Origin of the sequence: Pseudomonas paraeruginosa PA7 (genome assembly GCF_000017205.1) — a bacterium.
GTDB lineage: Bacteria > Pseudomonadota > Gammaproteobacteria > Pseudomonadales > Pseudomonadaceae > Pseudomonas > Pseudomonas paraeruginosa.
Genome location: NC_009656.1, coordinates 2,759,114 through 2,816,054 on the forward strand (window position 1 = coordinate 2,759,114; position 56,941 = coordinate 2,816,054).

A 56,941-nucleotide genomic window follows, 5' to 3' on the forward strand; every position below is an offset into this window, starting at 1 on the left:
CGGGCTCGACGCAGACGTAGAGCCGCTCCAGGTACTCGAAGCCGCCGAACGGCAGGTAGGCCAGCCTGCCATCCCAGGCGCGACCTTCGTCCTCGGCGGCTTGCGCGGCCAGTTCGCGTTCGTGTTCGATCCAGCCCCAGAGATCGTGGTAGCCGTCGCTGTCCGGGTAGAACAGCTCGTTGAAGGAAAACGGGTGGCGGTGGCCGTCGTAGTCGACTTCCAGGTCATAGCCGAGGCGCCCGCCGAAACAGGTGCGCCAGAGTCGCAGCAACTCCTCGGGAAGCGGCCCGGCCAGGCCCTCGGCGAGGCGCTGGAGAGCATCGCTGGAAACCGGCGGCTGGGTGTCGTACACCACGCAGCCGTCGAACACGGCCAGGCGATGGGCCTGCAGGAGTTGGCGTTCGGCGGGGGAGAGTTCCATTCTCTGGGTCCTGTCGATTCGGGGCGGCCACTCTAGCACGGCGAAGGTGCGCGTTCCGCAATGCCTTGGCTATCATGCGCGGCTCTCCATCCGTCCTCGCCGGAGTCCGTCGATCCATGCACACCTTGCAACAGCTGCGCAGCGGCGAACTGGTCGGCGCCACCCGCCTGGACCTGTCCTGCGGTCTTCGCGAGTTCCCGCGGGAGATCTTCGACCTCGCCGATACACTGGAGGTGCTCAATCTCAGCGGCAACGCCCTCAGCCGGCTGCCGGACGATCTCGGCCGATTGCGCCGGCTGAAGGTGCTGTTCTGTTCCGCCAACGACTTCGATGAATTGCCGGCGGTGGTAGGCGAGTGCCCGGCGCTGGACATGGTCGGCTTCAAGTCCAACCGCATCGAGCGGGTGCCCGCCGTCGCGCTGCCAGCGGCGCTGCGCTGGCTGATCCTCACCGACAATCGCATCGCCGCGCTGCCCGAGGAACTTGGCCGACGGCCGCTGCAGAAGCTGATGCTGGCCGGCAACCGGCTGCAGGCGCTGCCCGAGAGCATGGCCGGTTGCGAGCGCCTGGAGTTGCTGCGGATCGCCGCCAATCGCTTCCAGCGCCTACCGGTCTGGCTGGCCGGACTGCCGCGCCTGGCCTGGCTGGCCTATGCCGGCAATCCGCTGTGCCGCTTGCCGGCGCTGGCCGATGGCGACATCGCCGCGCTGGACTGGAGCCAACTGACGCCGGGCGAGCTGATTGGCGAAGGCGCTTCCGGTGCGATTCATCGCGGCGACTGGTGGCAGGCCGACGGCTCCAGGCGGGCGGTGGCACTGAAACTGTTCAAGGGCGGGGTGACCAGCGACGGTACGCCGGCCAGCGAAATGGCCGCCTGCCTGGCGGCGGGGCGCCATCCGCAACTGATCGAGGTGCTCGGGCGGATCGCCGGCCACCCGCAGCGGCGCGAGGGATTGGTGCTGGAATTGCTCGGCGACGGCTACCGCAACCTGGCGGGGCCACCGAGCCTGGCGTCCTGCACCCGCGACGTATACCCGCCGGAGCGTCGTTTCGACCTGGCGACGGTCCTGCGCCTGGCGGGCTCGATCGCCGCGGTGATGACGCACCTGCATGGGCGTGGCATCGGCCATGGCGATCTCTATGCGCACAACATCCTCTGCCGCGAGAACGGCGCTTGCCTGCTCGGCGACTTCGGCGCCGCCTCTTTCCTGCCGCGCGAGGATGCCGCGTTCGCCGGCGCCTTGCGGCGTCTGGAGGTGCGCGCGTTCGGCTGCCTGCTGGAGGAACTGCTGGAGCGCTGCGAGCCGGCGCCGCACGCGACGACGCCAGGCGCGGCGCTGCTCGATTTGCAGCGGCGTTGCGTGGCGTCGCGGGTGGCCGAGCGTCCGGACTTCGCCGAGATCGATGCGCTCCTCAGGGCGCTGGCCAGGCGGATATAGGAAGTTTCCTCGAATTCGACGGATTTTCCCGAGCTTGACCGCAGGCTGACAAATATCAACGGAGTTCTAGCGGGCTTGAGGCTAGACTGACGGGTATGTCAGGAACGCAGCCAACGAGGGCAAACATGGATTCTTACGGCGTCACTTTCGCAATCATCGTGCTGGGCATGCTCTTCATCGGCACGGGCTTCACCAAGCGCGACACGCCGTTCGGCCTGTTCCTCATGTGGGTCGGCGTGATCTGCATGCTGGCCATCATCAGCTACCGCATCTATATCGCCACCCATTACTGAAGCGCCACCCGCGCCCGCAATGACGGGCGCGGAGGTCCGCCGCTCAGTCGCGCGTCTCGCCCATGGCCCGGGCATAGCCGGACGGGGCGAAGCGCAGGGTCACCAGCAACATCGCCACCACGCTCACCGCCAGCAGCAGCCAGGAGGCCTGGAAGCTGCCGGTGGCATCGCGCAGCCAGCCGGTGAGGTAGGGCACGATGCCGGTGATGATGAAGCCGATGCCCTGCACGAAGGCCGCCAGGCTTCCCGCCGCGCGCGGCTCGTGGAGGTGGTCGAGGGTCAGGGTCAGGCTGAGGGCGAAGCAGGCGCCGAGCCCGTAGCCGATCAGCGCCACCCACAGCGGAGCGTGCTGCAGCGGCATCAGCAGCAGGCCGCAGAACCCGCCGAGCTGGACCAGCAGTGCCGCCAGGAGCCAGGGGCGGCGGTCCGGGCGGCCACGGATCAGCAGTGGCACGCTGAGTGCCGCGAATACCTGGAAGATGGTCATGATGCCGACCAGGCCGCCGCTGTCCTGGGCACTCCAGCCGAGCTGGCGGTAGTACACCGGCAACCAGGCCACCATGCTCGTATAGCCGCCGTTGATCAGGCCGAAGTACAGCGCCAGCAGCCAGCCGCGACGGTTGCCGAAGAAGTGCCGGGCCGGCCCGCCGGCGCTGTCCGGCAGTGTCTCCCGGGGCCGGGCGAAGGTCCACAGCAGCAGTGCCAGGAGGGCCGGCAGGGCCCAGGCACCGAGGCCGGCCTGCCAACTGGAGAAATGTTCGGCGATGCGAGGGCTGAGCACCGCGGCGGTGCCGCCGCCGGCCATCAGCGAGGCCGAGTAGAGTCCCATCGCCGCAGGCACCCGCTGCGGGAACCAGCGCTTGATCACCCCCGGCACCAGCGCCTGGATGATCGCCACGCCGCTGCCGGCCAGCGCGGCGCTGGCGATCAGCGCCAGGCCGCCCTGCAGCTCCAGGCGCCAGAGACAGGCCGCGGCGATGGCCAGCAGCCCGCAGACGATGCCGCGGTGTTCGGCCAGCCAGCGTCCGAGCCAGGGCAGCAGCAACGCCACCAGGCCCATGCAGAGCACCGGCAGGACCGTCAGCAGCGACGCGCCCTGGAAGCCCAGGCCGGTGGCGGCGGTGATTTCCGAGAGCAGCGGGCCGATGCCGGTGAGGATCGGCCGCAGGTTGATGCCGAGACAGAAGATCACCAGCAGGCCGACCCAGCTGGCCTGCGCCACGCCGGCGCTGCTGGCGGCCTGGCCGTCGGATGGGGTTCTCGGGCTCATGCCTGGCGCTGCCGCCATTGCCGATAGAGGCCGTCCTCGCCGGCCGGGCGCAGGGCGCGCAGTGGCAGGCCCTGCTGCTGCGGCGGACGTGCCATCTCGGCGTAGACCGCCGCGGTGGACAGCCCGTAGGGCTCGCCGTCCTCGTTGGAATAGGCGAACCAGGCCGCGCGGATGCCACACAGGTGCATGGCGGCCAGGCACATCGGGCACGGGTGGCCGCTGGCGTAGATCTCGCAGCCATCCAGGCGCGGACTGCCGAGCAGCCGGCTGGCCTGGCGGATCGCCTGCAGTTCGGCGTGGGCGCTGGGATCGTGGGATTCGTGGGTCTGGTTGACGCCCCGCGCCAGGACCTGGCCGTCGCGTACCAGCACGGCGCCGAACGGGCGGCCGCCAGCCTCGACGTTGGCGCGGGCCAGGGCGATGGCCTCGCGCATGAAGGTTTCCGCGGACATGCTTGTCTCCTTCGCTTTCATTGGGCACCGGCGGCCAGCAACAGCCGCTCGATCTCGTGCTGGCCGCGCTGGCGGGCGTGGGCCAGGGGGGTGACGCCGTCGGCGTCGGCCAGGTTGACATCGGCGCCGCCGTCCAGCAGCAGCCGCACGATTTCCTGGTGCCGTGGCCCGCCGTCGCTGAGCAGGATCGCCTCGAGCAGGCCGGTCCAGCCGAGCTTGTTGACATGGTTGGGATCGACGCCGGCCTGCAGCAGGGTTTTCACCACCTCCACGTGGCCGCGCTCGCAGGCCGGGATCAGGGCGGTGCCGCCATAGCGGTTGGTGCTTTTCAGGTCGGCGCCGTGGAGCAGGGTCAGGCGCAGGATCTCCAGGCGGCCCTGGGCGCCGGCCAGCAGGTAGGGGCTGTCGAGCTGGCGATTCTGCAGGTTGACGTCGGCGCCGGCTTCGATCAGCTGGCGCGCCACCGCCAAGTGGTCGTTGGCGGTGGCCAGCAGCAGCGGGGTGCTGCCGTCCGCGCTGCGGACGTCGACCTCGACCCGCCGCTCGAGCAGGCTGGCGACCCGCGCGCTGTCGCCGCGGCGCGCGGCTTCGAGCAGTTCGCCGGCGTCGCTGGCGCCGGCGCTTGCGTTGAATGCTGCGCAAACCAGCATGAGTGCGCTCCTCCACAGGTTGGCCAGTGACATCTCGCTAAGCTCCGAGGGGTGATGGCGGACAGTATGAAGAGGATGATATGTATGCTGAAATTAAATGATGTAATGCCTTTCAGTGGGAGTCTGCATGCTTGACCTGGTCCTGCTCCGTACCTTCGTCAGCGTGGTGGATACCGGCAACTTCACCCGTGCCGGCGAACACCTGCACCTGACCCAGTCCACCGTCAGCCAGCAGGTCATCCGCCTCGAACAGGCGCTCGGCTGCCGCCTGCTCGACCGCAGCCAGCGCCAGGTACTGCCGACCGAGGAGGGCGAGCGCCTGCTCGGCTATGCGCGGCGCCTGTTGCGCCTCTCGGAGGAGGCCAGCGAGGCGCTGAGTCCGGCCCATGGCGATGGCGTGCTGCGCCTCGGCGTACCCGAGGACCTCGCCGGCGAGGTGCTGATGCCGGTGCTGACGCGTTTCACCGAAGAGCGCCCGCGGCTGCGCCTGGAAGTCGAGAGCGGGCTCAGCCACCATCTGTTGCGCCTGTATCGCGGCGGCGAACTGGACCTGCTGCTGGTCAAGCAATGGGGCGCCGACAGCGATTGCCACGCGCGCTGGGCCGAGCCGCTGGGCTGGATCGAGAGCGCCGCGCGGCCGTGGCCCGAGCGCTCCCTGGACGAGCCGTTGCCGCTGGTGGTGTTCCCGGTCGGCGCCTTGTACCGGCAGGAGATGATCCACGCCCTGGAAAGCCTCGGCCGGCGCTGGCGGATCAGCTATTCCAGCGCCAGCCTGGCGAGCCTGGTGGCGGCGGTTGGCGCCGGCCTGGGGGTCAGCCTGCTACCGCTGGGCTGTGTCGGGCCGGAACATCGCCTGCTCGGCGCGGAGGCCGGCTTCCCGCCCATCGGCGGGCTGGAGCTGGCGCTCTACGCACGTCCCGAACTGGACAGCGCCGGGCGCATTCTTCGTGACCGCCTGCACGAACTCTGCGCCGCGCGCCTGGAAGGCTTGCGGGAGGCGCGCTGAAGCTTTTTCCCGGGCTAGGGTCCTCTTCCATACCGTCAACCATGGCACCTACCATCGCGGCGCCATCGGTCATGCCCTCGACCTGGCGGGCGCGCCCCGGCCGGCGGATACCTACACCCTGTATATCCACTCCGCGCAGCCGGAGCGGCGGGAATAGCCCGCGGCAATGGCCGCCGAGCCTCTACGCCATCGCCGAGAAACGACGTGGGGCTCGACCGAGCGTCCGCCCCGCGCGGCGCATAAAAAAGCCCCGCGACCAGGAGTTGCAATCGCGGGGCTGGAATGGCCGATTTCCATCGGCCGGGGATAGCCGGTTCAGGCGCTGGGTTGCCAGCCACCGCCGAGGGAGCGGTAGATCGCCACGATGCCGCGGTACAGCTCGACCTCGGCCTGGGCCTGGGCGTCTTCGGCGGAGAGTTGCTCGCGCTCGGCGTCCAGCAGCACCAGGAAGTCGGTGGTGCCTTCGCGGTAGCGGATCGCCGCCTGTTGCGCGGCGGCGCGACTGGCTTCCGACTGGCGGACCAGCGAGACCAGGCGCTCCTGGCGCTTGCCATAGTCGCTGAAGGCGTTCGCCGATTCTTCCAGGGCCAGCAGCACCTGCTGCTCGTAGCTGGCCAGCGCGGCGTCGGCGTCGGCCCTGGCGCCGCGCAGGCGGGCACGCACGCTGCCGAGGTCGAAGGCGGCCCAACTGATGCTCGGGCCGACGCTCCAGGCGCGGGCGGCGTTCGAGCCGATCTGCGAACCGCGCCCGGCGGTGAAGCCGAGGAAGCCGCTGAGGCTGACCCGCGGGAACAGGTCGGCGGTGGCCACGCCGACCTCGGCGGTACTCGAGGCCAGGCGCCGTTCGGCGGCGCGGATGTCCGGGCGGCGGCGCAGCAGTTCGCCGGGGTCGCCGATCGGCAGGGCCTTGGAGATCGCCGGCAGGTCGCGGGGCGAGAGATCCACCGTGAGTTCCTCCGGCCGCTGGCCGAGGAGGGTGGCGATACGGTGCCTGGAGCGCTCGGCCTGCGCCTGCAGTTGCGGAACGCTGGCGGCCGTGGCCGCCAGGCGCGCATCGGCGCGCAGCACGTCGAGTTCGGCGCCGACCCCGGCGTCGCGCAGTTGCTCGGTGAGCTGGCGCGACTCCTTCTGGTTCTCCAGGTTGCTCAGCGCGATCTTCTCGCGCAGTTGCGCGCCGCGCAGCTGGCCGTAGGCGTCCACCAGCTCGGCGATCAGGCTGACCTGCAGTTGCTGCAGGTCGGCCTCGGCCGCTTCGCTGAGGGCGTCGCTGGATTCCAGCTGGCGGCGGATACGCCCGAACAGGTCGAGCTCCCAGGCCGTGTCCAGGCCCAGGTCGTAGCGTTCGCTGTTGACCCGGTCCTCGGTCACTCCCGGTTGCTGGCCCTTGCCGATGTCGGCGCTGGCGCGGCTGGTGACCACCGGGAAGCGATCGTTGGCCACGTCGTCGCGCAGGGCGCGGGCGGCGCGCAGGCGGGCGAAGGCCACGCGCAGGTCGCGGTTGCCGGTCAGCGACTGCTCGACCAACTGGTTCAGAGTCGGATCGTCGAACTGTTTCCACCACAGGCTTTCGAAGCGGCTGCGGTCGTAGGGCTCGCTCGCCGTGGCGTCGATCTTCGCCGCCGCGGTGTCGGGGGTCCGGTAGTCCGGACCCACCGTGCAGGCGCTGAGCGCCAGCAGACTGAACAGACCCAGGGTGGGCGCCAGCCCGCTCCGGATCGACTGCGCGTGAATCATGCATGCACCTCTGGCAGGCCTTTGTCGTTGGCGGCGCGGCGCGCTTCGCGGTTTTCCACGAAGCGGCGGATGAGGACGTAGAACACCGGCGTCAGCAGCAGGCCGAAGAAGGTCACCCCGATCATCCCGGAGAACACCGCCACGCCCATCGCGTGACGCATCTCGGCGCCGGCGCCGGTGGAGATCACCAGGGGCACCACGCCCATGATGAAGGCGATGGACGTCATCAGGATCGGCCGCAGGCGCAGGCGGCAGGCTTCCAGCACCGCGGCGACGCGGTCCATGCCTTCCTCCTGCTTGTCCTTGGCGAACTCGACGATCAGGATCGCGTTCTTGCACGCCAGCCCCACCAGAACGATCAGGCCGATCTGGGTAAAGATGTTGTTGTCGCTGCCGGCCAGGATCACCCCGGTGATCGCCGACAGCAGGGTCATCGGCACGATCAGGATCACCGCCAGCGGCAGGCTCCAGCTCTCGTACTGGGCGGCCAGCACGAGGAAGGCCAGCAGCACGCAGAGCGGGAAGACGAACAGCGCGGTGTTGCCGGCGAGGATCTGCTGGTAGGTCAGCTCGGTCCACTCGTAGGTCATGCCGTTGGGCAGTTCCTCCTTCAGCAGCTTCTCGATCGCCGCCTGCGCCTGGCCGGAGCTGTAGCCGGCGGCCGGGGCGCCGTTCAGTTCGGCGGTGATGAAGCCGTTGTAGTGCATCACGCGGTCCGGGCCGGAGGTGTCGCTGACCTTGATGAAGGACGCCAGCGGGACCATCTCGCCAAGGTTGTTGCGCACCTTCAGCTGGCCGATCTGCTCGGGTTCGAGGCGGAACTGCTGCTCGGCCTGGACATTGACCTGGTAGGTACGGCCGAAGCGGTTGAAGTCGTTGGCGTACAGCGAGCCGAGGTAGACCTGCAGGGTGTCGAAGATGTCGCTGATCGCCACGCCGTGGGTCTTGGCCTTCTCGCGGTCGATGTCGGCGTCGATCTGCGGCACGTTGACCTGGTAGCTGGAGAACACCGAGCTGGGTTCCAGCTCAGGCAGCGCACGGGCCTTGGCGATGATGTTCTGGGTCTGCTTGAACAGCTCCTCGTAGCCCTGGTTGCCACGGTCCTCGATCTGCAGGCGGAAGCCGCCGATGGTCCCCAGCCCCTGTACCGGCGGCGGCGGGAAGATCGCGATGTAGGCGTCCTGGATGTCGGCGTACTTGGCGTTCAGCGCGGCGGCGATGGCGCCGGCCGACTGGCTCGGGTCCTTGCGCTCGTCGAACGGCTTCAGCGGGGTGAACACGATGCCGCTGTTCGGGCTGTTGGTGAAGCCGTTGATCGACAGGCCGGGGAAGGCCACCGAGTCGGCCACGCCGGGCTGCGCCAGGGCGATCTCGGACATCTGCTTGATCACCGCCTCGGTACGGTCCAGGCTGGCCGCGTCGGGCAACTGGGCGAAGGCCACAAGGTACTGCTTGTCCTGCTGCGGGACGAAACCGGTCGGCGTGCTGGAGAAGCCGAAGTAGGTCAGCACCATCAGCCCGCCGTAGACCAGCAGGGCGATCGAGCTGCCGCGCAGGACCCGGTTCACCGTGCCGACGTAGCCATGGCTGGCGCGGTCGAAGAAGCGGTTGAACGGACGGAACAGCCAGCCGCCGAGGAGCTTGTCGAGGAATACCGAGAAGCGGTCCTTCGGCTCGTGGTGGCCCTTGAGCAGGACCGCCGCCAGCGCCGGCGACAGGGTCAGCGAGTTGAACGCCGAGATCACCGTGGAGATCGCGATGGTCAGGGCGAACTGGCGGTAGAACTGCCCGGTGAGGCCGGAGATGAACGCGGTCGGGATGAACACCGCGCAGAGCACCAGCGCCGTGGCGATGATCGGCCCGGTCACCTCGCGCATGGCGCGCTTGGTGGCTTCCACCGGCTTGAGGCCGAGGCCGATATTGCGCTCGACGTTCTCCACCACCACGATGGCGTCGTCGACCACGATGCCGATCGCCAGCACCAGGCCGAACAGCGACAGCGCGTTGAGCGAGAAGCCGAGCATGTGCATCACCGCGAAGGTGCCGATCAGCGACACCGGCACCGCGGCCAGGGGGATGATCGAGGCGCGCCAGGTCTGCAGGAACAGGATCACCACCAGCACCACCAGCACCAGGGCTTCGAACAGGGTGTGCACCACCGCCTCGATGGAGCCGCGGACGAAAATGGTCGGGTCGTAGACGATGGAGTAGTCCATGCCCTGCGGGAAGCTCTGCTTCAGCTCGGCCATTTTCTCCCGCACCAGGTTGGAGATCTCGATGGCGTTCGAGCCGGGACGCTGGAAGATCGGGATCGCCACCGCCGGCTTGTTGTTCAGCAGCGAGCGCAGGGCGTACTGGCTGGAGCCCAGCTCGACCCGGGCGATGTCGCGCAGGCGGGTGATCTCGCCGTTGGCGCCGGTGCGGATGATGATGTTCTCGAACTCTTCCTCGTTGACCAGGCGGCCCTGGGTGTTGATCGACAGCTGGAAGCTGGTGGCGCTCGGCGCCGGCGGTGCGCCCAGGGTGCCGGCGGCGACCTGGCGGTTCTGCTCGCGGATGGCGTTGACCACGTCGGTGGCGGTGAGGTTGCGCGAGGCGACCTTGTTCGGGTCCAGCCAGACGCGCAGGGAATAGTCGCCGAGGCCGAACAGCTGGACGTCGCCGACGCCGTCGAGGCGGGCCAGTTCGTCCTTCACGTTGAGCACCGCGTAGTTCGACAGGTAGAGCATGTCGTAGCGGTTATCCGGCGAGGTCAGGTGCACGACCATGGTCAGGTCGGGCGAGGCCTTGTCGACGGTGATGCCGAGCCGGGTCACTTCTTCCGGCAGCTTCGGCTCGGTCCGGGTGACGCGGTTCTGCACCTGTACCTGGGCGTTGTCCAGGTCGGTGCCGAGGGCGAAGGTGATGGTCAGGGTCAGCTTGCCGTCGGAGGTCGACTGGGAGGACATGTAGAGCATGTTCTCCACCCCGGTGATCGCCTGCTCCAGGGGAGAGGCGACGGTTTCGCCGATGACTTTCGGGTTGGCACCGGGGAAGTTGGCGCGGACCACGACGGTCGGCGGCACCACTTCCGGGTACTCGCTGATGGGTAGCTGGAACAGGGAGATGGCGCCGCCGATCAGGATCAGCAGCGACAGCACCGCGGCGAAGATCGGCCGCTGGATGAAGAATTGGGAGAAATTCATCGGTTCTTCCTATCGCCGCGCTCAGCCGCGCGGCTCGTTGCGAGTGGCGTTGTCCTTGGTCGCCGCCACCTTCGGCGGTTCGCTGTCGCCGACCGACTGCCGCAGGCGCGCGAGGGTGGCCAGGGTGTCGGTGCTGGCCATCTCGACCTTCTGCGGGTCCACCTGCATGCCCGGACGGACCCGCTGCAGGCCGTTGACGACGATCCGGTCGCCCTTGCTCAGGCCGCTGCGGACGATGCGCAGGCCCTCCAGCTTCGGCCCCATCTCGACGGTGCGGTAGACGGTCTTGTTGTCGCCGTCCAGGACCAGCACGAACTTCTTGCCCAGGTCGGTGCCGACCGCTTCGTCCTTGATCAGGGTGGCGGCGTAGGTCTTGCTGCCGACCAGCTTCAGGCGCACGTAGAGCCCCGGGGTGAACTCGCCCTTGGCGTTGTCGAACACGGCGCGGCCGCGGATGGTGCCGGTGCGCGGGTTGACCTGGTTGTCGAGGAAGTCCAGCCGGCCCAGGTGCGGGTTGCCGTCCTCGCTGCTCAGGCCGAGGTAGACCGGGCTCTCGCTGCGCGTGTCGCGCCCGGCCTGGCGGGCCAGTTCGACGTACTTGAGGAACACGCGTTCGTCGGCGTCGAAGTAGGCGTAGACCTTGTCGGTGCTGACCAGGGTGGTGAGCAGGGTTTCCCCGGAGTTGACCAGGTTGCCGGCGGTGACTTCGGCGCGGCTGACGCGCCCGTCGATCGGCGCGGTGACCCGGGTGAAGCTCAGGTTCAGGCGCGCCGCGTCGAGTTGCGCCTGGGTCGCGGCGACCGCCGCCCTGGCTTCCTGGGCGGCGGTGGTGCGGGCGTCGGCGAGTTCCGCGGAGATCGCGTTGCTGGCGCGCAGGCGTTCGCCGCGCTGGGCTTCGTTGACGCTCCGCGCCTGGGCCGCACGGGCCTGTTGCAGCTGGGCTTCGAGGCGCTTGACCTCGGCCTCGAACGGGCGCGGGTCGATCTGGAACAGCAGGTCGCCTTTCTTCACCAGGGCGCCTTCATGGAAGGCCACGCGGTCGATGTAGCCCGACACCCGCGGGCGCAGCTCCACCGACTCCGGGGCCTCCAGGCGGCCGGTGAATTCGTCCCACTCGTTCAGCGGTTGTTCGATGACTTCGGCGACGCTGACCTTGGGCGCCGCCATGCCTTGAGTGGTTTCCGGGGCCTTGCCGCAGGCGCTCAGGACCAGTACGGCCGCGAGTGCGAGGGGGTAGCGCCAGAAGAAGTGGGATGACTGTTCCATGCTTGACTCCGCCAGTCGGTTTTTCGGGATTGGCGAAGTCTGCGGGCTGCTCCCGCGGGGAACTAATCGAACGGTGAGATTTTGATTATCACGAATAGTGATACATGGTTTTTCGCTTTATGTAACAGTCGATGGTTATGGACAGTGGTTTCGCTGGAATGAGCGGTAGGGGCGCGCTTCACCATCGGGTTTCGCGCAGGAAACGGGAGGCGTGGCGTAGCGGAAGGCGACCGCGCGCGGTCATCCGGGCATGGGCCGTGGATGACTCAGAGGCTGTCCGGGTCGCCGATGAACATGCTGATCCGCGAGCGCAGCCAGCGTTCGGCCGGGTCGTTGTCCTGGGCGCCGCGCCAGGCCATCGACAGTTCGAAGGCGCGGGTCTCGAACGGCGGGTCCTCGGCGCGCAGGCCGCCGGTGGCGATCAGCGCCTGGGCGGCGTAGTCGGGCACGGTGGCGATGATGTCGGTGCCGGCGAGGAGGGTGCCGAGGCCGTTGAACTGCGGCACCGCCAGGACCACCTTGCGCTTGCGGCCGAACTTTTCCAGCTCCTCGTCGACGAAGCCGCTGAGGTCGCCGGCGAAGGACACCAGCGCGTGCGGCCGCGCGCAATAGTCGTCGAGGGTCAGTTGGCCGGGCGCGGAGTCGGCGCGGAGGATCTTCGGCTTGCTGCGGCGCACGGTCTTGCGCTTGGCGTTGGCCGGCAGTTCGTCGGTGTAGCTGACGCCCACCGAGATTTCCCCCGAGGCCAGCAGGTTCGGCATCAATAGATAGTTGGCGCGGCGCACGACGAGGACGATCCCCGGTGCTTCCGCGCGCAGGCGGCGCAGCAGGGGCGGCAGCAGGCCGAACTCGACATCGTCGGAGAGACCGATGCGGAACACCGCGGTGCTGGTCGCCGGATCGAACTCGCTGGCGCGGCTCATGGCGGTGGAGATGGAGTCCAGCGCCGGTGACAGGTGGGCGAAGATCTCCTGGGCCCGCGCGGTGGGCTCCATGCTGCGCCCGGTACGGACGAACAGCGGGTCGTCGAACAGCGTGCGCAGGCGCGACAGCGCGGCGCTGATGGCCGGCTGGCCGAGGAACAGTTTCTCTGCGGCGCGGGTCACGCTGCGTTCGTGCATCAGGGTCTCGAACACGATCAGCAGGTTCAGATCGACGCGGCGCAGGTCGTTTCGGTTCATGGCGTTCCTCGTTTCCAGGGGCTAGAGGCTGCAACCGCGGGGGCTCGCCGTCAAGCCCTGGTGCGAGACGGGACGGGGCCTGGCGAGGTGCCGAAGGGGCATAGGATCACTGACAGGCATAGCCATTATCAATAACGACGGGTGGTTTTGTCAGGCATGGACGGATACAGTCACAACCCATGAGGTTATTCACCCCGTGATGCACTGCAGAGGTTTGCGATGTCCCGAGTGATCCGTTTTCATCAGTTTGGCCCGCCAGAGGTCCTCAAATGCGAAGAGCTGCCGACCCCGGCGCCGGCCGCAGGGGAAGTCCTGGTGCGGGTCCAGGCGATCGGCGTGAGCTGGAAGGATGTGCTCTGGCGTCAGAACCTGGCCCCGGAACAGGCCGCGCTGCCGTCCGGCCTCGGCTTCGAGCTGGCCGGCGAAGTCCTGGCGGTCGGCGCCGGCGTCGGCGACCTGCCGCCGGGTTCGCGCGTGGCCAGTTTCCCGGCCCATACCCCCGATCATTATCCGGCCTATGGCGACGTGGTGCTGATGCCGCGCGCGGCGCTGGCGGTCTACCCCGAGGTGCTCACCCCGGTGGAGGCCAGCGTCTACTACACCGGCCTGCTGGTGGCCTATTTCGGCCTGGTCGACCTGGCTGGGCTGAAGGCCGGGCAGAGCGTGCTGATCACCGAGGCGGTGCGCATGTACGGGCCGGTCTCGATCCAGTTGGCCAAGGCCCTCGGCGCGCGGGTGATCGTTTCCACCAAGTGCGCCGACGAGCGCGAATTCCTCCGCGAGCAGGGCGCCGACAAGGTAGTGGTGACCGACGAGCAGGACCTGGTCCTGGAAGTCGAGCGCTTCACCGAGGGCAAGGGCGTCAATGTCATCCTCGACGAACTGGGCGGCCCGCAGATGACCCTGCTCGGCGATGTCTCCGCCACCCGCGGCAAGCTGGTGCTGTATGGCTGCAACGGCGGCAACGAGTCGGCATTCCCGGCCTGCGCCGCGTTCAAGAAGCACCTGCAGTTCTACCGCCACTGCCTGATGGATTTCACCGGCCATCCGGAGATGGGCCTGGAACGCAACGACGAGTCGGTGAGCAAGGCCCTGGCGCACATCGAGCAACTGACTCGCGACCGCCTGCTCAAGCCGGTGATCGACCGGGTGTTCGAGTTCGACCAGGTGGTCGAGGCGCATCGCTACATGGAAACCTGTCCGAAGCGCGGCCGGGTGGTGATCCACGTCGCCGATTGAGGACGACCCGCAGCGGAAAAGCCCGGCCATCGAGCCGGGCTTTTTCATGGGCGCGGTTTCAGATCCACAGATCGTTGACGGCCGTCCGCTCGCCGCCCTGGTCGCCGGTGTTGCGCACGCCGCAGGGCTCCACCAGGAGCATGCGCACCTCGCCCTCGGCGAACGGTTTGTGCTCCACGCCGCGCGGCACCACATACATCTCGCCGGGGCCCAGGTGCACCGCGCCGTCGCGGAAATCGATGCGCAGGCGACCGGCGAGGACGATGAAGGTCTCGTCGGTGTCGGCGTGGCTGTGCCAGACGAAGTCGCCCTCGATCTTCACCAGCTTGAACTGGTAGTCGTTCATCTGGGCGACCACCCTGGGCTGCCAGCGGTCGTCGAAGAGGGCGAGCTTGGCGGCGAAATTGATCGGTTGCGGGGTGCTCATCGGTAGGCTCCGGTGGGTGTGATGGCGCCAGGGTAGGCGACTGCGCAGCGGGCGGTCTTGGATGATCGTGCAGCCTGCCTAGTCGCCGCCGAGCATGCGCAGCCAGCGTGCCGGCGTCAGGCCGTAGCTCTGGCCGAAATGGCGGGTCATGTGGCTCTGGTCGACGAACCCGGCGGCGAGCGCGGCTTCGGCCAGCGACTGGCCGCCGAGCATCAGCCGGCGGGCGATGTCCAGGCGGCGCTGGACCAGATAGCGGTAGGGACTGGTGCCGAACAGCGCGCGGAAATCGCGCGACAGGCTCCAGCGTTCGCGCTGGGCGACCTGCGCCAGTTCGTCGAGGCTCAGCGGGCGTTCCAGGTGCGCGTGGATGTACTGCCGGGCGCGCTCGGCGGCGACGAAGTCGACGTGGCGCCTGCCGCGCGCCCGGTTGCCGGCCGCGGCGTCGAGGGCGTGGGCGAGTTCGAACAGGGCGTCCTGTTCTTCCAGCGGCTCCAGCGGGGTATCCATGGCCTGTAGCAGGGCCCGGCTGGCGGCGACCAGGCGCAGGTCGGCGGACAAGCCCCCGCGCACGAACGGCAGCGGCCGGCCGCCGAGGGCCTGCTGGATCAGCGCCGGCTCGACGTAGAGCATCCGGTAGCGGAACCCTTCCTGGCTGCCGGCCTCGCCGTCGTGCAATTCGTCGGGATGCAGCACCAGGCAGCCGCCCGGCAGGCTGTGACGCTGGCTGTGGCGGTAGCGGAAGCTCTGCACGCCGGCCAGGGTCTGGCCGATGGCATAGGTGTCGTGGCGATGCGGATCGTAGCCGTGGCCGGCGAAGTAGGCCTCGATGCGTTCCACCGCGCCCTGTCGCGGCGCGCGGCGAACCCAGTCGCGGGGCGTATTGGCGTGGCTCATGGAGAAAGGCTCGTGGCGCGGAAGGGTCAGGCTAGCGCTTCGGCGGCACGACTGGAATAGCCGGACGGCGTCTCGCCGAATACCGCGCGGAAGGCACTGGCGAAGCTGCTCGGGCTTTCGTAGCCGAGCGACCAGGCGACCTCGCCGACCGCCTGGCCCGCAGCCAGCCGTTCGACGGCCGCGTGCAGTCGCGCCAGTTGCCGCCATTGGGCGAAGCTCATGCCGGTCTCGGTGCCGAACAGCCGGCTCAGGCTACGGCTGCTGAGACCCGCCCAGCGTGCCCACTCGGCCGCCGGCCGCGGATCGCCGGGGTTGGCCAGCAATGCCTCGGCGATCCTGCGCAGGCGCGGATCCCCCGGATAGGGCAGGCGGGTCCGCTGGGGCACGGCGTGGCGCAGTTCGTCCAGCAGCACGCGCAGCAGGTTCTCGCGTTCGGCGCTCCAGGCGGAACCCGCCGGCCAGCGGGTGGCGCGTTCGACGATCAGCGCCACGAAATCCGAGCAGGCGAGCACGCCGGGGGATGCGGGCAGGGCGTGGCAATGGCTGGTGTCGAGATAGGCGCTCCAGCCCAGCAGCGCGCCGTGGGAGTGCGCCGCGTGCCGGTGACCCGGTGGGATCCAGGCGATCTGGCGGGGTGGCAGGGCCTGGCGACCGCGCTCGTCCTCGACCACCAACAGGCCGCGCTCCAGACAGTAGAGCTGGCCGCAGGCATGGCTATGGGGGGCGGTGCGGCTGGTCGCGCGATCCAGGCGCAGGGCGAAGAGCGGGGCGGGCAGGGGTTCCGGAAGCATTTGGCGGAAAAACGACGATGAATGGCCTGGAATGGATAATAGGCCATTCGACGGCGAATGTAGCCTGGCGGCTCATCATTCCTGCCTGGAGCATCCTCATGAAAGCCGAAGACATCCTTCCCGACCGACAGGACCGCATCCGCCTGGACGGCGTGGAGATACGAAAGGGCAGCGTCGGCGCGTTCATCGCCAACGCCCGCCTGCTGCTCGAGCGGGACCGGCCCGCGGCGCAACGGCGGCAGGCGGAAGAGGACCTGCGCGCCCTGCTGCCGGCGATCCGGGCGCTGGGGCTGCTGGAACTCTTCGAACTGCGCGACGCGCGACTGCGGGCGCTGGTGGCGGATTGGGAAAACGCCGCTGGCCGCTCCTGAGAGCGGCACACGGGCACTGGAGGTATCAGTCGTCGATGCAGCTTTCGATCAGGCGCTGCAGGGCTTCGCGCTCACTGACCGGCGTACGCATCGGCATGTGCGCGAGGCTGCCGTCGCGGCGCTCGATGATGTACTCGGTCTCGAAGTGCAGGGTGCAATCCTCGAGACTCACATAGGTGACGCCATAGGTCGGGGCCTTGCGGGAGCGGGCTGAGAGCATGGATGCCTCCTCGGGTCATTTCTTCTCGCGGGTCGGCGCGGGCGCGCTGGCCTGAACCGGGCGAGTAGGGGTCACTGCATTGCTGTAGAACGCGGAAGCGGCGAAGTAGCTGGCGAGGGCGCTGAAGCTGGACATGATCGGTTCTCCTGAGGAAGGGTGGGCGTCTGCCCCTGGAGAGCATGGTTGCCCAGCGGGAGAACCGGCAGAAGTAAAAAGCCTGCATGGTGTATATCGAGCGCGGTGATGGATCAAGCGACCCCCTCCAGCCTTGCGACTGTTCGCCGGTGTTACCATATGACGTGTTTTTTTCTCAGGAATTCCCATGGCCAAGCGTGGACGCCCCTGCGGCTTCGATCGTGAACAGGCATTGCGGCGGGCGCTCGACGTGTTCTGGGAGGCCGGCTACGAAGGCGCGACCATGGCCGCGCTGAAGGAGGCCATGGGCGGTATCTGCGCGCCGAGCATGTATGCCGCCTATGGTTCCAAGGAGGCGCTGTTCCGTTCGGCGGTGGAACTCTACCTGAGCCAGGAATGCCAGCTTTCCAAGGGCGCCTTCGCCCTGCCGACGGCGCGCGAGTCGATCGCCGCGCTGCTGGAAAGCGCGGCCGTCAGCTACACCACCGAAGGCAAGCCGCGCGGTTGCCTGGTCGACCTCAGCACGACCAATTTCTCGCCGGCCAACAAAGGCGTCGAGGACTACCTGCGCGATCACCGGCGTCGCGCCGCGCGACTGTTGCGCGAGCGTTTCGCGCGTGGCGTGGCCGATGGCGACGTACCGCCCGAGACCGATCTCGACGCGCTCACCAGTTTCTACAGCAGCGTGCTCCAGGGCCTGTCGATCCAGGCCCGCGACGGCGCCAGCCGCCAGCAGTTGCTGGCGATCGGCCGCTGCGCGATGGCGGCCTGGGATTCCTTGCTGGCGGTCGAGGCCGCCTGACGCCACAGCGCTCCCTGGCTGGAAAGCCCATGGATTCTCCGTGGGCAAAAACTATAACGCGTGATATAGAATTGATCCAAACCCCGGGCGAGGTCCTTCCGCGCGTGTCTCGCGCCCTGGCCATCGCCCGCTGCCGATTGGAGCCTTCATGACGACGCTTGCTGATATCCCCTTGTCCATGCTCGACCTGGTGCCGGTGCGCACCGGCGGCAGCGTGGCCGAAGCCCTGCACAATTCCCTGGACCTGGCGCGCCATGTGGAGCGCCTGGGTTTCAACCGTTTCTGGCTGGCCGAGCACCACAACATGGATGGCATCGCCAGCTCCGCCACCGCGCTGCTGATCGGCCATATCGCCGGCGGCACCTCGCGGATCCGCGTCGGCTCGGGAGGGGTGATGCTGCCGAACCACGCGCCGCTGGTGGTGGCGGAAAACTTCGGCACCCTGGAGACGCTCTACCCGGGCCGCATCGACCTCGGTCTCGGCCGCGCCCCGGGCGCCGACCAGGCGACCATGCGCGCCCTGCGTCGCGACCGCCTGGGCAACGGCGACGACTTCCCCGAGCAGGTCGCCGAGCTGGAAATGCTGCTCGGCCCGCGCCGTTCCCGGCAGAGCCTGCTGGCGGTGCCGGGCGAGGGTACCAACGTGCCGATCTGGCTGCTCGGTTCGAGCCTGTTCAGCGCCCACCTGGCGGCGCAGAAAGGCTTGCCCTATGCCTTCGCTTCGCATTTCGCACCGCGTTACCTGCACGAGGCGCTGCGCATCTACCGCAGCAACTTCCAGCCCTCGGCGGTACTCGACAAACCCTACGCGATGATCGGCGTACCGCTGATCGCCGCACCTACCGACGAAGAGGCCGAGTTCCTCGCCACTACTGCCTTCCAGCGCGTGTTGGCGCTGATCCGCGGCGAGAGCCTGAAGCAGAAGCCGCCGGTGGAAAGCATGGCGCCGTTGTGGCTGCCGCACGAGCAGGACGCGGTCGGCAGCTTCTTCGGCCTGGCGGTGATCGGCGGTCCGGAGAAGGTTCGCGCGCGCCTGGAGATCCTCCTGGAGCAGACCGGCGCCGACGAGCTGATCTTCACCAGCGACTTCTACGAGCACGCCCATCGGCTGCGCTCCTGCGAAATCGTCTCCGGGCTGAAAGGCGCGTGATCCGGGGCTTGTAGGAAAACAATGTAGGCCTGCATGCGGCAGGGTCTTTCGGTGATAGGTTTTTTGGTTCTAAACTTAGAACCAAAAACAATAAGCCAGAGAGGAACCCTGCCATGCCGGTTGCACACCGACTGCTGTTTTCATTGACCGCCTTGCTGGCGGCGACGGCCCAGGCCGCCGTCGACGGCCAGAAACTCTACACCCAGGGCGGCGCCAACCCGGCCGCCGCGGCCTGCGTCACCTGCCACGGCGCAGATGGCATGGGTCTGGCCGCCGCCGGCTTTCCACGCCTGGCGGGCCTTCCCGCCGCCTACCTGAGCAAGCAACTGCACGACCTCAAGCAGGGCGGCAGCCGCGAGCACCCGGTGATGAAGGGCATCGCCGACGCCCTCGATGACGACGAGATCCAGGCGCTCGCCAAGACCCTCGCGGCAATGCCGGCGCCCAAGCCGGTGGCGCTGTCGCGCGTGGCCACCCCGCGCAGCCCCGGCGAGACCCTGGCGGTGCGTGGCGCCTGGGAGCGCAACATTCCCGAGTGCGTGACCTGCCACGGTCCGGCCGGCAGCGGCGTGGGGGATGCCTTCCCGCCGTTGCAGGGGCAGGGCGAGATGTACCTGGGCAACCAGTTGCGCGCCTGGCAGCTTGGCACTCGCCGCAACGATCCGAACGATCTGATGGGGCATATCGCCAAGTCCCTCAGCGAAGAGGAGATCCGCAGCGTCAGCCAGTTCTTCGCCACCCTCGGTCAGGCAGGAGGCCAGCCATGAACATGCCGTCGATCCTTTCCCTGGCCGTCGCCGGCCTGCTGGTCGCACCCGTCCACGCGGCAATGGACCCCTCGGAGCCGTTCCAGCCGCCGGCCGAAAGCAGCCTGCCGGACAACGCCTTCGGCGAAATGGTCCGCCAGGGCCAGGCACTGTTCGTGGAAACCCGGAAGAACGCGCCGCATCTGGTCGGCAACCAGCTCAATTGCGTCAACTGCCACCTCGACCAGGGCCGCCGGGCCAACTCCGCGCCGCAATGGGCGGCCTACCCGGTATACCCGGCGTTCCGCGCCAAGAACAACAAGGTCAATACGTTCGCCGAACGCCTGCAAGGCTGCTTCCAGTTCAGCATGAACGGCACGGTGCCGGCGGCCGACAGCCCGGAGATCAAGGCCCTGACCGTCTACGCCTATTGGCTGGCGAGCCAGGCGCCGACCGGGGTCAGCCTGCCAGGACGCGGCTATCCGGACGTGGCCCCGCCGGAAGGCGGCTACAGCATCGAGCGCGGCGCCAAGGTCTATGCCGCGCAGTGCGCGATCTGCCACGGCGCCGACGGCCAGGGCCAGACGGCTCAGGGGCAGACGGTGTTCCCACCGCTGTGGGGCGCGCAGTCGTTCAACTGGGGCGCGGGCATGCACCGGATCAACACCGCGGCCTCCTTCATCAAGTACAACATGCCGCTGGGCAAGCCCGGCTCCCTCAGCGACCGCGACGCCTGGGACGTCGCCGCCTTCATGAACAGCCACGAACGGCCGCAGGACCCGCGCCTGGTGGACGGTTCGGTGGAGAAGACGCGGCAGAAGTTCCATGCCAACGACGGCGTCAACCTGTACGGGCAGAAGGTCAACGGCGTGCTGCTGGGACAGGGGATCTGACACCCTCGTGGCCTGGCGGCCGCAGGACGGAGAACCGCTCCGGCGGAAGCCGGTCGGCGAGTGGGCAGGGCGTATAACGCCAGCAGCGTTATCCGCCGATGCCTGGGCCTCGGCGGCGGATAGCCGCGAGCGGCTATTCGCCCTACGGGAGTCGGCGGGTGCGCGGGTAGGGCCGGCGCATCATTCGCGCAGCGGCATCTCCAGCGTCACCCGCAGGCCGTCCGTGCGGCTGTCGAAGTCCAGCCGGCATTGGCAGCGTTGCACGATGGCCTGCACGATGGCCAGGCCGAGCCCGCTGCCGCCGCTCTTGCCGTGGCGCCAGAAGCGCTGGGTGAGGTGCGGCAGGTCGGCCTCGGCGATGCCCGGACCGTGGTCGCGGACGTGGAAGCGCGCGCAGCCTTGCGTGGTTTCCACCGCCAGTTCCACCCGGGTGCCGGCGGCGGTGTGGCGCAGGGCATTGTCCAGCAGGTTGCGCAGCGCGGCGATGGCCAGCAGCGAAGGGACTTCCAGCGGCGCCTCGGACAAGCCGTCGGCCAGCACCAGTTCGAACATCCGCACATCGCCATGGCCGGCGTCGTGCATGGCCACCCGGGCGGCATCCTCGGCGCTGCACTGCACGCCGTCGTCGAACGACAGGCTGCCTTCCACCCGCGCCAGCAGCAACAGCTGGTCCAGCGTCCGGTGCAGACGGTCGGCGCCTTCCTCGGCGTGGGCCAGGGCCTGCTCGGCGGCGGCGCCCTCGGTCATGCGCGCCACCTGCAGGTGGGTCTTGATCGCGGTCAGCGGGCTGCGCAGTTCGTGGGCGGCATCGCCGGTCAGGCGGCGCTCGCGCTCGATGGCCTGGGCGATGCGCTGGAACAGCTGGTTCTGGGTTTCCACCAGCGGCTTCAGTTCGCTCGGCAGGGCCGCCAGCTCCAGCGGTTCCAGCGAGTCGGCGCCGCGCCGGGTGAGGGCGTCGCGAATCCGCTTGAGCGGCGCCAGGCCCTGGCCGGCGCCGAGCCAGAGCAGGGCCAGGCTGCCGAGCAGGGCCACCGTCACCGGCACCGCGGCGGCCACCACCACCGAGCGTTGCAGCACGTCGCGCTCTTCCAGGCGATCGGCGGTGCTGACCCGCAGGTCGCCGGCCTGCACGGTGAAGCTGCGCCACAGCACGCCGTTGATTTCCTGGTCGCGGAAACCGCTGGCGGTGCTGTCCAGCGCCCGCTCCGGGGTGGCATGGCTCTGCGCCAGGACTTCGCCGCGCAGGGAGCTGACCTGGCAGGCCATGCCGTTGGGAATGCCCAGTTGCTCCGCGCTCAGGCGGGCGGCCTGGCCGTTCGCCGGTTGCGGCTGCGGCAACTGCTGGAGCAGGCCGGCGACCATCCGCGCCGAGGCCGCCAGGCGCTGGTCGAAGGAGCGCATCATCTGTCCGCGCAGGTCGCAGAGCATCCAGGCGGCGGCCAGCGACCAGAGCAGGATGAAGGCCGCACCGAGGATCAGGGTCAGGCGCAGGCGCAGGCTCATGCGTCGTCCCCGTCGCCGCGCGCCGGCCCGAGGCGGTAGCCGAGGCCGCGCACGGTCTGCACGATGGCGTTGCCGAGCTTGCGCCGCAGGTGATGGATATGCACGTTGAGGGCGTTGCTCTCGACCTCGTCGCCGAAGCCGTAGACACTGTCCTTGAGCTGCTCGCCGCTGAGGATCCGCCCGCGGTTGTTGAGCAGCGCCTGCAGCAGCGCCTGTTCGCGCCGCGACAACTCTATCGGGCGGCCGTCGAGCCAGGTTTCCCGGGTGCTCGGGTCGTAGCTCAGGCGGCCGTGCTCGATGACATTGACGCAGCGTCCGGCGGAGCGCCGTTGCAGGGTATGCAGGCGGGCGCCGAGTTCGCGCAGGTCGAAGGGCTTGAGCAGGTAGTCGTCGGCGCCGGCCTGCAGCCCGGCGACCCGGTCGGTCACCGCGTCGCGCGCGGTCAGCACCAGTACCGGCAGGTCGAAGCCCTGCTGGCGCAGGCGTTGCAGCAGGCGCAGGCCGTCCTCGTCGGGCAGGCCGAGGTCGAGGACCAGCACGTCGAAGCGCGCCACCTGCAGCAGCGCCTGGGTATCGGCGGCGCTGGCCACGCGGTCCACGGTCAGGCCCTGGGCGTTGAGGCCGGCGACGATGCCGCTGGCGATCAGGTCGTCGTCTTCGGTGAGCAGTACATGCATGGCGGTATCGCTGGTCAAAGGGATAGGAGTCTGAAGCGGGTGAATTAAGCCAGGATTATGCCCCGCCCGGCGTGCCGCCGGTGCTTTCCCGTGGCCGCGTTAACGGCCTGTTAATCGTCGCTGGCCATGCTGCCCGCCGAGTTCATCGTAGAAGGCGTTTTCCATGCGTGTGTTGATCCTGCTCCTGATGCTCCTGCTGCCTGGCCTGTCCCAGGCGCAGCCGGGCGACGACCTGTTCGCCCCGCGCGGCGCGACGCAGATGGATTTCCTGCCGGTGGAGAAAGCCTTCCGCTTCAGCTGGGAGCGCCTCGACGACGGCCAGGTGCAACTGCGCTGGCAGATCGCGCCGGGCTACTACCTGTACCAGAAGCGCCTGCGCTTCGATGGTCTCGACCCGACCCTGCATCCGCAGCTGCCGCCGGGCGAAAGCCACAGCGACGAGTTCTTCGGCGAGACGCAGGTCTATCGCCAGAGCCTGGAGCTGACCCTGCCGGCGGCCGCCGCCGGACAGCTGCGCCTGGGCTGGCAGGGCTGCGCCGACGCCGGCCTGTGCTATCCGCCGCAGAGCCAGGTGCTCGACCTGGGCGGTGCCGGCCCGACCGGTGCGGTCGCCGGGACGAGCGGCGAAGTAGCCGAGGACCAGGGCCTGGCCGGCAGCCTGCAGGCTGGCAACCTGGCCTGGAGCCTGCTGCTGTTCTTCGGCCTCGGCCTGCTGCTGGCCTTTGCCCCCTGTTCGCTGCCGATGTTGCCGATCCTCGCCGGGCTGGTGGTCGGCAGCGGCGCCGGTCCGCGTCGCGGGTTGCTGCTGGCCGGCAGCTACGTGCTGAGCATGGCGCTGGTCTACGCCGGCCTCGGGGTGGTCGCCGCACTGCTCGGCGGCAACCTGCAGGCCTGGCTGCAACAGCCATGGCTGCTGGGCAGCTTCGCCGCGCTGTTCGTGTTCCTCGCGCTGCCGATGTTCGGCTTCTTCGAACTGCAACTGCCGGCGGCCCTGCGCGACCGCCTCGACGGCCTCAGCCGCGGCCGCAAGGGCGGCAGCCTGGCCGGCGCCGCGGCGCTCGGCGCGTTGTCCGGGCTGCTGGTGGGGCCGTGCATGACCGCGCCGCTGGCCGGCGCCTTGCTCTATATCGCGCAGACCGGCAACGCCCTGCACGGCGGCCTGGTGCTGTTCAGCCTGGGCCTGGGCATCGGCATGCCGCTGTTGCTGCTGGTGACGGTCGGCAGCCGCTTCCTGCCCAAGCCCGGCCCCTGGATGAACCTGGTCAAGGGCGTGTTCGGCTTCCTTTTCCTCGGCACCGCCTGGATACTCCTGCGTCCGCTGCTCGGCGAGGCGCTGTGGATCGGCCTTGGCGGCGCGCTGCTGCTGGTCCTGGCCTACGCCGCGCTGCATACCGCGCGTGGCCTGGCGCGGCACGCCGTGCTGTTCGGCGCGGCGGGCTGCATCTTCGGTCTCTGGGGCGCGGCGATGCTGCTGGGCGCCGCGGCCGGGGCCGACGATCCCTGGCGTCCGCTACAGGTGTATGCGGCGGCGAACCGGGGCGCCACGCCGGCGGCCAGCGCGCACGAGGCGTTCCTCACGGTCAGCCAGCCGGACGAGCTGGACCGCCAGTTGGCCGCGGCCAGGGCAGAGGGTCAATGGGTGCTGCTCGACTACTACGCCGACTGGTGCGTGTCCTGCCGGATCATGGAGAAACAGGTGTTCGCCAAACCCGATGTGCTCGCCGCCCTGGAGGGCGTACGCCTGCTGCGGCTCGACGTGACCGCGGACAACGCCGCCAGCCGTGAACTGCTGCGCCGCTACCAGGTGCCCGGCCCGCCGAGCCTGATCTGGATCGGCCCGGAAGGCGAGGAGCGCCGCGCCCGCCGGTTGACCGGCGAAGTCGACGCCGGTGGCTTCCTCGCCCATTGGCAGGCGACCCGGGAGCGCGGCTGATGCTGAGTTTTTCCCTGGGGCCGCTGGTGGTCTCGCTGCAACACCTGCTGCTGTTCCTCGCCCTCGGCGCCGCGCTGCTCGGCGGTTGGCTGGCGGCGCGCGGCGGTGGGCGCAACGCCGAGCCGGCGTTGTTCAACCTGTTGCTGCTCGGCCTGCTGGTGGCGCGCCTGGCCTTCGTGGTGCGCTACTGGCCGCAGTACCGTGGCGACTTCGCACAGATGCTGGATATCCGTGACGGCGGCTTCCTCGCCTGGCCGGGCCTGGTGGCCGCCGCGCTCGGCGCCTTGTTCTGGGCCTGGCGGCGACCGGCGCTGCGTCGTTCGCTGGGGGTCGGCGCCAGCCTCGGCCTGGCGTTCTGGCTGCTCGGCAGCCTCGGCCTGGGCATCTACGAGCGCGGTACGCGCCTGCCGGAACTGAGCCTGCGCAACGCCGCCGGCGAGTCGGTGCAGCTGGCGGACTTCCAGGGCCGCCCGCTGGTGATCAACCTCTGGGCCAGCTGGTGTCCGCCGTGCCGGCGCGAGATGCCGGTGCTGCAACAGGCGCAGGCGGAGAACCCCGACGTGGTGTTCCTGTTCGCCAACCAGGGCGAGAGCGCCGAGACCGTGCGCCATTTCCTCCAGGCCGAGAACCTGCGTCTGGACAACCTGCTGTTCGACAACGGCGGACAGCTCGGCCAGCAGGTCGGCTCGGTCGCCCTGCCCACCACCGTGTTCTACACCGCCGAGGGCCGCCTGCTGGGCAGCCATCTCGGTGAACTGTCCCGCGGCAGCCTGGCGCGCTACCTCGAAGCCTTCGAGCCGGCCGCTGCCGCCCCCGCAACCAGGAGTTCCGAATGAGAGTGCCGCGCAACCTGATCACCCTTGGCCTGGGCCTGACCCTCCTCAACGCCGGCCTGGCCACGGCGGCGGAGGAACTGCCGGCGCCGATCCGCATGGTCCAGGAGAAGGGCGCCCGCATCCTCGGCAGCTTCGACGCGCCGGACGGCCTGCGCGGCTATGCCGCCGAATACCAGAACCAGGGCATGGCGCTGTACCTGACCGCCGACGGCAAGCACGTGCTCACCGGCCACCTGTTCGACGCCCAGGGCAAGGACCTCAGCCGCGAACCGCTGGAACGCCTGGTGTACGCGCCGCTGGCCAAGGAAATGTGGCAGAAGATGGAGCGGAGCGCCTGGATCGCCGACGGCCGTGCCGACGCGCCGCGCGTGGTCTACCTGTTCAGCGACCCGAACTGCCCGTACTGCACCATGTTCTGGCAGCAGGCGCGGCCCTGGGTGGAATCCGGCAAGGTGCAGCTGCGGCACATCATGGTCGGCATCATCCGCGAGGACAGCGAGGCCAAGTCCGCCGCGCTGCTGGCCAGCAAGGACCCGCAGAAGGCCCTGCACGAGCATGAGCAGGCGGGCAAGGCCAGTACCCTGAAGCCGCTGGCGAAGATCCCGGCGGCGGTGCAGAAGCAGCTCGCCGGCAACATGGAACTGATGGAGTCGATGGGCGCCGCGGCGACCCCGGCGATCTTCTACCTCAACGCCGAGGGGCGCATGCAGCAGCAACAGGGCGCGCCGCAGCCGGACCAACTGGCGGAGATCCTCGGTCCGCGCTGATCCTCCGGGCCGGCGCCGAGCCGCCGGCCATCTATACTCCTGGCTCCACGAGACTTCCTCGGAGCACGCGGTCATGGACGAACGGCATACGCAGGGACTCGCCGCGCTCGGCGGCGACGCATTGTTCGAGCTGCCTGCGGCGCAACGCTGCATCCGCCTGGGGCGGGCGCTGGCCGAGGAGGTGGCACGGCTCGCCGGCCGTGCCGCCCCGGTCGGCGCCAGCCTCGAGGAGGCCGGGTTGGCCTCGTTGGAGACCCTGGTGCTGGCGGGCAAGGTCGAACGACGCCTGGGCGTCAGGCTGCCAGCCTCCGCCTGGCAGGGGCACCAGGCGACCCCCGAGCGCCTGGCGCAGCGTATCGTACAGAACCTGCGGCCGGAGGATCCGGCCACGGCGGGGTCAAGGCTGGGCGCCGTCGCCCTGGGCGGCTGGAGGGTCGCCGCGCCGCTGTTCTGCCTGGGTGGCGCCGGCGGTGCGGTGGGTTATCTCGCCGCCCTCGATGCCGCCCTGGCCGCCAGCCGTCCGCTGGTGGCGCTGCGCTCGCCCGGGCTCGAGGGCGAGGAGCCGCCGCTGGGCTCGGTGGAAGAGCAGGCCGCGCGTTACATCCAGGTGATCAAGGCGATCCAGCCCGAGGGGCCCTACCTGCTCGCCGGGCATTCCTATGGCGGCATCGTCGCCTACGAAATGGCGCAACAGCTCGGCGTCCGCGGCGAGCCGGTCGGCGCGCTGCTGCTGATCGACACCCTGCGGGTGGAAAACAGCGGTGATTCCGAGCCGCCCGCTGCCGAGACGCTGGCCTACGAGCTGGGCCTGGTGCAGCGTCGTCTCGGCGGCGCTCACCAATCCCGGCCGTTGACCGACAATCCGCAGCTGGTGGCGGTCTACCGCAGCAACTATGCCGCGATGGAGCGCTACGAGCCGCGCCACTATCCGGGGCCGGTGACCCTGTTCAAGGCCCGCGAGGCGCTGCCGGCGGCGACCCTGCATCCGCAGCGCCGCACCCGCCTGTATTTCGACGACCCGACCCTGGGCTGGGGCGCGCTGTGTCCGGCGCTGCGGGTGGTCGAACTGGAGGGCGATCATTTCTCCCTGGTGTTGCCGCCCCGTGCGCAGCGGCTGGCGGCGGCGATAGAGGAGGTCCTGGGCGAGGAGGCTACCTTCGAGCTGGGCGTGGAGCGGTTGCGCGCCGCCGGCGGCCTGTCGTCGCGCCGGGCGTTGGAGGAGACGCCGGAGGGTGGCCTCGAGCTCCATCCCTACCACCCGGACTTCCTTGCCAATCCCTATCCCTTCCTGCATCAGCTGCGGGCCCGCGCGCCGCTCTACCGCGACCGCGAGGGGAACTGGTGGCTGACTCGCTATGCCGATGTCTCGGCCTGCCTGCGCGATCCGCGTTTCTCCGCCGACCCGGCGCGCCAGAGCGGTGCGGGCGGGCCGGGCGCGAGCTGGTTCGACCACCAGCGCCTGCAACCGCTGGCGCGCTTCTACGACAACTTCATGCTGTTCAACGATGCGCCGCGGCATACCCGGCTGAAACGGCTCTTCGCCCCGGCCTTCACCCCGGAGGCCGTGCGCCGCTGGGGGGCGCGCATCGACATGCTGGTGGAGGAGCTGCTCGACGCCATGCTGGAGCGTCCCGCGCCGGAGCTCATCCAGGATTTCGCCGAGCCGCTGACCATTCGGGTGGCGGCCGAGTTGTTCGACTTTCCCCGCGAAGACGTCGGCCAGTTGCTGGCCTGGGGCCGCGACCTCGCCGCCGGCCTGGACCTGGCCGCCGTGCAGGGCGACGCGGCGCGGATCAACCGCAGCGCGGCGGCTTTCAGCGACTACCTGCGGGAACAGGCGCATGGCTGGCTCCAGGGGACGGCGCGGCGCTCCAGCACGGCGCCGATCCTCGACGGCGCGGCCATGCTTGACGCCGGACTGGCCCTCGACGACCTGGTGGCGGCCTATGCCATGGTGTTCATGGCATCCTTCGAGACCACCATCAGCATGGTCGGCAACAGTACCCTGGCGCTGTTCGACCATCCGGGCCAGCTCGAGCGCCTGCGCCGCGAGCCGGAACTGCTGGGCAACGCGGTAGAGGAGCTGCTGCGCTACGACGGCGCGGTGCGCAGCGGCCTGCGTTGCACCCTGGAGGAGGTGGAGATCGGCGGGCAGCGGATTCCGGCCGGGGAGCGGGTCATCCTGTATTTTCTCGCGGCCAATCGCGATCCGGCGATGTTCGCGGCGCCCGACCGGCTGCTCCTGGACCGGGCCAACGCCCGCCAGCACCTGGCCTTCGCCCATGGCCCGCATTACTGCCTGGGCGCCGCGCTGGCACGTCTCGAACTGCAGGGCGCGCTGCGCGCGCTGGCGCGCCGGCGGCTGGCTCCGCTGCCGCAGGCGGAAGGCCTGAGCTGGCGGCGCAGCGCGGCGTTTCGCACCCTGGAACGCTTGCCCGTGGTCGCGGCTGGGCCTCAGAACACCTGGGAATAGCGCAGGATCAGCCGGCTGCCCTCGCTGCGGTTGCGTGCGCCGTATTCGTGGTAGGCATTGAGGAACAGCCGCGACTTGCCCCAGCCGAACATCAGCGCCGGGCCGATGGCGTCGACCCGCTCGCGGGAGTCCGGGCGGTCGTGGCCGTCGACCCGTTCATCGGTGATCTGTCGCAGGCTGTAGCCGGACAAGCCGACCCGCCAGCGCGGATCCAGCGCCAGCGATACCGAGTAGTTGGCATGCAGCGCCTGGCCCGGTTGCAGGTAGTCGTCGGCCAACTGCGGCGCCGGCTCGCGATTCTTGCCCGGCAGCAGGTACTGCAGGCGGGCGCTGGCCTCCCAGCCCTCGGCGAACTCCCAGGTCAGCGCGTAGTGCGGGTTGAAGCTCCAGTGGTTGCTGGCGGGATTGATCGCGCGGTGCTTGTCGTAGCGTCCGCTGGGCAACTGGAAGGCCAGGTTCAGGCGCTGCCAGTAGGGCCGGCCGAACAGCTCGGTCTGTGGCCATTGCAGGATGAAAGGGCTGACGACCAGGTTGCCCAGGCCGTTGGCGCTGCCGGCGTGGGGCTCGAAGTCGGGATCGGCGAGCAGTACCGGGACGAGGATTTCCGCGCCGTAATAGGCGCCGAACAGCTGGTGCTGGCTGATGTGGGCGAAGTGACTGGTGGCGAGCAGGGTGCGCAGGCGGTTGTCGAGCGGGCGCCGGTGTCCATTGGCGTCCATGAAGTCGTCGGCCTCGTAGAGGTTCACGAACTGCTGGAACAGCGTGCCGGGCAGGGCCTTGCCGTCGAGGAAGGAGGTCTGGCCGAGGTTCATGCCCGGCAGCGCGGCTTCGCCCGGCAAGGCGGGCAACAGCAGGGCCAGCAGGCTGGCCCGGGTACGGAGAGTCATGGGTGTGTCCTTCTTGTTGTTGTTTTCGACAGGGGACAGGCGTCAGTCCGGCAGGTAGTCGGGCTGTCGTTCGGGGCTGGCGCGCTGGAAGGCGTCGAGCGCCAGGCAGCGTCGCTGCAGCTCCAGCAGGCCGGGATAGGGCGACAGGTCGCAGCCCATGCGCCGGGCGTTGACCAGTTGCGGCACCAGGCAGCACTCGACGATCCCCGGCGCCTCGCCGGTGAAGAACGCGCCGCGACCGTGACGGTTCAGCAGGGTTTCCGCCGCGGCCAGGCCCTCGGCGACCCAGTGCGCGTACCAGCGCTGGCGGGCCTCGGTGTCGATGCCCAGGACCTGGGTCAGGTACTTGAGCACGCGCACGTTGTTCAGCGGATGGATGTCGCAGGCCACCAGCAGGGCCAGCTCCAGCGCCTGCGCGCGTTGCCGCGGATCGAGCGGGATCAGGCGCGGTTCGGGGCGCAGCGCGTCGAGGTAGTCGATGATCGCCAGCGACTGGCTGAGTGGCAGGTCGTCGTCATCGACGAGGGTCGGCACCGCGCCTATCGGGTTGCGCTCGCGCTCGGCCGGGCGCAGTTGCTCGCCCTGCCGCAGGTTGACCGGCAGCACCTGGTAATCCAGGCCCTTGAGGGCCAGGGCGATGCGTACCCGGTAGGAGGTGGAGCTGTTGAAGAAACTGTATAGCTGCATGGCAGGTTCCTGCTCAGAGGGTGGCGGAAGACAGCCCGGCCCGGCGGCGCAACCGGCCCAGGCGGTGTACGGCGATGGCTGCGAGCAGCGCCGGGATCACCAGCAGCGCGAGGATGCCGCTGAAGCCCAGGCCCAGGCCGAGCAGGGCGCCGCCGCCGAGAGAGCCGACGATCGAGCCGATGCGGCCCAGGCCGAGGGCCCAACTGACCCCGGTGGCGCGGCTGCGGGTCGGATAGAAGTCGGCGGCCAGGGCGTTGGCGCCGACCTGCGAGCCGCTGATGCAGAAGCCGACGCCGGCGACGCACAGCGCCAGCAGGGCGAAGCTGTGGTAGAGGCTGGCGATGCCGAGGATGAACAGCGCGCCGCCGAGGTAGGCCAGGCTCAGCACCCGGTGCGCCTCGAAGCGGTCCATGGCGCTGCCCAGCAGGATCGCGCCGAGGGTCCCGCCGAGCTGGAACATGGCGCTGATCAGCGCAGCCTCGGCGAGGCTGAAGCCAGTGCCGCCGATCAGCGTCGGCAGCCAGTTGGTCAGCAGGTAGATGATCAGCAGCCCCATGAAGAAGGTGGCCCAGAGCAGCAGGGTGCCACGGCGCAGTTCGGCGCCGAGGATCTGTCGCAGCGGCGAGCCGGCGGCTTCCTCGGCGGGCGCTTCGAGGCGGCCGTCCCAGTTCTCCGGCAGGCGCCCCAGGCGTTCCAGGCTCCGGCGCAGGCGCGGCGAGCCCGGTGTGCGCCGGGCGAGGAAACGCACCGATTCCGGCAGGCACAGCCAGAGCAACGGCAGGCTCGCCAGGGGCAGGCCGCCGCCGAGCAGCAGGACGCTCTGCCAGCCCAGCGCCGGGACCATCCGCGCGGCGAGCAGGCCGCCCAGCGCCGAACCGAGGGTGAAGCCGCAGAACATCGCGGTGACCATCAGCGCGCGGTGCCGGCGCGGGCAGTATTCGGAGGTCAGGGTGATCGCGTTGGGCATCGCCCCGCCAAGCCCGAGGCCGGTGAGGAAGCGCAGCAGGGCCAGGCTTTCCACCGAGCCGGCGTAGGCCGAGGCGAGGCTCCAGCCGCCGAAGAACAGCACCGAGAGGAGAAGGATGGTCTTGCGTCCGAAGCGATCGGCCAGCGGACCGGCGGCGAACGCGCCGAGGGCCAGCCCGGCCAGCGCCGCGCCGAGGATAGGGCTGAGCTGCGCCGGGCTGAGTTGCCAGTCATGGGCCAGGGCCGGGGCGATGAAACCGATGGCGGCGGTGTCGAAGCCGTCCATGGCGACGATCAGGAAGCACAGCAGCAGGACCCGCAACTGGAAGGCGGAGACCGCCTGCGCGTCGATGAAGGCCTGGACGTCGATCTTGTTGTTCTTGGCGGGCGTGGGCATGAGCGTTCCTCGGCCGTCGCCGTGGCGACAGCCCGGATGAAGGGCAGGGTGGGCCCGCGCCGCGCGCGGGCGGCGATTCAGACCACGCGGACGCTGAGTTCGCCGAGGCCGTCGATGGCGCCGAGCATGCGCTGGCCGCGCTCGACCGCGCCGACGCCTTCCGGGGTGCCGGTGAAGATCAGGTCGCCGGGACGCAACTCGAAGAAGCGCGACAGGTCGCTGACGGTTTCCGCCACCGACCAGATCAACTGGTCGATGTCGCTGCGCTGGCGGTCCTCGCCCTCGACCTGCAGGCTGATGGCGGCATGGCGCGGGTGGCCGACCTGGCTGGCCGGGTAGAGCGGCCCGATCGGTGCCGACTGGTCGAAGGCCTTGCCGATCTCCCATGGGCGGCCCATCTCGCGCATGCGCATCTGCAGGTCGCGGCGGGTCATGTCCAGGCCCACCGCGTAACCCCAGACGTGCTCCTCGGCGCGCTCCGGGGGAATGTCGCGACCGCCCTTGCCGATCGCCGCGACCAGCTCGATCTCGTAGTGATAGTTGCCGGTCTGGCTCGGGTAAGGCAGCTCCAGGGTACTGCCGGCGGCCACCGGGACCACCGCGTCGGCCGGCTTGCAGAAGAAGAACGGCGGCTCGCGATCGGGATCGAAGCCCATTTCCCTGGCGTGGGCGGCGTAGTTGCGACCGACGCAGTAGACCCGCCGGACCGGGAAGGTCTGGTCGCTGCCATGGATGGTGAGGCTGACGGGCGCTTCGGGCGCGAAGAGATGGCTCATGGGATCGGTCCTTCAGTGGGCAAGGGGTTTGCGGGATTCGCGGAGGATGCCGAGCGCCTGCTGCACCGGGCGATCGGAGAAACTGAACAGCACGCAGTCGCTGGCGCCGGCCTCCAGGCGCAGCTCGGCCCAGGACGGCACGACGAACAGGTCCCTGGCTTCGAAAGCGAAGCGCTGGCCACCGATGTGCGCCACGCCGCTGCCCTCGACCACCGAGTAGACGCTGGCGTCGGTGCTGCGCGCGGGCTGCCCGCTGAAGCCTGCCGGCAGCAGTTGCAGGCAGGTGGCGATGGTCGGCATCGCCCAGCCGCCGGTGGCCGGGTTGGCGTAGCGCAGCTTGTGTCCTTCCCAGGGATCGGGGCTCTCCTGTCGCGACAGGCGCCACAGCGCCTCGCGGCTGCGCGCGTAGGGGTAGCTGAACAGCGGCGAGGTCGGCGAAGCCGGCTGGTGGCGCAGCGGCAGCAGGTTGCTGCCGTAGCGGGCGGCGCTGTCGCCTTCCTCGCGCAGCAGCGGCTGCACCGGTTCGCCATGGTTCTCGGCGAAGGTCGCGCCGAAGAAACGCAGCATCGGGATGTCCAGGCCGTCCAGCCAGACCACCGGATCGCCGCCCTCGACGCTGCTGCGGTTGCCGTGGTCGTGCCAGGTCCAGGACGGGGTGATGATGAAGTCGCCCGGCTCCATGTGGGTGCGTTCGCCATCCACCGAGGTGTAGGCGCCGCGACCCTCGACGACGAAACGCAGGGCGGACTGGGTGTGCCGGTGGCTGGGGGCGATCTCGCCCGGCAGGATCAGTTGCAGGCCGGCATAGAGGCTCGGGGTGATCGCCGACTGGCCGGGTAGGTCGGGGTTCTCCAGCACCAGCACGCGGCGGATCGCCTCCTCGGCGCTGATCAGGTCGCCAGCCTCGAGCAGGAACGGGCGCAGCTCGCGGTAGCGCCATAGCGCCGCCCGGCAGCCGCCGGCGGGCTGCGCCGGGACCAGGCTGTGCAGGGCCTCCCAGAGCGGGGTGAGGTGCTGCTGGCGGATGCGCCGATAGAAATCGGCGCGCTTCTCGGTGGAATTGTCGTTATGCATACCGATGAGTCTCCGGCGGGAGGAGGCGGGGCCGCCTCGGTCTGGGGTCATTATTCGAGGTGAAGGCATAACCGAATAATGATATTTAGACATCGACCTATACGAATCAGAGGATGGCTTGCGATGGACTGGACCCGCCGCCTGCGTCTGCAGCACCTGCAATTGCTGGTCAGCCTGATGGAGACCGGCAACCTCAGCGGCACCGCGCGCGCCGCCCACACCACCCAGCCGGGCCTGTCGAAGTGGCTCAAGGAACTGGAGGAAGACGTCGGCGCGCCGCTGTTCGAACGCCACGCCCGCGGCCTGCGCCCGACCCCCTACGGGTTGACGCTGTTCAACCATGCCCAGCGCGTGCTCACCGAGATGGAGCGGGCGCGGCAGAACCTCGCGGCGATGCGCAGCGGCAGCGGCAGCCGGGTGGTCCTCGGCACCTCGCCGGCTTCCGCGCCGAGCCTGGTGCCGCGCGCGCTGCGGGCCTTCCTCGGGCGTTATCCGGGTGCCCAGGTGGAGTTGCTGGAGGGCACCATGAATGGCTTGCTGGAGCGCCTGGAGAAGCGCCAGCTGGACGTGGTGGTCGGGCGCCTGGACAACTACGCGCCGCGCGCCGGCCTGTGCAGCGAAGTGCTTTACAACGAGGCGATCGTGGTCATGGCGCGGCCGGAACATCCGCTGGCCGGCGCCGGCGCGCTGGAGTGGGAGGACGTGCGGCGCTACGAGTGGATCGTCTGGCCGTCCGGCTCGCCGATCCGCAGCAAGCTGGACACGGCCCTGACCCAGAGCGGCCGGCAACCGCCGGCCTACCGCCTGGAATCGTCATCGATGCTGGCCAATATCGAACTGCTGCGCGGCAGCGACATGCTCTCCATCGGTTCGGCGCGGGTGGTCGAGCACCTCGTCGGGCGCGGCCTGGTGGCCAGGCTGGCGCTGGAGATTCCCGGCGAGGGCGCGGTGGGCATGTGCTGGCGCGACGAGCCGCACCGCGACCGCGCCAGCGAGGACCTGCTGGCCTGCCTGCGCGAAGGCGCGACGCAGGAGTAGGGCACCGGCTGGCGAACGCTCTTGCAAAAAGTGGCGGGCTTCTCGACAATGCGATTCATTATCATTCATGTGCCGGCCCGGCTTCCTCCATGTCCGTCCCGACCCTCATCGACGCCCACCACCGCGCCATGCATGCGCTGTACAGCGAACATCACGGCTGGCTGCAGAACTGGCTGCGCGGCAAGCTGGGCAGCGCGGCGGACGCGGCGGACCTGGCCCAGGACACCTTCCTGCGCGTCCTGCTCAAGCGCGAGCTGCGCGAGATCGGCATGCCGCGCGCGTTCCTGCGCACCATCGCCCGCGGCCTGGTGATCGACCACTGGCGCCGCGAGGAACTGCAGCGCGCCTACCTGGAAAGCATCGCCCACCTGCCCGAGGCGCAGGCGCCATCGCCCGAGGCGCGGGAACTGGTGCTGGAGCTGCTGGAGGAAATCTCGCGGATGCTCGACGGGCTCAAGCCGAAGGTCCGCACCGCCTTCCTCCTCGCCCAGTGCGAGGACCTCGGCTACCGGCAGATCGCCGAACGCATGGGCGTTTCCCAGCGCAGCGTCGAGCGCTACGTGGCCGAGGCGCTGTACCACTGCTACCTGCTGCGCTACGGCGAATGAACGGCGCGCTGGAGGCAATGCGCGGGCGGGTCGACGAGGCGCTGGTCAGGCAGGCCATCCGCTGGCTGGTACGCCTGCGCTCGCAGCCGGACGACGGCCGCCTGCAACGCGCCTGCGCGGCCTGGCGCGCGGAGCACGGCGAGCACGAACGGGCCTGGCAGCAGGTCAGCGCGCTCAGCGAAGAATTGCACGGACGCTTCAAGGCACTGCCCGGCGGGGTCGCCTGCGGCACCCTGGACAGCAGCGCGCAGCGCCTGCAGCGGCGCCAGGCGCTGAAGCTGCTGTCGTTGCTGGTGGCCGGCGGCGCGGTGGCCTGGGTCGGCCGCGACAGCCTGCCCTGGCAACGCCTGAGCGCCGACTACAGCACCGCCACCGGTGAGCGCCGCAGCATCGAGCTGGCCGATGGCACGCGCCTGCAGCTGAACACCGACAGCGCGGTCGACGTGCGCTACGACGCCGGCCAGCGCCTTATCCTCCTCGCGCGCGGCGAGATCTTCCTCAGCAGTGGCGCCGACGCGCAGTCTCCACGGCATCGGCCCCTGCGGGTGCGCACCGCGCAGGGCCTGTTCGAAGCGCTCGGCACCCGTTTCAACGTACGCCTGCACGATGCCGCCACCTGTCTCAGCGTCAGCGCGGGGGCGGTACGCATCGAGGCCTTCGGCGCGCGTCCGGCGCAGGCGCCGGTGGCCGAGGCGGGGCAGAGCTACCGGATCGCCGCCGATGGCGTGCGGCGTCTCCAGCGACCGCCGATGGATGCCGCGGCCTGGGCCGATGGCCTGATCGTCACCCGCGACATGCGCCTGGCCGACTTCCTCGCCGAGGTCGGCCGCTACCGCAACGGCTACCTCGGTTGCGCCGCGGAGGTCGCCGACCTGCGCCTGTCCGGGGTCTACCGCCTGGACGACAGCGACAGGCTGCTGCAGGTGCTCGCGCGGACCTTGCCGGTGCGCCTGCAGCGGCATACCCGCTGGTGGGTGAGGGTGGTCGCCGCCTGAGCCGTTCCGGCGGCCGCGTGGAAGCTGGCTGCCGCCTGGGCGAAACGCACTGAAAATTATTTTCATTATTTTTGTCGGCTTTTCAGGACTGATCCGGCTTTAGCGGTTGAACCCCCTTCAACGCCTCCAACGACTCCAACGGATCCTGTTCATGACCGCCACCGCCGTCGTCCCCCGCAATGCCCCGTCGTCCTCCGCTTTTCCCCGTGCCTCGCGCCTGAGCTGTTCGGTGCGCGCGGCCCTGCTGTCGCTGGCCATGGCGGCCGGCGCGGCGCCGCTCTGCGCCTCGGCCGCCGAGGTAGTGGCGGAGCGGGCGCGGCCCTATGCGATCCCCGCTGGGGAGCTGGGCGAGGTGCTCAACCGCTTCGCCCGCGAGGCCGGCATCACCCTCTCGGCCACTCCGGCGCAGACCGGTGGCTACAGTTCCCAGGGGTTGCGCGGCAGTTTCACCGTGCAGCAGGGCCTGGCCCGGCTGCTCGCCGACACCCCGCTGGAAGCGGAAGACCAGGGCGACGGCAGCTTCGTCCTGCGCGAGGCGCCGGCGAAGGACGGCGACGTGCTGAACCTGCAGGCGGTGGAAGTCTTCGCCCTCGGCAACAACCTGGGCAGCACCGATGGCTACCTGGCCACCCATAGCCAGATCGCCACCAAGACCAGCAAGCCGCTGCTGGAAACCAGCCAGACCGTCTCGGTGATCACCCGCGAGCAGATCGACGACACCGCCTCCAGGACCGTGCAGCAGGCGATGCGCTATACCCCCGGGATCTTCACCGGCCAGGTCGGCGCCTCGAACCGCTACGACTACGTGGTGATGCGCGGCTTCGCCGACAACAGCGTGGACAACATCTACCTCGACGGCCTCAAGGCCATGGGCGATAGCGGTACCTACAGCTCGATGCAGGTCGACCCGTACTTCCTCGAGCGCATCGACGTGCTCAAGGGGCCGTCCTCGGTGCTCTACGGCCGCAGCCTGCCGGGCGGGCTGGTGGCGCTGACCAGCAAGAAGCCGCTGTACGAGGACTACCACCAGGTCACCGCCAGCGTCGGCAACATGGGCCAGAAGTCGATGGGCTTCGACTTCAGCGGCCCGCTGGACGAGGAGAAGCGCATCGCCTACCGCGTGGTCGGTCTCGGCAAGGGCTCGGATACCCAGTTCGACCACGTCAAGGAAGAGCGCTACGCCATCGCCCCGACCCTGGCCATCGATTTCAGCGACGACACCACCCTGACCCTGCAGGGCTACCTGCAGCATGATCCGAATGGCGGCTACCACGGCGGCGTGCCGGCCGATGGCACCCTGTCGCACCACAACGGCCGGCACATCTCCCGCGAGTTCTTCGATGGCGAGCCGGGCAAGGACGACTTCGACCGCACCCAGCGGATGTTCGGCTACCAGCTGGAACACCGCATAGACGACGTCTGGTCGGCGCGGCAGAACTTCCGCTACCTGGACTCCGACGTCGACCTTTCACAGGTCTACGCCTACGGCTGGAGCGCCAGCGAGCCGAACAAGCTGAACCGTTACTTCACCGGCGCCCGCGAACACCTGCAGGCATACATCGTCGACAACATGCTGCAGGCCGAATTCGCCACCGGTGCGGCGCGCCACACCCTGCTGACCGGTCTCGACTACCAGCGCCGGCGCACCGTGGTCGACTGGCGTTCCGGCGCGGCCTCGGCGCTGGACGCGTTCAACCCGGTCTACGGCGACGACGCCATCAGCTACTACCCCGACGACAACCACACCCGGCGCCTGGAGCAGACCGGCGTCTACCTGCAGGACCTGATCGACATCGACCAGTGGCGCTTCTCGGTCGGCCTGCGCCAGGACTGGGTCAGCGTCACCGACAAGAATCGCAGCAGCGGCACCAAGGCCGACGACGACTGGAAGAAATTCACCGGCCGGATCGGCGCGCTGTACCTGTTCGACAACGGCCTGGCGCCCTATGTCAGTTACTCCGAGTCGTTCAACCCGAACGCCTACTCCGACGCTTCCGGTACGCCGCTGGAACCCACCGAGGGCAAGCAGTGGGAGCTCGGCCTGAAATTCCAGGCGCCGGGCAGCAACAGCTTCTACACCGCCTCGCTGTTCCACATCACCCAGGAGAACGTCGCCTCCAAGGAACCCCAGGACAATTTCTACACCTCGGTCGGCGAAGTGCGTTCCCAGGGGTTCGAACTGGAGGCCCACACCCAGCTCAGTGACAACCTGAAACTGCTCGGCAGCTACACCTACACCGATATCACCTACACCAAGTCGCTGGACGGCAACCAGGGCCATACGCCGAACCAGGCGCCCAAGCACATGGCTTCGCTGTGGGCCGACTATGCCTTCGACGCCGGCCCGCTCAGCGGCCTGAGCATCGGCGGCGGCGCGCGCTACGTCGGCGAGACCTGGGCGGACAAGGAAAACACCTTGCGGGTACCGGACTACACCCTGGTCGACGCGCGCATCGGCTACGACCTCGGCAAGCTCGGCCTGAAAGGCCTGGACGTCAGCCTCAATGCCAACAACCTGCTGGACAAGGACTACGTGGCGTCCTGCTACAGCCTGGACTTCTGCTACTTCGGCGAGAAGCGCAACGTCACCGCGACGGTGAACTACCAGTTCTGACCGTCCACCCGGGCCCCGGCGCCAGCGCCGCGGTACCGGCCAAGCAGCCCGGCGCGCGACGTACGCGCCGGGCATTCGCCGGCGTCGCCGGCCGTACCCTGGTTACCTGGAGCCCCCATGCGCCCCGTCCTGGTCCTGCTGCACCGCTATGTCGGTCTGGCTACCGCGCTGTTCCTTTTCCTCGCCGGTCTCACCGGCAGCCTGCTGGCCTTCCATCATGAAATCGACGAATGGCTGAACCCCGGCTTCTACACCGTGGGCGAGGGCGGCGAGCGCCTTTCCCCGGGCAGCCTGGTGCAACGCGTCGAGGCACGCTATCCGCGACAACTGGTGTGGTACATGGAGTATCCCGAGGCGGGCGGGCATCCGGCGTTGCTCGCCACCGTGCCGCGCGATGCCGGCGCCAAGGTCGAGCACGACGTGTTCTACCTCGATCCGGTCAGCGGCGAGGAAGTCGGCAAGCGCCTCTGGGCGGCCTGCTGCTTCCAGCCGGCGAACCTGGTTCCCTGGGTCCTGGAGTTCCACCACAACCTGACCCTGCCGGGGAACTGGGGCCTGTACCTGATGGGCGGGGTGGCGATGTTCTGGTTCCTCGACTGCTTCGTCGGCGCCTGGCTGACCCTGCCGCGCGGCCGGCCGTTCTGGAGCAAGTGGGCGACCGCCTGGAAGATCAAGCGCGGCAACGCCTACCGCTTCAACTTCGACCTGCATCGCGCCGGCGGACTCTGGCTCTGGCTGCTGCTGGCGCCGGTGGCGCTGAGCAGCGTCGCCCTGAACCTGCCGAGCCAGGTGTTCAAGCCGCTGGTATCGCTGTTCTCGCCGATCGAACCGAGCGTCTACGAGGCGCGCGGGCGGCTGCCCAGGGAGCAACTGGGGGAAACCCGCCTGGACTACGACCGCACCTTCCAGCTGGCCAGCGCTGAGGCGGCGCGGCTGGGCATCGCCGAGCCGATCGGCGAGCTGTACTACAGCTTCGAGTACAACTTCTTCGGCGCCGGCTTCGGCGACCACGACGACCCCATGGGCAAGTCCTGGCTGTTCTTTCATGGCAGCGACGGCCGCCTGCTCGGCCAGGAAGTCGCCGGGCAGGGCAGTTGGGGAGAACGCTTCTACCGCTTGCAGTACCCGATCCACGGCGGGCGCATCGCCGGCCTGCCGGGACGCATCGCCATCGCCGTCCTCGGCCTGGCCATCGCCGGGCTGTCGCTGACCGGTGTCTACATCTGGTGGCGCAAGCGCCGGGCGCGCCACTGGAACGGCCGCTAGCCGGCTGTTAGTCTGGCTGCCTCCCACACCACCAGAGGATGGACGAATGAACGCAAGGATCGCCGCATTGGGATTGCTCCTGCCCCTGGCCGCCGGCAGCGCCGTGGCCGCGGAGGAGGGCAGTTCGGTCAAGGGCGCGGCCAAGGCCGCGGTGTCCTCGGCCATCGAGACCGGCAAGAACCTCCTCGGCGGGGTCAGCGAGGGCATCACCAGCGGCCGCCAGTCGGCCCAGGGCGCCGATGGCGCCAAGGTGGTCTCCGACAACGCCGGCTTCGCCGGGATCGGCCAGGTCGAAGTGCTCAAGACCGAGCCGCGCGACCAGCAACTGGCCGTCACCCTCGGCTTCAAGAACGACAGCGCCGCTACCGTGCGCCTGATCAACCTGACCCAGACCGGCGCGCTGCTGGTGATCGACAACGACGGCTACTCCAACGCCCTGGTCGCCCTCGCCAATCCCGACGACGTCACCGTCCCGGCCAAGGCCGGCATCCGCCAGACCTTCGTCTTCGAAGGTGGCGCGGAAGGGATCAAGGCGGTGCGCCTATGGGGCAAGGACCTGCCGGTGAAGTGAGAGGCGCGTCGCGCCTCCATCCCTTTTCCTGGCCAGCGCTGCTGGTGATCGACAGCGACGGCTACTCCAACGACCTGGTCGCCTTGGCCGACCCCGACGACGTCGCTGTCCCGGCCAAGGCCACATCCGCCGGATGTTCGTCTTCGAAGGCGGTGTCGAGAAAGCGCTCTATCTAACGGACTAACCCGAAAGTATGTGATAGATTCCGGCGCCGAGGTGGCATTGTGCCTCTGCCTCGTTTCGCCCGGTTTATCGTCGCTCCATTCAGAATTTACCTACAGATTCACCAGTGCCACCGGGCCGATACTACGTCCTCTGCATTTCAAGGAACGAAATCGTGGCTATCCCTCGCCTGGCCCTTGTCCTCCTGTGCCTGCCGCTCATGGCCAGCGCCGCCCCCTTCACCTCTCCCGGCGACCGCGACCTGATCCGCGAGCGCCAGCAGCGCCTGCTGGACGAGCAGCGCAAGCGCCTGGAGGAACTCCAGCAACTGCCAGGTAACGAAGCGCCCTCGACGCCAGGCGGATCCGCTGGTGACGGCCGTTGTTTCGACATCCGCCGCATCAAGCTCGAAGGCGCCGAGCACCTGGCGCAGGGCGCCCGCGACGAATTGCTGGCCCCCTACCAGGGCAAATGCCTGGGCGTGGGCCAGCTCAACGCGTTGCTCAAGGCCGTCACCGACCATTACCTGGATCGAGGCTACGTCACCACCCGTGCCTACCTGCCGCAGCAGGACCTGGCCTCCGGGACGCTGCGGGTGATCGTCGTCGAAGGCCGCCTGGAAGGTCTCGACAGCTCCGCGCTGGCCAGCCCGCGCGAGCTGGCGATGAGTTTTCCCGGCAAGACCGGCGAACTGCTCGACCTGCGCGAGCTGGAGCAACTGGTCGACCAACTGGGCCGCCTGCCCTCGCGCCAGGCGCAGCTGGAGCTGGTGCCCGGCAGCCAGGTCGGCGGCAGCCGGGTGCGTCTCAAGGGCGAGCGCGACAAGCCCTGGCGCGTCTCCGCCACGCGCAACAACGACGGCGACGTGAGCACCGGCGAGCAGCAGATGGGCCTCGGCCTGGACTGGGACAGCCCGCTGGGCCTGGCCGACCAGCTCAGCCTGCGCGCCAACCAGGACGCGGTGAGCGACCGCTGGCGCCATTCCGACAGCCAGAGCCTGTTCTACAGCCTGCCCTGGGGCTGGTGGACCTTCACCTACGGCTACAGCCAGAGCGACTACCGCACGCGCAACGAGACCAGCGGCTTCCCCTTCAAGCTCGACGGCGACAGCCGCAGCCACCAGTTCCGCGCCGAACGCGTGCTGCACCGCGACGGCGTGAGCAAGACCGCCATGAGCCTGGGTCTCAGCCACCAGCGCACCAACAACTATATCGAAGACACCCGCCTGGAAGACCAGAGCACACGGATCACCGAGACCCAGCTCGGCTTCAACCATGGCCGGCGGATCGGCAGCGGCTTCGTCAACCTCGACCTCGGCTGGCAGCAGGGCATCGGCGCCCTTGGCGCGCAGGGTCGCGGCCAGCCGCGGGGCGGCGATGCGCATGCGCGCTACGACAAGTACAGCCTGACCCTCAGCTACCTGCAGCCGTTCCAGCTGTGGGGCGAGCGTTTCAGCTTCGACAGCCTGGCCACCGGGCAGAGGAGCGAGGACGTGCTGTTCAGCCCGCAGCGCATCAGCCTCGGCGGCAACAGCTCGGTGCGCGGCTTCAAGGACCAGACCCTGACCGGCGACAGCGGCGGCTACTGGCGCAACCAGTTGCGCTGGCGGCGCGCGGTGCAGTGGGCGCCGCTGCGGCCCTGGCTGCAGGAATACGGCGTGGCCTTCGCCTACGACGTCGGCGTGATCCGCCACGACCGCTACAACGACGGCGCCAGCGGGCGCATGAGTGGCAACGCCATCGAACTGGATGCCCGCGGCCGCTATTTCGCCGCCAGCGTCGGCTTCGCCCGCTCGCTGGAGCGGCCGAGCGTCATCGAGCGGCGCGAGCACCCGATCTATTTCCGGGTCGACGCGTTCTTCTGAAGACGCGGCGACCTCCTGAACGCTTTAGGAAAGCGCCTTCGTTCATCGAGGCCCTTTCCCTGGACAACCTTGCTTAACCTCGCCGGGCCCCTACCCGCCAAGGAGTGACGATATGGACATCCGCAGCCCCCTGAACCAGTGCATCGCCCTGACCCTGGCCGGCATCCTGTTCCTCGACCCGATCGTCGCGGCGGCGGCGCAGTTGGCGGTGGACGCGGCGGCCGGCGGCAATACCAGCCTCGGCCAGGCGGGCAACGGCGTGCCCATCGTCAACATCGCCACGCCCAATGGCGCCGGGCTGTCGAACAACCATTTCCGCGACTACAACGTCGGCGCCAACGGGCTGATCCTCAACAACGCCACCGGCAAGACCCAGGGCACCCAGCTCGGCGGGATCATCCTCGGCAACCCGAACCTGCAGGGCCAGGCGGCGCAGGTGATCCTCAACCAGGTCACCGGCGGCAACCGCAGCACCCTGGCCGGCTACACCGAGGTGGCCGGGCAGTCGGCGCGGGTCATCGTCGCCAACCCGCACGGCATCACCTGCCAGGGCTGCGGCTTCATCAACACGCCGCGCGCCACCCTCACCACCGGCAAGCCGATCATGGACGGCCAGCGCCTGGAGCGCTTCCAGGTGGACGGCGGCGACATCGCCATCGAAGGCGCCGAACTGAACGTCAGCAACCTCGAACAGTTCGACCTGATCACCCGCAGCGCCACGCTCAACGCCAAGCTCTACGCGAAGAACCTGAACATCGTCACCGGCCGCAACGACGTCCAGGCCGACAGCCTGCAGGCCACTCCGCGCGCCGCCGACGGCAGCGAAAAGCCGCGACTGGCGATCGACAGCTCGGCGCTGGGCGGGATGTACGCCGGGGCGATCCGCCTGGTCGGCACCGAGCAGGGCGTGGGGGTGAAGCTGGCCGGCGACATGGCCGCCAGCGGCGGCGACATCCGCATTGACGCCAGCGGCAGGCTGAGCCTGGCCCAGGCCTCCAGCCAGGGCGACCTGAAGATCGCGGCCCAGGCCGTGGAGCTGAACGGCAAGACCTACGCCGGCGGTAGCGCCGAGATCCGCGGCGCGGAGGAGCTGGTCAACCGGCAGAGCCTGGCGGCGCGCGAGCGCATCGCGCTGGAGGCGGCGCATATCGACAATGCCGGGGTGATCGAGGCCGGCGTCGATCCGGACAACCGGCGCAACGCCCGCGGCGACCTCGGCCTGGACAGCCGCACCCTGCGCAACGCCGGCAGCCTGGTAGCCAGCCGCACGCTGGAGGCCAGGGCCAGCCAGGCGCTGGACAACCAGGGCGGCAGCTTGAAAGGCGCGACCACCCGGGTGGCCGCCGGAGACCTGGACAACCGTGGCGGCAAGTTGCTCGCCGAGGGCGAACTGCGGGTCGCGGCGGCGAACCTGGACAACCGCCGGGGCGGGCTGTTGCACAGTCGCGACCGCACCGTGGTCGCGGCGGCCGGCAAGCTCGACAACCGCGGCGGCCAGGTGATCGGCCTGAACGACCTGGAAGTCGGCGCGGGGACGCTCGACAACAGCCAGGAAGGCCTGCTCGGCAGCCAGCAGGCGACCCGCGTCAGCGCCCAGGCGCTGGACAACCGGGCGGATGGCGAAATTTCCGGCAAGCGCGCCGAGGTGCGCCTCGGCAGCCTGGACAACCGTGGCGGCAAGCTGCTCGGCGACGACCTGCTGGTGGTCGCCAGCGGCGCCATCGACAACCGCCTCGGCCTGTTCTCGGCGGCCAACCGCCTCGACCTGCAGGCCGGCAGCCTGGACAACAGCGGCAAGGGTACGCTGGCCAGCCAGGGCGGGCTGGTCGCCAGCGTCGCCGGCCTGCTGGACAACCGCGACCAGGGCAACCTGCTCAGCCAGGGCGCGCAGCGCGTGACGGTGGGGCAGTTGGACAACCGAGCCGGCGGCCTGCTGTCGAGCCGCAGCGAGCTGAACGTCCACGGCGCCAGCCTGGACAACCGTGGTGGCATGCTGGTGGCCGACGCCGGCCTGGAAGCCACGGGAGGCGCCTTCGACAACGGCGATGGCGGCATCGCCAGCGGCAAGGGCGGGGTGCGCGTGGAGGTCGCCAGCCTGCGCAACGACCAGGGCGGCAAGCTGCTCAGCGATGGCCGCCTGGATCTCACGGCGAACGCCGTCGGCAACGCCGGAGGGCGTATCGCCGCCAAGGGCGACCTGCAGGCGACGCTCGGCAGCCTGGCCCAGCAAGGTGGCGAACTGGTCAGCGAAAAGACCCTGAAGGTCGCGGCCGACACGCTCGACAACAGCCAGTCCGGGCTGATCGCCGCGAACGGCGGCATCGCTATCGAGGCGCGGCAGGTCGACAACCGCGCCGGCGAGATTTCCAGCACCGCGAAGGTCGCCGTGAACGTCCGCGAGCAACTGGACAACCGCGCCGGCAAGGTCATCGGCGACGGCGGCCTGCGCCTCACCGTGCAGCGCCTGCTGAACCAGGCCAAGGGGGTGCTGGCCGGGCGCGACGGCCTGAGCCTGGACGGCGGCGAACTGTTCAACGGCGACGGCGGGCGGCTCGACAGCCAGAAAGGCCTGGGCGTGAGCCTGGACGGCGCGCTGGACAACCAGGGCGGCGCGCTGGTCAGCGAAGGCGCGCTGACGGCGCGATCCGCCAGCCTCGACAACCGTGGCGGCACCTTCTCCAGCGCCGGCCCGCTCACGCTGAGCAGCCGGGGCGCGCTGAACAACCAGGGCGGCAAGCTGCTCAGCGACGCCGGCGTGGCGCTGGACGGAGCCAGCCTCGACAACAGCCGCGCCGGGGTGATCAGCGCCAAGGGCGCGGTGGATATCCGCACCGGTGCGCTGGACAACAGCCAGAAGGGCACCATCGGCAGCAACGCCGGCATCACCCTGGCGGCCGCCCGGCTGGACAACGGCCAGCAGGGCCGGATCAGCGCCAAGGGCCTGCTCGACGCCAACCTGAAAGGCCTCGACCAGCGCGCAGGTGGCGCACTGGTCAGCGAAACCGGCATCACCCTCGACCTCAATGGCGGCGCGCTGGTCAACCGCGACGGCGGCCTGATCGCCACGCCCGGCGCGCTGCTGCTGCGCCAGCTCGGCGCGGTGGACAACGGCGCCGGCGGGGAAATCTCCAGCGACCGCGCCTTCACCCTCGCCGCCGCCAGCCTGGATAACCGCGGCGGGCGCCTGCTCAGCGCCGACAGCCTGGTCCTGCGCATCGCCCAGGCCCTGGACAACAGCCTGGCCGGGGTGATCTCCGGCGCCACCGGGCTGGACATTGAAGCCGGCAGTTTGGATAACAGCGCCAAGGGCACCCTGGCCAGCCGCGCCGGCATCGACCTGCGCGTCGCCGGCGCGCTGGACAACCACGCCGAAGGCACCGTTTCCGGCGCCCGCCTGACGCTCGCCAGCGCCTCGCTGGACAACAGCGGCAAGGGCCTGCTCTCCGGCAACGCCGGCCTGAGCGTCGCCACTGGCGCGCTGAACAACGCCCAGGGTGGCCAGCTGGTCAGCCAGGGCGCCCTCGATGTCAGCAGCGCCGACCTCGACAACCGTGGCGGCGCCCTCAGTGGCAAGCAGTCGCTGACGCTGGGCGCCGGCAACCTGGACAACCGCGGCGGCCTGCTCACCAGCGACGGCGAACTGGAACTGACGGCAGGGCGCGTCGATTCCGCCGACGGCGGCGAAATCTCCGCCAGGGGCGACCTGCGCCTGACCGTCGAGCGCCTGCTGCAACGCCAGGGCCGGCTGATCGGCGAGCGCGGCGTCCGTCTCGACCTGCAGGGCGGCGACCTGGACAACCAGGGCGGCCTGATCAGCGCCCGCGGCCCGCTGAGCATCGAGCGGCTGAACGTCCTCGACAACCGCCAGGGCGGCGAGATTTCCAGCCAGCAGGGCTTCGAGCTGCTGGCCAGTCGCATCGACAACGGCCAGAAGGGCCGCATCATCAGCGCCGGGAAGCTGCGCCTGGTCGCCGACCAGCTGGGCAATGCCGGTGACGGCCTGTTCTCCGGCTGGGAAGGCCTGGCGGTCGAGGGCGGCAGCCTGTACAACAGCGCCGGCGGCACCCTGTCGAGCAAGAACGGCGAGCTGGCGGTCAGCCTCGCCGGCGCGCTGGACAACCACGGCCAGGGTGCCCTGGTCAGCAAGGGGGCGCAGCGGATCGCCGCCGCCCGCCTGGCCAACGCCGGCGGCATCGTCTCCGGCGAAAGCGACGTGACCCTGAGCATCGCCGGGAAGCTGGACAACGGCCAGGGCGGGCTGATCTCGGCGCAGCGCGCGCTGACCTTCGACCGCGCCAGCGCGGTGCTGAACAACGCCGGCGGCCAGGTCAACGGCGGCAGCCTGCTGCTCACGGGTGCCAGCCTGGACAACAGCGGCGGCCAGCTGATCAGCCAGGGCCGGCTCGAGGCGCTCCTCGGCGGCGCCCTGGTCAATACCGGCGGCGCGCGCCTGGCCAGCGGCGGCGACCTGCTGCTGCGCAGCGCCAGCGTCGACAACCGCGGCGGCAAGCTGGTCAGCCAGGGGCTGCTGGAACTCTTCGCCCAGGGCCTGGACAACAGCGCCTCCGGCACCCTCGCCAGCCAGGCCGACATGACCCTGCGCCTGGGCCAGGGCGCCCTGCGCAACCAGCAGGACGGCCTGGTCTTCAGCCAGGCCGGCGCCCTCGACGTGCAGGCCGGCAGCCTGGACAACCGCCAGGGCACGCTCCAGGCCCAGGGCGACAACCGCCTGCGCCTCGACGCCGCACTGGACAACCGGGGCGGCCGTCTGGACAGCCGGGCCGGCAACCTCGACCTGCAGAGCGCCAGCCTCGACAACGGCGCCGGCGGCGTGCTCGACAGCGCCAAGGGCTGGCTGAAGCTGGTCACCGGGCTGTTCGACAACAGCGCCGGCATCACCCAGGCGCAGTCGCTGGAGATCCAGGCCCAGCAAGGCGTGCGCAACCAGAAGGGCCATCTCTCGGCGCTGGCCGGCGACAACCGCATCGTCACCGCCGACTTCGACAACCAGGGCGGCGGCCTCTACGCCAGCGGCCTGCTCAGTGTCAGCGGCCAGCGCTTCCTCAACCAGGGCGCGGCGGCGGGCCAGGGCGGCAAGGTCGGCGCCGGGCGCGTCGACTTCAGCCTGGCCGGCGCGCTGGCCAACCGCTTCGGCCAGCTGGAAAGCGAAGGCGACCTGCTCCTGCGCGCCGCCTCGATCGACAACAGTGACGGCAGCCTGCGCGCCCTGGGCCGCAGCGGCAGCACGCGGCTGGTCGCTGGCGAGCTGAACAACGCCTACGGCGCGCTGGAAAGCGCCAACCAGGACCTCGACCTGCAACTGGGCAGCCTGGCCAACGCCGACGGGCGCATCCTCCACACCGGCAACGGCACCTTCGGCCTGGATTCCGGGCAGGTGATCCGCGCCGGCGGCGAGCTGACCACCAATGGCCTGCTGGACATCCGCGCCAGCGAATGGACCAACAGCAGCGTGCTGCAGGCCGGACGCCTGAACCTGGACATCGGTACCTTCCGCCAGACCGCCGAGGGCAAGCTGCTGGCGGTGCAGTCCTTCACCGGCCGCGGCGGCGACTGGAGCAACGACGGCCTGCTGGCCAGCGACGGCAGCTTGCGCCTCGACCTGAGCGGCGGCTACCGTGGCAACGGCCGCGCCACCAGCCTCGGCGACTTCGCCCTGAACGCCGCCAGCCTCGACCTCGGCACCGCCGCCAGCCTCGCCGGCGGCGCCAATGTCACGCTCGGCGCCGGCAACCTGCTGGTCAACCGTGGGCGGATCACCGCCGCCGGCGACCTCGTCGCCAGCGCCGCGAGCCTGAACAACTACGGCACCCTGGGCGGCGGCGGCAACCTGCGATTGAACGCGCCCGCCCTGCTCAACGAGCGCGGGCTGCTGTTCAGCGGCGCCGACATGACCCTGCGCGCCCGCGACATCACCAACCTCTATGGAGATGTGTACAGCCTCGGCAGGCTGGATATCGCCCGCGACGATGCCGGCGGGCGCGCCGACAGCCTGCGCAACCTCTCCGGGGTGATCGAGAGCGACAAGGACTTCAGCCTGCGCGCCAGCCTGATCGAGAACCGTCGCGCCGTGCTGGAAAGCAAGTCGGGCCTGTACACCGCGAAGATGGAGCAGACCGCCTGCATCGAAGGGGTCAACGCCGGCGACTGCAGCGGCAAGCGCAATGCCATCTGGACCGTCACCCAACGCGACAAGACCGAGGTCACCGCCAGCAGCGCCATGGGCCAGCTGCTGGCCGGCGGCGACTTCGCCATCGACGGCGGCACCCTGAGCAACGTCTCCAGCCTGATCGGCGCCGGCGGCAACCTCACCGCCAACCTCGAAGTCCTCGACAACCAGGGCCTGGAAACCGGCGAGCTGGAAACCATCCGCGTGCTGCGCACCGCCCGTGGCGGCGATATCGGCGGCATCGACCAGAAGTCGCGCAACTTCACCGACCTCTACTGGTACCAGAGCGCCAACTTCGACCCGGCGCGCGCCGGCGAGATCCCCGCCGCGCTCAACGCGATCCTCAGCGACTGGTCCTTCGAGTACGAATTCCCGAGCAAGGGACCGACCCCGATCAGCACCGGCGACCAGTCCTACGCGGCGGTGATCCAGGCCGCCGGCAACGTCACGGTGAATGCCGGCAAGCGCATCAACAACAGCGTCATCCGTCCCGGCTACACCTTCGTCGGCAGCGGTCGCCAGGTCGGCGACAGCGCGGTGGGCGGCAGCGGGGTTTCGGTGGTCGTGCCGCTGACCTCGCAACTGCCGCCCGACCTGGCGCGGCGCCAGGTCAACCCGGTCACCCTGCCCGGTTTCAGCCTGCCGCAGGGCGACAATGGCCTGTTCCGCCTCAGCTCGCACTTCGCCGAGGACGGCAACGCCAGCGCCGCGCTCGGTGCCGGCGCCGACCGCACCCAGGGCGGCAGCGGCGTCTCGGTCGGCCAGCAGGGCGCCGGCAACGCCGCCGGTACCTGGCAGGGCCAGGGCGTGCGGGTCGACGGCCTGGCTGGCGCGGCCAACGTCCAGGGCCAGGGCGGCAGCGCGCTCGGCGGCAGCCTGCCGGGCGTCGCCCGGGTCCAGGGCGTGCCCGGCAACGCCACGCCGAGCGCCAGCCACAAGTACCTGATCGAGACCAACCCGGCGCTCACCGAGCTGAAGCAGTTCCTCAACTCGGACTACCTGCTCAGCGGCCTGGGCATGAACCCGGACGCTAGCAAGAAGCGTCTCGGCGACGGTCTCTACGAGCAGCGGCTGATCCGCGACGCGGTGGTGGCGCGCACCGGCCAGCGCTACATCGACGGGCTGAGCAGCGACGAGGCGTTGTTCCGCTACCTGATGGACAACGCCATCGCTTACAAGGACCAACTGCACCTGCAACTGGGTGTGGGCCTGAGCGCAGAGCAGATGGCGGCGCTGACGCACGATATCGTGTGGCTGGAAGAGGTCGAGGTGAACGGCGAGAAGGTCCTCGCGCCGGTGGTCTACCTGGCCCAGGCCGAGGGTCGGCTGGCACCCAACGGTGCGCTGATCCAGGGCCGCGACGTGAAGCTGGTGAGCGGCGGCGACCTGCATAACGTCGGCACCCTGCGCGCACAGAACGACCTCAGCGCGACAGCCGACAACCTCGACAACAGCGGCCTGATCGAGTCCGGCAAACGCCTTGACCTGCTCGCCGGCGACTCGATCCGCAACCGCCAGGGCGGGGTCATCGCCGGGCGCGACGTGAGCCTCACCGCGCTGACCGGCGACGTGATCAACGAACGCAGCGTGACCCGCTACGACAGCGCGCTCGACGGCCGCACCTGGGAACGCAGCTTCGCCGACAGCGCCGCGCGGGTGGAGGCGGCGAACAGCCTGAACGTCCAGGCCGGACGCGATATCGCCAACCTCGGCGGGGTGCTGCAGAGCCGCGGCGACCTCAGCCTCGACGCCGGACGCGACGTCACCGTCGCCGCCGTCGAGGACCGCCAGGGCCAGACCCGCTGGAGCACGTCGCGGCTACAGAGCGTGACCCAGCTCGGCGCCGAAGTCAGCGCCGGGCGGGACCTGAACGTCAGCGCCGGCCGCGACCTGACGGCGGTGGCCAGCACCCTCGAAGCGCGCCGCGACATCGCCCTCTCCGCCGGGCGCGACGTGACCCTGGCGGCGGCGGCGAACGAGGAGCACGCCTACAGCAAGACCAGGAAGGTCACCTACCAGGAAGACAAGGTCGCCCAGCAAGGCACCCGCGTGGAGGCTGGCGGCGACCTGGCGATCAATGCCGGACAGGACCTGCGCCTGATCGCGAGCCAGGCCAGCGCCGGCGACGAGGCCTACCTGGTGGCCGGCGACAAGCTGGAACTGCTGGCCGCCAACGACAGCAGCTACTACCTGTACGACAAGAAGAAGAAAGGCGACTTCGGCCGCAAGGAAACCCGGCGCGACGAAGTCACCGACGTCAAGGCGGTGGGCAGCCAGATCAGCAGCGGCGGCGACCTCACCCTGCTCAGCGGCGGCGACCAGACCTACCAGGGCGCGAAGCTGGAATCGGGCAACGACCTGGCCATCGTCAGCGGCGGCGCGGTGACCTTCGAGGCGGTGAAGGACCTGCACCAGGAAAGCCACGAGAAGAGCAAGGGCGACCTGGCGTGGCAGTCGTCGAAGGGCAAGGGCCAGACCGACGAAACCGTACGCCAGACCCAGATCGTGGCCCAGGGGAATCTGGCGATCAAGGCCGTGGAAGGGCTGAAGATCGACCTCAAGCACATCGACCAGAAGACCGTGAGCCAGACCATCGACGCGATGGTGCAGGCGGATCCGCAACTGGCGTGGCTGAAGCAGATGGAGCAGCGCGGCGATGTGGATTGGCGGCGCGTGCAGGAACTGCATGACAGCTGGAAGTACAGCAACTCCGGGCTGGGCGTCGGCGCGCAGTTGGCGATAGCGATCGTCGTGACTTACTTCACGGCGGGCGCAGCCAGCGGGGCGATTGCAACGGCCGGGGCCGGAACCTCCATGGCAGGCGCGACCGCAGCCGCTACCGCTACGACTTCGGCGGGCTGGTTGAACGCGGCAGGTACCGCAGCGCTCAGCGGCATGGCCAGCAATGGAGCGATCAGCACCATCAACAACCGGGGAAACCTGGGGGATGTCGTCAAGGACGTGACCTCCAGCGATGCGCTGAGGGGCTATGTAGTCGCTGGCACAACTGCGGGGCTGACTGCCGGCGTCTACGACAAATGGACCTCGACCCAGACCGGCACCTCGACCGCTCTACCGAACACCGGGGCCGTGGCGCCCGCCGCAGGGTTGGGCACCTGGCAAGGCGTGGGCCAGTTCACCTCGAACCAGTTGCTGCAGAATGGTACTTCGGTGCTGTTGGACCGGGCGCTGGGCGGCAAGGGCAGCCTGGGCGATGCGTTGCAAAACAGCCTGGCAAATGCCTTTGCGGCCTACGGCTTCAAGCTGATTGGCGACACCACCCATGGCGTGCTGGACGACGGCAGCCTCGGCAAGATCGGCTTGCACGCCCTGATGGGAGGTCTGGCCGCCGAAGCGGTCGGTGGCGATTTCCGTACCGGAGCCCTGGCTGCGGGAGTCAACGAGGCGCTGGTGGATAGCCTCGCCAAGCAATACGCCAGCCTGCCCATCGATGACAAGAAGGGCCTGCTGATCATGAGTTCGCAGTTGATCGGCGTGCTGGCGGCTTCGACGCAGGGCGATGCGGACGCCAAGAGCTTGCAGACGGGAGCCTGGGTGGCGGGGAATGCCACCCAACACAACTACCTCAGTCATTGGCAGGAGGAGAAGAAGCGGCAGGAGGTCGATGGCTGCAAGGACAAACCGCTCTGCAAAACCGGAATAGAAGCCAAATGGGCAATTATTTCGGCCCAGCAGGATGTCGGTATCGTCGTAGGTGTTGGAGGAGGCATCGGTCTTTCGACGGCTGAAACCGCAGTAGGTGTTTATGAACTGGTCAAGAACTGGAGGGAAACCTATGCAGCTCTGGAGCAGTTGGCCACTTCGCCAGAGTTCCGGCAGCAATTTGGCGATAACTACCTGAAGGGGCTGGAGGAGCGCGCCGCATTCTTGACCCAGGCTTACGAGGATGCCGGCTGGCAAGGTTCGGTCACAGCTGGTGTCGAGGGCGGTAGGTTCGCTGCGGAACTTGTTGGCGTTCTGACGGCAGTGAAAGGTGGCGCGCAGATAACCGCCAAGCTGCCAACAGCAGCCAAGAACCTGGTCAACGCGATTGCGGAGTCACCTGTTTCCGGTAGTATGAGTTCGCAGCTCGGGGCAGTGGGGGATCTGGGTAGGCTGGGTGGGGTCGCAAAAGGTGCAGAGGTCCCAAAGAATCCCAATCCTACTAGTGCGTTGACTGATGCCGAGGCTGGAACTAGTAGTTTGCCAAAGATCGGTTCTTTGAAAGGGGAGCCTGAGCTTCCACCCAAGAACGCGAGTCCGGAGATGGTTCGATCTATTGATCGGCAGAACGAAGCTGCGAAATCGCTTGCTCGGGCTGGGTATGACGTTGAGCAGTTACCAAATATAAAGAAAAATTCAGCTAACCCCGACCTTAAGATAAATGGAGAGTTTGCAGATGTATTCTCTCCCAGAACCAATAGTCCGGTTTCAGTGCTAATGACTGTGACTGAAAAAGTCGAGAAGCAGGCTCAGAATATTGTAGTGAATTTGGCTGATTCCCCATTGACCTTCAAGCAGATAGAAAATGCACTGAGCGTTAAGCCAGTCGATGGTTTGAAGAATTTGTATCTTCTGAAAGACGGTCAGTTTAAGGCTATTGAGGTTGGGCGATGAGCATAACAATGGCGCTTGAAATTCAAGTTGGAGCGACTCTGGAGAGTATAGCTAGCACTCTGTCGTCTTTGGGGGAGAGTTGCAGTCTGGGCGATACTAGATTGGACGCAAATTTCGAGAGTTCAGGTTGTCAGTTTTCGGTTCGTAGTTTGGAGCAGCCTGAGGGGATCGTGGCTGAAGGATGCTCCATGAGCTGGAAAGTTGGTTTGAGAGGGGCGTTTCATTGTCGAGGGAGTAATCTTTCTGAAAGTTGGGTTGATATAAAGTTATTTCTTCAGGAGTTATCATTGAATATTGAATTTGGCTTTGTCTTATCGTTTCAATATGAAAGTATTTACGCTATTAGGGATTCTGATGGGTTGTCTTTTAAGAGAAGTATGATCGATTGAATGGCTGCAAAAGGGCCAAAAGCAACTGCAGTTCCCCAAAGCGAATGACCATAAAGGGGACAGATTTATTTTCCCTACTCTAATTTTCTAAGCAGGGAGGCTCCAGCGCAGACGCCGTAAGGAGGCTCCGCGATGCCTAGGCAAGGGCGAGTGGTTTTACCGAATTATCCGCTTCACGTGGTCCAGCGGGGACACAATCGGCAAGTGGTATTCGCCGAGGATGAGGACTACCAGCGTTACCTCTCCGATCTACGGGACCTCAAGGATGCCTTTGGTATCAAGGTCTACGCATTTTGCCTGATGACCAACCATGTCCATCTGCTCTTGGCGCCTGGTGATTCGCTGTCTGGCTTGGCGCAACTGATGAAAACGCTGGCGGCGCGCACGACACGATATCGGAATCGCTTGGAGGGCCGTTCCGGAACGTTGTGGGAAAGTCGCTATAAATCGAGTGTCGTACAGAGCGATGCCTACCTGCTGGCGTGTTGCCGGTACATCGAACTGAACCCTGTTCGGGCGCGGATGGTGGACGATGTGGCGGCCTATCCCTGGTCAAGTTATGGGCTGCGGGCGGATTGGTTGAAGGAGCCAAACTGGTTGGATATGGATCCTTGCTTCATTGGAGATTAGAGCAGGGAAAATAAATCTGTCCCCTTTTTCCAAGTGCACAAGCAGGGCGTGAAGTTAACTTTATGATTTATGATTCTGCGGCAACGGCTGCAAGCCGCGCTCCGAGCTTGGTACTTCCAAAATGATTGCATATGACTTGTACGGAACGAAAAATCTCAGCCTTTTGCTGGCAAGAGAGCATATAGAGAAAATTTTTGGAGTGTCTCTTGATGAAAGAAATAGTTCTTATCAAGGAGGGGATTACTACATGCTTGGTAGTAATGATTCGGAGAATTTTATTCTGAAAGCCAATCTTGACCCTCTTGATGATGAACCAGTAGAGTTAAATTTTCCTGACTACCCTATTTTGCTCTATATAAACGCCACGACACGTTCATCTGCTATAGAGGGGGTAATCAAGAAGGGTGCATGCTTTAAGCTGCTCAGGCATGAAATGTTCTAGGAATGAAAGAACAAAGGGGGCAGATTTGAATGGCAGTAACTTAACCCTTTTCGGATGACTGTGTTTCTTGATCGCTGCCCGAGCAGATTGACGTGTACAGGTCAGTAATGGGTAGGGCTTTGGACTTCGCTTGAGGGCTCTGGGTTCAACTCGCCCGGAGCGATTGCCTACACGCTGTTGCGCGACCAGAACCAGCAGGCCTCGAAGAGTCGTACCTCCGTCAGGATCATCGTCGAATTGCCGCCACGCCAGCCATAGCTGGAGGCTGTGCTTGAAGCTCAATTCACGGGGAGTCAGTCAGCCATCAAGGCCGATTGCGCCATGATCAGGCGAATCAGGCTGTGTGCCAGCAGGTAAATCCAGAACGGGGAAAACTTTCACTTGGACACGTGGTATTGATGGGTGGCGATAATGATACTTGATTATGAAGATGATTTGGAGCCGGTCCTTGAGTTGTGCTGCGGTGACAATTCTGCCTCCTCTCTAGCGGTAGTGGTTGAGCAGCCAGTCTGGGAAAGCATAGAGAAAGGAATAGTTAACTCATTTAAGTTTGGCGGATTTGTAAGGGTAGAGGTTATTCGTCCGAAAAAATCTTTTGTTCGTCAGCTAAGTATGAAGTCTTTGCCTGGAAGGTTTAGGATAAATATACTGACTCGTTCAACTAACCCTAAAGAAGAATATCTTGAGTGGTGGGAGTTGGATGAGTCCCCTTATAGAGGGATGATAAAATTTGGTGATGATGATTTCGACTCCAGAACTGTATGTGCAGATATATCAATAGCTGAAGCGGTTTTTAAAGAGCTTTATGAAACAGGCGATCTGGATGTGGGTCTGTCTCAAATGCGTTCGCCCTGGAATCCCAAGCCATGACCACAAATAGACCACGAGCAGCAAAGGGGGCAGATTTATTTTCTGCCACTCTAAATCTAAAGGGCAGGTAGGCCTCCTCCTTTCAATAATCTCCTGCTCTTTAACAATTTACCTTTTCGATTTAGAAGAAGAGCACTGTGCAAGACCTCACTGTCGCCACATCCGCAGAGTCCTGAACCCCCGGCCCCGTCATCCCTGACGGGTCGCTCGCCGGGGCAACGCATGCGTTGCCTGTTTCCGGCTCGCCCTACAAGGACAAGCTCCAGCTGCAACTGGGCGTGGGTTTGAGCGCAGAGCCGATGGCGGCGCTGAACCCCGCCGGGCTTGATCAGCTACGGTCAGGCAGCGAGTTCCTTGACCGAGTACATGCGCAAGAACGGGGCGACAGCCGAGGATATCACCCAGGCGCAACGTGATCTGGCCCAGGGACAGGGCTTCGATGGCGTACAGCCAGCGAATGAGTTCATCAAGGCCTGGGGCGAGGCCATGGTTGCGGAGGCTGCCGGCCTTGGGATTGTTGCGGGGTTGGGTAGATTTGGGTTGTGGGTTGGGAAAGGGGGGCAGGCTGCAAAAGCGACTCCAAGTGCCGACTCGCTTATTAACTTGGCAAGCAACCAAAGGACACAGCATATTTTGCTGGGGGATGCTACTGGCGGAGGGCATCTGTGGCCGGGAGCCTCAGGAAAAACAGCTTTCCCTGCCTCTTGGAACGGCGATAAGGTCATGCACAATGTTTCTGACTTGGCTACAGATCCTAAAGCTTCGTGGATACAATTGACTGGGAAGCCTGGTGCCCAGTTCACCACGAAAGGTAAGCCTGTCCGCTGGGCTGTAGAGGGGGTGCGTGATGGCGTGAATATTCGTGTAATAGTCGAGCCTCATGGAGAGGGAATTATTACAGCATATCCTAAGTAGAGGTATGGCATGCGCGAACCAGAAAAAATAATACAAGCAGTCTTGGAGGAGATTTCGGGATGCTTTGGCGACGATACAGAAAGAAATGTCAAAGAGCTTCTCGCATGTGGAGAGCCTGGAGTTGCGCTGGAAGTATTTTGCTCCCAGTTAGTAGAGTTCGACATAGCTATTCCACTTGAAAAGAAAGAGCAGCTTACAGTAGCAGCAGGAGTGATGGGGATGGAGATTGAGG

At 67.9% G+C, this 56,941-nt stretch carries 46 protein-coding genes and 3 pseudogenes (2 of these 49 cut by a window edge); 28 read left to right on the plus strand and 21 right to left on the minus strand.

Features of this window, described 5'->3' with window-relative positions; genetic code table 11:
- A protein-coding gene (locus PSPA7_RS13075; protein ID WP_012075561.1) for an SMI1/KNR4 family protein crosses the window boundary here: on the minus strand, positions 1-421 show its start. The gene continues 833 nt to the left of window position 1, outside the view; only the first 421 of its 1,254 coding nucleotides appear in the window; the start codon lies at positions 419-421; its stop codon lies off the left edge, out of view.
- Positions 422-537: 116 nt separating this feature from the next.
- Here PSPA7_RS13075 and PSPA7_RS13080 point away from each other — a divergent pair, with 116 nt between their 5' ends.
- Both PSPA7_RS13080 and PSPA7_RS13085 read left to right on the plus strand, forming a co-directional pair.
- Positions 538-1,860, plus strand: coding sequence for a leucine-rich repeat-containing protein kinase family protein (locus tag PSPA7_RS13080; RefSeq protein ID WP_012075562.1), 1,323 nt, complete (start codon positions 538-540; stop codon positions 1,858-1,860).
- 125 nt (positions 1,861-1,985) lie between these two features.
- On the plus strand, positions 1,986-2,153 hold the full coding sequence (locus tag PSPA7_RS13085) for a hypothetical protein (protein WP_003089849.1): 168 nt from the start codon (positions 1,986-1,988) through the stop codon (positions 2,151-2,153).
- Positions 2,154-2,196: 43 nt separating this feature from the next.
- Here PSPA7_RS13085 and PSPA7_RS13090 read toward each other — a convergent pair whose 3' ends face one another.
- The 3 genes from PSPA7_RS13090 to PSPA7_RS13100 are packed head-to-tail and all read right to left on the minus strand — an operon-like array spanning position 2,197 to position 4,525.
- Positions 2,197-3,423 carry a CynX/NimT family MFS transporter gene (locus PSPA7_RS13090; protein WP_012075563.1) on the minus strand — a complete coding sequence of 409 codons (1,227 nt, stop codon included), beginning with the start codon at positions 3,421-3,423 and terminating at the stop codon, positions 2,197-2,199.
- Positions 3,420-3,875 carry a nucleoside deaminase gene (locus tag PSPA7_RS13095; RefSeq protein WP_012075564.1) on the minus strand — a complete coding sequence of 152 codons (456 nt, stop codon included), beginning with the start codon at positions 3,873-3,875 and terminating at the stop codon, positions 3,420-3,422. The genes PSPA7_RS13090 and PSPA7_RS13095 overlap by 4 nt, the downstream gene beginning before the upstream one ends.
- A 17-nt stretch (positions 3,876-3,892) precedes the next feature.
- On the minus strand, positions 3,893-4,525 hold the full coding sequence (locus PSPA7_RS13100) for an ankyrin repeat domain-containing protein (RefSeq protein WP_012075565.1): 633 nt from the start codon (positions 4,523-4,525) through the stop codon (positions 3,893-3,895).
- Between the two features lie 127 nt (positions 4,526-4,652).
- On the opposite strand from PSPA7_RS13100, the gene PSPA7_RS13105 reads away from it, so the two are divergent.
- Positions 4,653-5,531 carry a LysR substrate-binding domain-containing protein gene (locus tag PSPA7_RS13105; RefSeq protein WP_003156972.1) on the plus strand — a complete coding sequence of 293 codons (879 nt, stop codon included), beginning with the start codon at positions 4,653-4,655 and terminating at the stop codon, positions 5,529-5,531.
- A 7-nt stretch (positions 5,532-5,538) separates the two neighbouring features.
- Positions 5,539-5,688: pseudogene (locus tag PSPA7_RS31010) on the plus strand (DinB family protein); the annotation flags it as partial.
- A 158-nt stretch (positions 5,689-5,846) separates the two neighbouring features.
- Here PSPA7_RS31010 and oprN read toward each other — a convergent pair.
- From oprN to mexT, 4 genes are all read right to left on the minus strand, one after another.
- Complete coding sequence (oprN, locus tag PSPA7_RS13110; RefSeq protein WP_012075566.1) at positions 5,847-7,265, minus strand: multidrug efflux RND transporter outer membrane subunit OprN; 1,419 nt, start codon at positions 7,263-7,265, stop codon at positions 5,847-5,849.
- A complete protein-coding gene (mexF, locus tag PSPA7_RS13115) occupies positions 7,262-10,450 on the minus strand; it encodes a multidrug efflux RND transporter permease subunit MexF (RefSeq protein ID WP_012075567.1) in 3,189 nt (1,062 codons plus the stop codon). Before mexF ends, oprN begins: the two co-directional genes overlap by 4 nt.
- A 21-nt stretch (positions 10,451-10,471) precedes the next feature.
- Positions 10,472-11,716, minus strand: coding sequence for a multidrug efflux RND transporter periplasmic adaptor subunit MexE (mexE, locus tag PSPA7_RS13120; RefSeq protein WP_012075568.1), 1,245 nt, complete (start codon positions 11,714-11,716; stop codon positions 10,472-10,474).
- 266 nt (positions 11,717-11,982) lie between these two features.
- Positions 11,983-12,897 carry a multidrug efflux system transcriptional regulator MexT gene (gene mexT, locus PSPA7_RS13125; RefSeq protein ID WP_003154928.1) on the minus strand — a complete coding sequence of 305 codons (915 nt, stop codon included), beginning with the start codon at positions 12,895-12,897 and terminating at the stop codon, positions 11,983-11,985.
- Between the two features lie 219 nt (positions 12,898-13,116).
- Between mexT and mexS the strand changes: the two genes are divergently transcribed.
- Positions 13,117-14,136, plus strand: a complete 1,020-nt coding sequence (mexS, locus tag PSPA7_RS13130; protein WP_012075569.1) for an oxidoreductase MexS — start codon at positions 13,117-13,119, stop codon at positions 14,134-14,136.
- Between the two features lie 58 nt (positions 14,137-14,194).
- On the opposite strand, the gene PSPA7_RS13135 is transcribed toward mexS, so the two are convergent.
- The 3 genes from PSPA7_RS13135 to PSPA7_RS13145 form a co-directional block, all read right to left on the minus strand.
- On the minus strand, positions 14,195-14,563 hold the full coding sequence (locus PSPA7_RS13135; protein WP_003154926.1) for a cupin domain-containing protein: 369 nt from the start codon (positions 14,561-14,563) through the stop codon (positions 14,195-14,197).
- Between the two features lie 78 nt (positions 14,564-14,641).
- The gene (locus tag PSPA7_RS13140; protein WP_012075570.1) at positions 14,642-15,457 is read right to left on the minus strand and encodes an AraC family transcriptional regulator; all 816 of its coding nucleotides are present in this window, start codon (positions 15,455-15,457) and stop codon (positions 14,642-14,644) included.
- Positions 15,458-15,483: 26 nt separating this feature from the next.
- Positions 15,484-16,248: an AraC family transcriptional regulator gene (locus PSPA7_RS13145; protein WP_012075571.1), complete on the minus strand. Its 765-nt coding sequence runs from the start codon at positions 16,246-16,248 to the stop codon at positions 15,484-15,486.
- Positions 16,249-16,346: 98 nt separating this feature from the next.
- On the opposite strand from PSPA7_RS13145, the gene PSPA7_RS13150 reads away from it, so the two are divergent.
- Positions 16,347-16,619: a hypothetical protein gene (locus PSPA7_RS13150; RefSeq protein WP_034080404.1), complete on the plus strand. Its 273-nt coding sequence runs from the start codon at positions 16,347-16,349 to the stop codon at positions 16,617-16,619.
- Positions 16,620-16,644: 25 nt separating this feature from the next.
- On the opposite strand, the gene ptrC is transcribed toward PSPA7_RS13150, so the two are convergent.
- Both ptrC and PSPA7_RS32905 read right to left on the minus strand, forming a co-directional pair.
- Positions 16,645-16,839 (minus strand): type III secretion system co-regulatory protein PtrC, encoded by a 195-nt coding sequence (gene ptrC, locus PSPA7_RS13155; RefSeq protein ID WP_003089814.1) that lies wholly within the window; start codon positions 16,837-16,839, stop codon positions 16,645-16,647.
- Between the two features lie 15 nt (positions 16,840-16,854).
- Entirely contained in the window at positions 16,855-16,974 is a 120-nt protein-coding gene (locus tag PSPA7_RS32905) for a PA2485 family small membrane protein (RefSeq protein ID WP_003154918.1), read from the minus strand.
- A 187-nt stretch (positions 16,975-17,161) separates the two neighbouring features.
- Between PSPA7_RS32905 and PSPA7_RS13160 the strand changes: the two genes are divergently transcribed.
- The 4 genes from PSPA7_RS13160 to PSPA7_RS13175 all read left to right on the plus strand — a co-directional run bounded on the left by PSPA7_RS13160 (position 17,162) and on the right by PSPA7_RS13175 (position 20,565).
- Positions 17,162-17,776, plus strand: coding sequence for a TetR/AcrR family transcriptional regulator (locus tag PSPA7_RS13160; protein ID WP_003154916.1), 615 nt, complete (start codon positions 17,162-17,164; stop codon positions 17,774-17,776).
- Between the two features lie 148 nt (positions 17,777-17,924).
- Complete coding sequence (locus tag PSPA7_RS13165) at positions 17,925-18,926, plus strand: LLM class flavin-dependent oxidoreductase (protein ID WP_012075573.1); 1,002 nt, start codon at positions 17,925-17,927, stop codon at positions 18,924-18,926.
- A gap of 113 nt (positions 18,927-19,039) precedes the next feature.
- The gene (locus tag PSPA7_RS13170) at positions 19,040-19,693 is read left to right on the plus strand and encodes a c-type cytochrome (RefSeq protein WP_003154912.1); all 654 of its coding nucleotides are present in this window, start codon (positions 19,040-19,042) and stop codon (positions 19,691-19,693) included.
- The gene (locus tag PSPA7_RS13175) at positions 19,690-20,565 is read left to right on the plus strand and encodes a c-type cytochrome (RefSeq protein WP_012075574.1); all 876 of its coding nucleotides are present in this window, start codon (positions 19,690-19,692) and stop codon (positions 20,563-20,565) included. The genes PSPA7_RS13170 and PSPA7_RS13175 overlap by 4 nt, the downstream gene beginning before the upstream one ends.
- 180 nt (positions 20,566-20,745) lie before the next feature.
- Here PSPA7_RS13175 and PSPA7_RS13180 read toward each other — a convergent pair whose 3' ends face one another.
- Positions 20,746-22,068, minus strand: a complete 1,323-nt coding sequence (locus PSPA7_RS13180) for an ATP-binding protein (protein WP_012075575.1) — start codon at positions 22,066-22,068, stop codon at positions 20,746-20,748.
- Entirely contained in the window at positions 22,065-22,745 is a 681-nt protein-coding gene (locus tag PSPA7_RS13185; protein ID WP_012075576.1) for a response regulator, read from the minus strand. Before PSPA7_RS13185 ends, PSPA7_RS13180 begins: the two co-directional genes overlap by 4 nt.
- Before the next feature lie 163 nt (positions 22,746-22,908).
- Between PSPA7_RS13185 and dsbD the strand changes: the two genes are divergently transcribed.
- The 4 genes from dsbD to PSPA7_RS31025 all read left to right on the plus strand — a co-directional run bounded on the left by dsbD (position 22,909) and on the right by PSPA7_RS31025 (position 28,754).
- Positions 22,909-24,678, plus strand: a complete 1,770-nt coding sequence (dsbD, locus tag PSPA7_RS13190) for a protein-disulfide reductase DsbD (RefSeq protein WP_012075577.1) — start codon at positions 22,909-22,911, stop codon at positions 24,676-24,678.
- On the plus strand, positions 24,678-25,514 hold the full coding sequence (locus PSPA7_RS13195; protein ID WP_012075578.1) for a TlpA family protein disulfide reductase: 837 nt from the start codon (positions 24,678-24,680) through the stop codon (positions 25,512-25,514). The genes dsbD and PSPA7_RS13195 overlap by 1 nt, the downstream gene beginning before the upstream one ends.
- Positions 25,511-26,281, plus strand: coding sequence for a thiol:disulfide interchange protein DsbG (gene dsbG / locus PSPA7_RS13200; protein WP_012075579.1), 771 nt, complete (start codon positions 25,511-25,513; stop codon positions 26,279-26,281). Before PSPA7_RS13195 ends, dsbG begins: the two co-directional genes overlap by 4 nt.
- 73 nt (positions 26,282-26,354) lie before the next feature.
- The gene (locus PSPA7_RS31025; RefSeq protein WP_012075580.1) at positions 26,355-28,754 is read left to right on the plus strand and encodes a cytochrome P450; all 2,400 of its coding nucleotides are present in this window, start codon (positions 26,355-26,357) and stop codon (positions 28,752-28,754) included.
- On the opposite strand, the gene PSPA7_RS13210 is transcribed toward PSPA7_RS31025, so the two are convergent.
- The 5 genes from PSPA7_RS13210 to gtdA all read right to left on the minus strand — a co-directional run bounded on the left by PSPA7_RS13210 (position 28,736) and on the right by gtdA (position 33,541).
- Positions 28,736-29,641, minus strand: a complete 906-nt coding sequence (locus tag PSPA7_RS13210) for a SphA family protein (protein WP_012075581.1) — start codon at positions 29,639-29,641, stop codon at positions 28,736-28,738. The two genes, PSPA7_RS31025 and PSPA7_RS13210, sit on opposite strands and share 19 nt — an antisense overlap.
- 42 nt (positions 29,642-29,683) lie before the next feature.
- On the minus strand, positions 29,684-30,328 hold the full coding sequence (gene maiA / locus PSPA7_RS13215) for a maleylacetoacetate isomerase (protein WP_012075582.1): 645 nt from the start codon (positions 30,326-30,328) through the stop codon (positions 29,684-29,686).
- Between the two features lie 13 nt (positions 30,329-30,341).
- Positions 30,342-31,691: an MFS transporter gene (locus tag PSPA7_RS13220; RefSeq protein ID WP_012075583.1), complete on the minus strand. Its 1,350-nt coding sequence runs from the start codon at positions 31,689-31,691 to the stop codon at positions 30,342-30,344.
- A 77-nt stretch (positions 31,692-31,768) separates the two neighbouring features.
- Positions 31,769-32,467 (minus strand): fumarylacetoacetate hydrolase family protein, encoded by a 699-nt coding sequence (locus tag PSPA7_RS13225; RefSeq protein ID WP_012075584.1) that lies wholly within the window; start codon positions 32,465-32,467, stop codon positions 31,769-31,771.
- A gap of 12 nt (positions 32,468-32,479) precedes the next feature.
- Positions 32,480-33,541, minus strand: coding sequence for a gentisate 1,2-dioxygenase (gene gtdA, locus PSPA7_RS13230; protein WP_012075585.1), 1,062 nt, complete (start codon positions 33,539-33,541; stop codon positions 32,480-32,482).
- 123 nt (positions 33,542-33,664) lie between these two features.
- On the opposite strand from gtdA, the gene PSPA7_RS13235 reads away from it, so the two are divergent.
- From PSPA7_RS13235 to PSPA7_RS31830, 11 genes and pseudogenes are all read left to right on the plus strand, one after another.
- Positions 33,665-34,579, plus strand: coding sequence for a LysR family transcriptional regulator (locus tag PSPA7_RS13235; protein ID WP_012075586.1), 915 nt, complete (start codon positions 33,665-33,667; stop codon positions 34,577-34,579).
- 89 nt (positions 34,580-34,668) lie between these two features.
- On the plus strand, positions 34,669-35,187 hold the full coding sequence (locus PSPA7_RS13240; protein WP_012075587.1) for a sigma-70 family RNA polymerase sigma factor: 519 nt from the start codon (positions 34,669-34,671) through the stop codon (positions 35,185-35,187).
- An 8-nt stretch (positions 35,188-35,195) separates the two neighbouring features.
- Positions 35,196-36,182, plus strand: coding sequence for a FecR domain-containing protein (locus PSPA7_RS13245; protein WP_074197435.1), 987 nt, complete (start codon positions 35,196-35,198; stop codon positions 36,180-36,182).
- A 151-nt stretch (positions 36,183-36,333) separates the two neighbouring features.
- Positions 36,334-38,796 carry a ferrioxamine receptor FoxA gene (gene foxA / locus PSPA7_RS13250; protein ID WP_033999229.1) on the plus strand — a complete coding sequence of 821 codons (2,463 nt, stop codon included), beginning with the start codon at positions 36,334-36,336 and terminating at the stop codon, positions 38,794-38,796.
- Between the two features lie 117 nt (positions 38,797-38,913).
- A complete protein-coding gene (locus tag PSPA7_RS13255; protein ID WP_012075590.1) occupies positions 38,914-40,062 on the plus strand; it encodes a PepSY-associated TM helix domain-containing protein in 1,149 nt (382 codons plus the stop codon).
- A gap of 46 nt (positions 40,063-40,108) precedes the next feature.
- On the plus strand, positions 40,109-40,633 hold the full coding sequence (locus tag PSPA7_RS13260) for a hypothetical protein (RefSeq protein ID WP_012075591.1): 525 nt from the start codon (positions 40,109-40,111) through the stop codon (positions 40,631-40,633).
- Between the two features lie 337 nt (positions 40,634-40,970).
- Entirely contained in the window at positions 40,971-42,659 is a 1,689-nt protein-coding gene (locus PSPA7_RS13270) for a ShlB/FhaC/HecB family hemolysin secretion/activation protein (RefSeq protein WP_012075593.1), read from the plus strand.
- Between the two features lie 112 nt (positions 42,660-42,771).
- Positions 42,772-53,463, plus strand: a complete 10,692-nt coding sequence (locus PSPA7_RS13275) for a two-partner secretion domain-containing protein (protein WP_012075594.1) — start codon at positions 42,772-42,774, stop codon at positions 53,461-53,463.
- 188 nt (positions 53,464-53,651) lie between these two features.
- Positions 53,652-53,852, plus strand: a complete 201-nt coding sequence (locus PSPA7_RS32020) for a hypothetical protein (protein WP_134314347.1) — start codon at positions 53,652-53,654, stop codon at positions 53,850-53,852.
- 132 nt (positions 53,853-53,984) lie between these two features.
- Positions 53,985-54,473, plus strand: a pseudogene (locus tag PSPA7_RS13280) (transposase); the annotation flags it as partial.
- Positions 54,474-54,603: 130 nt separating this feature from the next.
- Positions 54,604-54,924: a hypothetical protein gene (locus PSPA7_RS31830; RefSeq protein WP_071535425.1), complete on the plus strand. Its 321-nt coding sequence runs from the start codon at positions 54,604-54,606 to the stop codon at positions 54,922-54,924.
- 39 nt (positions 54,925-54,963) lie between these two features.
- On the opposite strand, the pseudogene PSPA7_RS32650 reads toward PSPA7_RS31830, so the two are convergent.
- Positions 54,964-55,286, minus strand: a pseudogene (locus tag PSPA7_RS32650) (IS4 family transposase); the annotation flags it as partial.
- Positions 55,287-55,335: 49 nt separating this feature from the next.
- On the opposite strand from PSPA7_RS32650, the gene PSPA7_RS32025 reads away from it, so the two are divergent.
- The 3 genes from PSPA7_RS32025 to PSPA7_RS32030 form a co-directional block, all read left to right on the plus strand.
- Positions 55,336-55,794, plus strand: coding sequence for a DUF6911 family protein (locus PSPA7_RS32025; RefSeq protein WP_126632780.1), 459 nt, complete (start codon positions 55,336-55,338; stop codon positions 55,792-55,794).
- 354 nt (positions 55,795-56,148) lie between these two features.
- A complete protein-coding gene (locus PSPA7_RS31030) occupies positions 56,149-56,709 on the plus strand; it encodes an EndoU domain-containing protein (protein ID WP_138009454.1) in 561 nt (186 codons plus the stop codon).
- Positions 56,710-56,718: 9 nt separating this feature from the next.
- Positions 56,719-56,941, plus strand: partial view of a MafI family immunity protein gene (locus tag PSPA7_RS32030; RefSeq protein WP_138009455.1) — the 5' portion only. The gene runs 26 nt beyond the window's last position; the window shows 223 of its 249 coding nt (coding positions 1-223); it begins with the start codon at positions 56,719-56,721; its stop codon lies beyond the right edge, outside the window.

Bases quoted from the DNA above. Each gene is read 5' to 3' on its own strand.
- PSPA7_RS13195 (WP_012075578.1), top strand. From the start codon at position 24,678: ATGCTGAGTTTTTCCCTGGGGCCGCTGGTGGTCTCGCTGCAACACCTG.
- PSPA7_RS13140 (WP_012075570.1), bottom strand. From the start codon at position 15,457: ATGAGCCACGCCAATACGCCCCGCGACTGGGTTCGCCGCGCGCCGCGA.
- PSPA7_RS13160 (WP_003154916.1), top strand. From the start codon at position 17,162: ATGGCCAAGCGTGGACGCCCCTGCGGCTTCGATCGTGAACAGGCATTG.
- PSPA7_RS13085 (WP_003089849.1), top strand. From the start codon at position 1,986: ATGGATTCTTACGGCGTCACTTTCGCAATCATCGTGCTGGGCATGCTC.
- ptrC (WP_003089814.1), bottom strand. From the start codon at position 16,839: ATGCTCTCAGCCCGCTCCCGCAAGGCCCCGACCTATGGCGTCACCTAT.
- PSPA7_RS13170 (WP_003154912.1), top strand. From the start codon at position 19,040: ATGCCGGTTGCACACCGACTGCTGTTTTCATTGACCGCCTTGCTGGCG.
- PSPA7_RS13080 (WP_012075562.1), top strand. From the start codon at position 538: ATGCACACCTTGCAACAGCTGCGCAGCGGCGAACTGGTCGGCGCCACC.
- PSPA7_RS13255 (WP_012075590.1), top strand. From the start codon at position 38,914: ATGCGCCCCGTCCTGGTCCTGCTGCACCGCTATGTCGGTCTGGCTACC.
- PSPA7_RS13185 (WP_012075576.1), bottom strand. From the start codon at position 22,745: ATGCATGTACTGCTCACCGAAGACGACGACCTGATCGCCAGCGGCATC.
- PSPA7_RS13105 (WP_003156972.1), top strand. From the start codon at position 4,653: ATGCTTGACCTGGTCCTGCTCCGTACCTTCGTCAGCGTGGTGGATACC.
- gtdA (WP_012075585.1), bottom strand. From the start codon at position 33,541: ATGCATAACGACAATTCCACCGAGAAGCGCGCCGATTTCTATCGGCGC.
- PSPA7_RS13225 (WP_012075584.1), bottom strand. From the start codon at position 32,467: ATGAGCCATCTCTTCGCGCCCGAAGCGCCCGTCAGCCTCACCATCCAT.
- PSPA7_RS13135 (WP_003154926.1), bottom strand. From the start codon at position 14,563: ATGAGCACCCCGCAACCGATCAATTTCGCCGCCAAGCTCGCCCTCTTC.
- PSPA7_RS13180 (WP_012075575.1), bottom strand. From the start codon at position 22,068: ATGAGCCTGCGCCTGCGCCTGACCCTGATCCTCGGTGCGGCCTTCATC.
- PSPA7_RS13240 (WP_012075587.1), top strand. From the start codon at position 34,669: ATGTCCGTCCCGACCCTCATCGACGCCCACCACCGCGCCATGCATGCG.
- PSPA7_RS13210 (WP_012075581.1), bottom strand. From the start codon at position 29,641: ATGACTCTCCGTACCCGGGCCAGCCTGCTGGCCCTGCTGTTGCCCGCC.
- PSPA7_RS13175 (WP_012075574.1), top strand. From the start codon at position 19,690: ATGAACATGCCGTCGATCCTTTCCCTGGCCGTCGCCGGCCTGCTGGTC.
- PSPA7_RS13235 (WP_012075586.1), top strand. From the start codon at position 33,665: ATGGACTGGACCCGCCGCCTGCGTCTGCAGCACCTGCAATTGCTGGTC.
- PSPA7_RS13100 (WP_012075565.1), bottom strand. From the start codon at position 4,525: ATGCTGGTTTGCGCAGCATTCAACGCAAGCGCCGGCGCCAGCGACGCC.
- PSPA7_RS31025 (WP_012075580.1), top strand. From the start codon at position 26,355: ATGGACGAACGGCATACGCAGGGACTCGCCGCGCTCGGCGGCGACGCA.
- mexE (WP_012075568.1), bottom strand. From the start codon at position 11,716: ATGGAACAGTCATCCCACTTCTTCTGGCGCTACCCCCTCGCACTCGCG.
- dsbD (WP_012075577.1), top strand. From the start codon at position 22,909: ATGCGTGTGTTGATCCTGCTCCTGATGCTCCTGCTGCCTGGCCTGTCC.
- PSPA7_RS13150 (WP_034080404.1), top strand. From the start codon at position 16,347: ATGAAAGCCGAAGACATCCTTCCCGACCGACAGGACCGCATCCGCCTG.
- PSPA7_RS32020 (WP_134314347.1), top strand. From the start codon at position 53,652: ATGAGCTGGAAAGTTGGTTTGAGAGGGGCGTTTCATTGTCGAGGGAGT.
- PSPA7_RS13260 (WP_012075591.1), top strand. From the start codon at position 40,109: ATGAACGCAAGGATCGCCGCATTGGGATTGCTCCTGCCCCTGGCCGCC.
- PSPA7_RS31830 (WP_071535425.1), top strand. From the start codon at position 54,604: ATGATTGCATATGACTTGTACGGAACGAAAAATCTCAGCCTTTTGCTG.
- PSPA7_RS13145 (WP_012075571.1), bottom strand. From the start codon at position 16,248: ATGCTTCCGGAACCCCTGCCCGCCCCGCTCTTCGCCCTGCGCCTGGAT.
- maiA (WP_012075582.1), bottom strand. From the start codon at position 30,328: ATGCAGCTATACAGTTTCTTCAACAGCTCCACCTCCTACCGGGTACGC.
- PSPA7_RS13090 (WP_012075563.1), bottom strand. From the start codon at position 3,423: ATGAGCCCGAGAACCCCATCCGACGGCCAGGCCGCCAGCAGCGCCGGC.
- PSPA7_RS13095 (WP_012075564.1), bottom strand. From the start codon at position 3,875: ATGTCCGCGGAAACCTTCATGCGCGAGGCCATCGCCCTGGCCCGCGCC.
- dsbG (WP_012075579.1), top strand. From the start codon at position 25,511: ATGAGAGTGCCGCGCAACCTGATCACCCTTGGCCTGGGCCTGACCCTC.
- mexS (WP_012075569.1), top strand. From the start codon at position 13,117: ATGTCCCGAGTGATCCGTTTTCATCAGTTTGGCCCGCCAGAGGTCCTC.
- PSPA7_RS32025 (WP_126632780.1), top strand. From the start codon at position 55,336: ATGATACTTGATTATGAAGATGATTTGGAGCCGGTCCTTGAGTTGTGC.
- PSPA7_RS13220 (WP_012075583.1), bottom strand. From the start codon at position 31,691: ATGCCCACGCCCGCCAAGAACAACAAGATCGACGTCCAGGCCTTCATC.
- mexT (WP_003154928.1), bottom strand. From the start codon at position 12,897: ATGAACCGAAACGACCTGCGCCGCGTCGATCTGAACCTGCTGATCGTG.
- foxA (WP_033999229.1), top strand. From the start codon at position 36,334: ATGACCGCCACCGCCGTCGTCCCCCGCAATGCCCCGTCGTCCTCCGCT.
- PSPA7_RS13165 (WP_012075573.1), top strand. From the start codon at position 17,925: ATGACGACGCTTGCTGATATCCCCTTGTCCATGCTCGACCTGGTGCCG.
- PSPA7_RS32905 (WP_003154918.1), bottom strand. From the start codon at position 16,974: ATGTCCAGCTTCAGCGCCCTCGCCAGCTACTTCGCCGCTTCCGCGTTC.
- PSPA7_RS13275 (WP_012075594.1), top strand. From the start codon at position 42,772: ATGGACATCCGCAGCCCCCTGAACCAGTGCATCGCCCTGACCCTGGCC.
- mexF (WP_012075567.1), bottom strand. From the start codon at position 10,450: ATGAATTTCTCCCAATTCTTCATCCAGCGGCCGATCTTCGCCGCGGTG.
- oprN (WP_012075566.1), bottom strand. From the start codon at position 7,265: ATGATTCACGCGCAGTCGATCCGGAGCGGGCTGGCGCCCACCCTGGGT.